Source organism: Mesorhizobium sp. M0587 (assembly GCF_040320945.1).
Classification (GTDB): Bacteria; Pseudomonadota; Alphaproteobacteria; order Rhizobiales; family Rhizobiaceae; genus Mesorhizobium.
The window spans coordinates 1-56,455 of the sequence record NZ_JAMYQP010000027.1 but is presented as its reverse complement, the minus strand read 5'-3'; the positions used below and the strand labels follow the sequence as shown (position 1 = coordinate 56,455).

At 63.1% G+C, this 56,455-nt stretch carries 54 protein-coding genes and 1 pseudogene (1 of these 55 cut by a window edge); 33 read left to right on the top strand and 22 right to left on the bottom strand.

Annotation, left to right across the window (positions count from 1 at the left end):
- The 6 genes from phnL to phnG form a co-directional block, all read right to left on the bottom strand.
- Window positions 1-366, bottom strand: the 5' portion of a protein-coding gene (phnL, locus tag NKI49_RS22465) for a phosphonate C-P lyase system protein PhnL (protein ID WP_352604230.1). It extends 342 nt beyond the left edge of the window; only the first 366 of its 708 coding nucleotides appear in the window; its start codon is at window positions 364-366; its stop codon lies beyond the left edge, outside the window.
- A gap of 211 nt (window positions 367-577) precedes the next feature.
- On the bottom strand, window positions 578-1,354 hold the full coding sequence (phnK, locus tag NKI49_RS22460; RefSeq protein WP_352604228.1) for a phosphonate C-P lyase system protein PhnK: 777 nt from the start codon (window positions 1,352-1,354) through the stop codon (window positions 578-580).
- A complete protein-coding gene (locus NKI49_RS22455) occupies window positions 1,351-2,244 on the bottom strand; it encodes an alpha-D-ribose 1-methylphosphonate 5-phosphate C-P-lyase PhnJ (RefSeq protein ID WP_352604226.1) in 894 nt (297 codons plus the stop codon). The genes phnK and NKI49_RS22455 overlap by 4 nt, the downstream gene beginning before the upstream one ends.
- Window positions 2,241-3,353, bottom strand: a complete 1,113-nt coding sequence (locus tag NKI49_RS22450; RefSeq protein WP_352604224.1) for a carbon-phosphorus lyase complex subunit — start codon at window positions 3,351-3,353, stop codon at window positions 2,241-2,243. Before NKI49_RS22450 ends, NKI49_RS22455 begins: the two co-directional genes overlap by 4 nt.
- A gap of 1 nt (window position 3,354) precedes the next feature.
- Complete coding sequence (gene phnH / locus NKI49_RS22445) at window positions 3,355-3,966, bottom strand: phosphonate C-P lyase system protein PhnH (RefSeq protein ID WP_352604222.1); 612 nt, start codon at window positions 3,964-3,966, stop codon at window positions 3,355-3,357.
- Window positions 3,966-4,427 carry a phosphonate C-P lyase system protein PhnG gene (gene phnG / locus NKI49_RS22440; protein WP_352604220.1) on the bottom strand — a complete coding sequence of 154 codons (462 nt, stop codon included), beginning with the start codon at window positions 4,425-4,427 and terminating at the stop codon, window positions 3,966-3,968. Before phnG ends, phnH begins: the two co-directional genes overlap by 1 nt.
- 87 nt (window positions 4,428-4,514) lie before the next feature.
- Here phnG and phnF point away from each other — a divergent pair, with 87 nt between their 5' ends.
- Complete coding sequence (phnF, locus tag NKI49_RS22435) at window positions 4,515-5,291, top strand: phosphonate metabolism transcriptional regulator PhnF (RefSeq protein WP_352695768.1); 777 nt, start codon at window positions 4,515-4,517, stop codon at window positions 5,289-5,291.
- Window positions 5,292-5,630: 339 nt separating this feature from the next.
- On the opposite strand, the gene NKI49_RS22430 is transcribed toward phnF, so the two are convergent.
- The 6 genes from NKI49_RS22430 to NKI49_RS22405 form a co-directional block, all read right to left on the bottom strand.
- Entirely contained in the window at window positions 5,631-6,650 is a 1,020-nt protein-coding gene (locus tag NKI49_RS22430; protein WP_352604216.1) for a zinc-binding alcohol dehydrogenase family protein, read from the bottom strand.
- Between the two features lie 75 nt (window positions 6,651-6,725).
- The gene (locus NKI49_RS22425) at window positions 6,726-7,694 is read right to left on the bottom strand and encodes an ABC transporter permease (protein WP_352604214.1); all 969 of its coding nucleotides are present in this window, start codon (window positions 7,692-7,694) and stop codon (window positions 6,726-6,728) included.
- Window positions 7,691-9,244: a sugar ABC transporter ATP-binding protein gene (locus tag NKI49_RS22420; RefSeq protein ID WP_352604212.1), complete on the bottom strand. Its 1,554-nt coding sequence runs from the start codon at window positions 9,242-9,244 to the stop codon at window positions 7,691-7,693. The genes NKI49_RS22425 and NKI49_RS22420 overlap by 4 nt, the downstream gene beginning before the upstream one ends.
- A gap of 147 nt (window positions 9,245-9,391) precedes the next feature.
- The gene (locus NKI49_RS22415) at window positions 9,392-10,387 is read right to left on the bottom strand and encodes an ABC transporter substrate-binding protein (protein WP_027023614.1); all 996 of its coding nucleotides are present in this window, start codon (window positions 10,385-10,387) and stop codon (window positions 9,392-9,394) included.
- 338 nt (window positions 10,388-10,725) lie between these two features.
- Window positions 10,726-11,724 carry an aldo/keto reductase gene (locus tag NKI49_RS22410; protein ID WP_352604210.1) on the bottom strand — a complete coding sequence of 333 codons (999 nt, stop codon included), beginning with the start codon at window positions 11,722-11,724 and terminating at the stop codon, window positions 10,726-10,728.
- A 60-nt stretch (window positions 11,725-11,784) separates the two neighbouring features.
- Window positions 11,785-13,290 (bottom strand): UxaA family hydrolase, encoded by a 1,506-nt coding sequence (locus NKI49_RS22405; protein WP_352604208.1) that lies wholly within the window; start codon window positions 13,288-13,290, stop codon window positions 11,785-11,787.
- Between the two features lie 267 nt (window positions 13,291-13,557).
- Here NKI49_RS22405 and NKI49_RS22400 point away from each other — a divergent pair, with 267 nt between their 5' ends.
- From NKI49_RS22400 to gnd, 6 genes are all read left to right on the top strand, one after another.
- On the top strand, window positions 13,558-14,460 hold the full coding sequence (locus NKI49_RS22400) for a GntR family transcriptional regulator (RefSeq protein ID WP_352604206.1): 903 nt from the start codon (window positions 13,558-13,560) through the stop codon (window positions 14,458-14,460).
- A 120-nt stretch (window positions 14,461-14,580) separates the two neighbouring features.
- Window positions 14,581-14,937, top strand: a complete 357-nt coding sequence (locus NKI49_RS22395) for a hypothetical protein (RefSeq protein WP_352604204.1) — start codon at window positions 14,581-14,583, stop codon at window positions 14,935-14,937.
- 97 nt (window positions 14,938-15,034) lie between these two features.
- On the top strand, window positions 15,035-15,574 hold the full coding sequence (locus tag NKI49_RS22390; RefSeq protein ID WP_352604202.1) for a copper chaperone PCu(A)C: 540 nt from the start codon (window positions 15,035-15,037) through the stop codon (window positions 15,572-15,574).
- Window positions 15,575-15,614: 40 nt separating this feature from the next.
- The gene (locus tag NKI49_RS22385) at window positions 15,615-16,133 is read left to right on the top strand and encodes a YcnI family copper-binding membrane protein (RefSeq protein ID WP_352604200.1); all 519 of its coding nucleotides are present in this window, start codon (window positions 15,615-15,617) and stop codon (window positions 16,131-16,133) included.
- Window positions 16,134-16,283: 150 nt separating this feature from the next.
- Entirely contained in the window at window positions 16,284-17,876 is a 1,593-nt protein-coding gene (locus NKI49_RS22380; protein WP_352604198.1) for a copper resistance CopC/CopD family protein, read from the top strand.
- 166 nt (window positions 17,877-18,042) lie between these two features.
- Entirely contained in the window at window positions 18,043-19,470 is a 1,428-nt protein-coding gene (gene gnd / locus NKI49_RS22375) for an NADP-dependent phosphogluconate dehydrogenase (protein ID WP_352604196.1), read from the top strand.
- Between the two features lie 46 nt (window positions 19,471-19,516).
- On the opposite strand, the gene NKI49_RS22370 is transcribed toward gnd, so the two are convergent.
- Complete coding sequence (locus NKI49_RS22370) at window positions 19,517-20,572, bottom strand: LacI family transcriptional regulator (protein ID WP_352604194.1); 1,056 nt, start codon at window positions 20,570-20,572, stop codon at window positions 19,517-19,519.
- Between the two features lie 405 nt (window positions 20,573-20,977).
- Between NKI49_RS22370 and NKI49_RS22365 the strand changes: the two genes are divergently transcribed.
- The 8 genes from NKI49_RS22365 (at window position 20,978) to NKI49_RS22330 (ending at window position 28,997) form a co-directional block, all read left to right on the top strand.
- Window positions 20,978-22,216 (top strand): ABC transporter substrate-binding protein, encoded by a 1,239-nt coding sequence (locus tag NKI49_RS22365; RefSeq protein WP_352604192.1) that lies wholly within the window; start codon window positions 20,978-20,980, stop codon window positions 22,214-22,216.
- A 113-nt stretch (window positions 22,217-22,329) separates the two neighbouring features.
- Complete coding sequence (locus NKI49_RS22360) at window positions 22,330-23,223, top strand: carbohydrate ABC transporter permease (protein WP_027023625.1); 894 nt, start codon at window positions 22,330-22,332, stop codon at window positions 23,221-23,223.
- Between the two features lie 43 nt (window positions 23,224-23,266).
- Window positions 23,267-24,148 carry a carbohydrate ABC transporter permease gene (locus NKI49_RS22355; RefSeq protein WP_352604308.1) on the top strand — a complete coding sequence of 294 codons (882 nt, stop codon included), beginning with the start codon at window positions 23,267-23,269 and terminating at the stop codon, window positions 24,146-24,148.
- Window positions 24,148-25,248, top strand: coding sequence for an ABC transporter ATP-binding protein (locus NKI49_RS22350; RefSeq protein ID WP_352604190.1), 1,101 nt, complete (start codon window positions 24,148-24,150; stop codon window positions 25,246-25,248). The genes NKI49_RS22355 and NKI49_RS22350 overlap by 1 nt, the downstream gene beginning before the upstream one ends.
- A 40-nt stretch (window positions 25,249-25,288) precedes the next feature.
- Window positions 25,289-26,035: a sugar phosphate isomerase/epimerase family protein gene (locus NKI49_RS22345; RefSeq protein WP_027023628.1), complete on the top strand. Its 747-nt coding sequence runs from the start codon at window positions 25,289-25,291 to the stop codon at window positions 26,033-26,035.
- Window positions 26,036-26,046: 11 nt separating this feature from the next.
- Window positions 26,047-27,189, top strand: coding sequence for a Gfo/Idh/MocA family protein (locus tag NKI49_RS22340; protein WP_352604188.1), 1,143 nt, complete (start codon window positions 26,047-26,049; stop codon window positions 27,187-27,189).
- Window positions 27,190-27,323: 134 nt separating this feature from the next.
- Window positions 27,324-28,370: an L-glyceraldehyde 3-phosphate reductase gene (gene mgrA / locus NKI49_RS22335; protein ID WP_352604186.1), complete on the top strand. Its 1,047-nt coding sequence runs from the start codon at window positions 27,324-27,326 to the stop codon at window positions 28,368-28,370.
- A gap of 222 nt (window positions 28,371-28,592) precedes the next feature.
- Entirely contained in the window at window positions 28,593-28,997 is a 405-nt protein-coding gene (locus NKI49_RS22330) for a transcriptional repressor (protein WP_352604306.1), read from the top strand.
- Window positions 28,998-29,010: 13 nt separating this feature from the next.
- On the opposite strand, the gene NKI49_RS22325 is transcribed toward NKI49_RS22330, so the two are convergent.
- Window positions 29,011-29,463, bottom strand: a complete 453-nt coding sequence (locus NKI49_RS22325; RefSeq protein ID WP_352604184.1) for a hypothetical protein — start codon at window positions 29,461-29,463, stop codon at window positions 29,011-29,013.
- Window positions 29,463-32,411, bottom strand: coding sequence for a DNA polymerase I (gene polA / locus NKI49_RS22320; RefSeq protein WP_352604304.1), 2,949 nt, complete (start codon window positions 32,409-32,411; stop codon window positions 29,463-29,465). Before polA ends, NKI49_RS22325 begins: the two co-directional genes overlap by 1 nt.
- A 425-nt stretch (window positions 32,412-32,836) precedes the next feature.
- Between polA and NKI49_RS22315 the strand changes: the two genes are divergently transcribed.
- From NKI49_RS22315 to NKI49_RS22275, 9 genes are all read left to right on the top strand, one after another.
- A complete protein-coding gene (locus NKI49_RS22315; protein WP_352604182.1) occupies window positions 32,837-34,222 on the top strand; it encodes a M20/M25/M40 family metallo-hydrolase in 1,386 nt (461 codons plus the stop codon).
- 123 nt (window positions 34,223-34,345) lie between these two features.
- Entirely contained in the window at window positions 34,346-34,966 is a 621-nt protein-coding gene (locus NKI49_RS22310) for a ribonuclease D (RefSeq protein ID WP_027023634.1), read from the top strand.
- Between the two features lie 74 nt (window positions 34,967-35,040).
- Entirely contained in the window at window positions 35,041-35,241 is a 201-nt protein-coding gene (locus NKI49_RS22305) for a hypothetical protein (protein ID WP_352604180.1), read from the top strand.
- Between the two features lie 107 nt (window positions 35,242-35,348).
- On the top strand, window positions 35,349-35,603 hold the full coding sequence (locus tag NKI49_RS22300; RefSeq protein ID WP_352604178.1) for a GlsB/YeaQ/YmgE family stress response membrane protein: 255 nt from the start codon (window positions 35,349-35,351) through the stop codon (window positions 35,601-35,603).
- A 25-nt stretch (window positions 35,604-35,628) separates the two neighbouring features.
- Window positions 35,629-35,775 carry a hypothetical protein gene (locus tag NKI49_RS22295; RefSeq protein ID WP_352604176.1) on the top strand — a complete coding sequence of 49 codons (147 nt, stop codon included), beginning with the start codon at window positions 35,629-35,631 and terminating at the stop codon, window positions 35,773-35,775.
- A gap of 53 nt (window positions 35,776-35,828) precedes the next feature.
- Complete coding sequence (locus tag NKI49_RS22290; protein ID WP_352604302.1) at window positions 35,829-35,990, top strand: SGNH hydrolase domain-containing protein; 162 nt, start codon at window positions 35,829-35,831, stop codon at window positions 35,988-35,990.
- A gap of 195 nt (window positions 35,991-36,185) precedes the next feature.
- On the top strand, window positions 36,186-37,145 hold the full coding sequence (locus NKI49_RS22285; RefSeq protein WP_352604174.1) for a hypothetical protein: 960 nt from the start codon (window positions 36,186-36,188) through the stop codon (window positions 37,143-37,145).
- 70 nt (window positions 37,146-37,215) lie between these two features.
- Entirely contained in the window at window positions 37,216-39,492 is a 2,277-nt protein-coding gene (locus NKI49_RS22280; RefSeq protein ID WP_352604172.1) for a transglycosylase domain-containing protein, read from the top strand.
- 50 nt (window positions 39,493-39,542) lie between these two features.
- Window positions 39,543-40,295: an SDR family NAD(P)-dependent oxidoreductase gene (locus NKI49_RS22275; protein ID WP_352604170.1), complete on the top strand. Its 753-nt coding sequence runs from the start codon at window positions 39,543-39,545 to the stop codon at window positions 40,293-40,295.
- A 207-nt stretch (window positions 40,296-40,502) separates the two neighbouring features.
- Here NKI49_RS22275 and NKI49_RS22270 read toward each other — a convergent pair whose 3' ends face one another.
- Complete coding sequence (locus tag NKI49_RS22270; protein WP_352604168.1) at window positions 40,503-41,423, bottom strand: zinc-binding dehydrogenase; 921 nt, start codon at window positions 41,421-41,423, stop codon at window positions 40,503-40,505.
- 249 nt (window positions 41,424-41,672) lie between these two features.
- Between NKI49_RS22270 and NKI49_RS22265 the strand changes: the two genes are divergently transcribed.
- Complete coding sequence (locus NKI49_RS22265) at window positions 41,673-42,443, top strand: AraC family transcriptional regulator (protein WP_352604166.1); 771 nt, start codon at window positions 41,673-41,675, stop codon at window positions 42,441-42,443.
- A gap of 88 nt (window positions 42,444-42,531) precedes the next feature.
- On the opposite strand, the pseudogene NKI49_RS22260 reads toward NKI49_RS22265, so the two are convergent.
- Together NKI49_RS22260 and NKI49_RS22255 are read right to left on the bottom strand one after the other, a co-directional pair.
- Window positions 42,532-42,969 (bottom strand): annotated as a pseudogene (locus tag NKI49_RS22260) (NAD-binding protein); the annotation flags it as partial.
- A 374-nt stretch (window positions 42,970-43,343) separates the two neighbouring features.
- Window positions 43,344-43,793 (bottom strand): baeRF12 domain-containing protein, encoded by a 450-nt coding sequence (locus NKI49_RS22255; protein WP_352604164.1) that lies wholly within the window; start codon window positions 43,791-43,793, stop codon window positions 43,344-43,346.
- A 417-nt stretch (window positions 43,794-44,210) separates the two neighbouring features.
- On the opposite strand from NKI49_RS22255, the gene cysG reads away from it, so the two are divergent.
- The 6 genes from cysG to NKI49_RS22225 all read left to right on the top strand — a co-directional run bounded on the left by cysG (window position 44,211) and on the right by NKI49_RS22225 (window position 49,938).
- Window positions 44,211-45,662 carry a siroheme synthase CysG gene (gene cysG / locus NKI49_RS22250; RefSeq protein ID WP_352604162.1) on the top strand — a complete coding sequence of 484 codons (1,452 nt, stop codon included), beginning with the start codon at window positions 44,211-44,213 and terminating at the stop codon, window positions 45,660-45,662.
- Window positions 45,659-45,952: a DUF2849 domain-containing protein gene (locus NKI49_RS22245; protein ID WP_352604160.1), complete on the top strand. Its 294-nt coding sequence runs from the start codon at window positions 45,659-45,661 to the stop codon at window positions 45,950-45,952. Before cysG ends, NKI49_RS22245 begins: the two co-directional genes overlap by 4 nt.
- Window positions 45,953-45,994: 42 nt before the next feature.
- Window positions 45,995-47,665 carry a nitrite/sulfite reductase gene (locus tag NKI49_RS22240; RefSeq protein WP_352604158.1) on the top strand — a complete coding sequence of 557 codons (1,671 nt, stop codon included), beginning with the start codon at window positions 45,995-45,997 and terminating at the stop codon, window positions 47,663-47,665.
- On the top strand, window positions 47,640-48,404 hold the full coding sequence (locus NKI49_RS22235; RefSeq protein ID WP_352604156.1) for a phosphoadenylyl-sulfate reductase: 765 nt from the start codon (window positions 47,640-47,642) through the stop codon (window positions 48,402-48,404). The genes NKI49_RS22240 and NKI49_RS22235 overlap by 26 nt, the downstream gene beginning before the upstream one ends.
- Before the next feature lie 159 nt (window positions 48,405-48,563).
- Entirely contained in the window at window positions 48,564-49,097 is a 534-nt protein-coding gene (locus NKI49_RS22230) for a DUF934 domain-containing protein (RefSeq protein WP_352604154.1), read from the top strand.
- Window positions 49,098-49,317: 220 nt separating this feature from the next.
- Entirely contained in the window at window positions 49,318-49,938 is a 621-nt protein-coding gene (locus tag NKI49_RS22225) for a DJ-1/PfpI family protein (protein WP_352604152.1), read from the top strand.
- 139 nt (window positions 49,939-50,077) lie between these two features.
- On the opposite strand, the gene NKI49_RS22220 is transcribed toward NKI49_RS22225, so the two are convergent.
- The gene (locus NKI49_RS22220; protein WP_352604150.1) at window positions 50,078-51,097 is read right to left on the bottom strand and encodes a fatty acid desaturase; all 1,020 of its coding nucleotides are present in this window, start codon (window positions 51,095-51,097) and stop codon (window positions 50,078-50,080) included.
- 117 nt (window positions 51,098-51,214) lie between these two features.
- Complete coding sequence (locus NKI49_RS22215) at window positions 51,215-51,412, bottom strand: hypothetical protein (protein WP_502899552.1); 198 nt, start codon at window positions 51,410-51,412, stop codon at window positions 51,215-51,217.
- 236 nt (window positions 51,413-51,648) lie between these two features.
- Between NKI49_RS22215 and grpE the strand changes: the two genes are divergently transcribed.
- Window positions 51,649-52,284, top strand: coding sequence for a nucleotide exchange factor GrpE (gene grpE, locus NKI49_RS22210; protein ID WP_352604146.1), 636 nt, complete (start codon window positions 51,649-51,651; stop codon window positions 52,282-52,284).
- 122 nt (window positions 52,285-52,406) lie between these two features.
- Window positions 52,407-53,039: a trimeric intracellular cation channel family protein gene (locus tag NKI49_RS22205; protein WP_352604144.1), complete on the top strand. Its 633-nt coding sequence runs from the start codon at window positions 52,407-52,409 to the stop codon at window positions 53,037-53,039.
- Between the two features lie 65 nt (window positions 53,040-53,104).
- Here NKI49_RS22205 and olsB read toward each other — a convergent pair whose 3' ends face one another.
- Both olsB and NKI49_RS22195 read right to left on the bottom strand, forming a co-directional pair.
- A complete protein-coding gene (gene olsB / locus NKI49_RS22200) occupies window positions 53,105-53,992 on the bottom strand; it encodes a l-ornithine N(alpha)-acyltransferase (protein WP_502899551.1) in 888 nt (295 codons plus the stop codon).
- A 171-nt stretch (window positions 53,993-54,163) separates the two neighbouring features.
- Window positions 54,164-56,350: a response regulator gene (locus tag NKI49_RS22195; RefSeq protein ID WP_502908789.1), complete on the bottom strand. Its 2,187-nt coding sequence runs from the start codon at window positions 56,348-56,350 to the stop codon at window positions 54,164-54,166.
- Window positions 56,351-56,455: the final 105 nt, after the last annotated feature.

The following is a 56,455-nucleotide window of genomic DNA, read 5'->3' as shown; positions in this document are numbered from 1 at the left end:
GCCGCGCTCGACCAGTGGTTCGGCGACGACATCCAGCGCCGAGACGCGCGGCACGGTGCGCAGGAACTGGCTGACATAGCCGATGGTCTGGCGGCGTATGGCAAGCACGGTGCGCGGGCTGGCGGTGGCGAGATCGACCAGCCCGTCATCGTGCCTGACGATGATCTGGCCTTCGTCGACGGCGTAGTTGCCGTACAGCATCTTCAGGATCGAACTCTTGCCGGCACCGGACGGGCCGCCAAGCACGGTGCATTCGCCAGCCCTGATCGAGAACGAGACACCGGCGACGACAGGCAATTTGATGCCGTCACGCAGATGCATGGTGAAGCTCTTGGCGACATCGGAGACAACAAGGGGCGTGGCCATTAGAAGGTCCTCCAATGGTCGTTCGCTGGCGGGACAGCGCCCCCCTCTGCCTTGCCAGGCATCTCCCCCTCAAGGGGGGAGATTGGCTGTCGCATGCGGTTTCGCCAACCTGCTGCGTTGTGGAATTGGCGGCACATAGAAGCTGCCAATCTCCCCCCTTGAGGGGGAGATGGCCGGCAGGCCAGAGGGGGGTACGCCGGAACAAGCATCTTCAAACCTGCAAGATCGAGGAAACAAGCAATTGTGTGTAAGGCGCGCGGGGATCGTCGAGCACACGGTCGGTGAGGCCGCTTTCCCCGACACGGCCGTCCTTCATCACCATCATGCGCTGCGACAGAAGTCGTGCCACCGCGAGGTCGTGGGTAACGACGATGGCCGCAAGGCCGAGATCGGTGACCAGCCCGCGCAGCAGGTCGAGCAGGCGGGCCTGGACCGAGACGTCGAGGCCGCCTGTCGGCTCGTCCATGAACACCAGTCGCGGGCCGGTGACGAGATTGCGGGCGATCTGCAGGCGCTGGCGCATGCCGCCGGAAAAGGCGCGCGGTTCGTCGTCGATGCGGTCCTCGTCGATCTCGACGCGCGACAGCCAGTCGACGGCCGTGGCGCGGATCTTGCCGTAGTGCCGGTCGCCGACCGCCATCAGCCGTTCGCCGACATTGGCGCCGGCTGACACCGTCATGCGCAGCCCGTCGGCCGGGTTCTGGTGGACAAAGCCCCAGTCGGTGCGCATCAGGAAGCGGCGCTCGGCCTCGCTCATGCGGTAGAGCTCGCGGAACTGGCCGTCGCGCATGCGGTAGCTGGCGGTGCCGGAACTGGGCAGCAGCCGCGTCGACAGGCAGTTGAGCAGCGTCGTCTTGCCGGAGCCGGACTCGCCGACGACCGCCAGAACTTCGCCCGGCCACAGATCGAAGGAGACGTTGTCGCAGCCGACGCGCGAGCCATAGAATTTGGACAGCGCCGAGACGCGCAGCAGCGGTTCGTCGGTCATTGCGCCGGCTCCGTTGTTTCTGGGGCGAGGTGGCCTCGATGGCCGTCCGCCTGCCGTTTCTCGCAATAATCGGTGTCCGAGCAGACGAACATGTGGCCGCCATGGTCGTCGAGGATGACCTCGTCGAGATAGACATTCTCGGCCGCGCACAGCGCGCAGGGCTGGTCGAAGGTCTGCACCTCGAACGGATGATCCTCGAAGTCGAGGCTGACGACGTCGGTGAAGGGGGGCACCGCGTAGATGCGCTTTTCGCGGCCGGCGCCGAACAACTGCAGCGCCGGCGAGCGGTGCATCTTGGGATTGTCGAATTTCGGCGTCGGTGACGGGTCCATCACATAGCGACCCTCGACCTTGACCGGATAGGCATAGGTGGTGGCGATGCGGCCGTGCTTGGCGATGTCCTCGTAGAGCTTGACATGCATGAGGCCATATTCCTCCAGCGCATGCATCTTGCGCGTTTCGGTCTCGCGCGGCTCAAGGAAGCGCAGGGGCTCCGGGATCGGCACCTGATAGACCAGCACCTGGCCCGCCGCCAGCGGATGTTCGGGGATGCGGTGGCGGGTCTGGATGATGCTGGCGCTGGCTGTATCTGTTGTCACCGCGACATTGGCGACCTTCTTGAAGAAGGCGCGGATCGAGACGGCATTGGTGGTGTCGTCGGCGCCCTGATCGATGACCTTCAGCACATCGTCGGGCCCAATGATGGAAGCGGTGACCTGCACCCCGCCGGTGCCCCAGCCATAGGGCATCGGCATTTCGCGCGAGGCGAAGGGCACCTGATAGCCGGGAATGGCGATGCCCTTGAGGATCGCCCGGCGGATCATCCGCTTGGTCTGCTCGTCGAGGTAGGCGAAGTTGTAGGTGGCGATGTCGGTCGGTTGCACGGTCATTCCGCTGCCTCCCTCTTCTCTTCGACGTTCTCAGGATTTTCGCGGGCGTCGTATTCAGCACGCATGCGGCGCACGAGGTCGAGTTCGGCCTGGAAGTCGACGTAGTGCGGCAGCTTCAAATGTTCGACGAAGCCGGTCGCCTGGACATTGTCGGAATGCGAGATGACGAATTCTTCGTCCTGTGCAGCGGCGACAACATCCTCGCCCAACTCATTGGCGCGCAGCGCCCGGTCGCAGAGCGCCATCGCCATCGCCTTGCGCTCGCTCTGTCCGAAGACCAGTCCGTAGCCGCGGGTGAACTGCGGGGGTGCCTTGGCCGAGCCCTTGAACTGGTTGACCATCTGGCACTCGGTGACGCGGACTGTGCCGAGCGGCACCGCGAAAGGAAGTTCCGGCACATCGAGCTCCAGCTCGACCTCGCCGATGCGGATCTCGCCGACGAACGGATGGTTGCGGGCATAGCCGCGCTGCGTGGAATAGCCGAGCGCCAGCAGGAAACCCTCATCGCCGCGCGACAGCGCCTGCAGGCGGATATCGCGCGCCATCGGGAATTCCAGCGGCTCGCGAGTGATGTCGCCGGGAACGTGATCTTGTGGCATGTCGCCATCGGGTTCGGTCAGGCCTTCTCGGGCCAGGATCGCCGAGACGCGCGGCATGGCCTCCGCTTCCGTCTCGCGCCGTAGCGGCTCGGCAACGTCGCCGCCGGCGGCAAGCTCGGGATCGAGCAGCCGGTGCGTGTAGTCGAAGGTCGGACCGAGCAACTGGCCGCCGGGCAGGTCCTTGTAGGTCGCCGACACCCGCCGCTCGACTTGCATCGAACCGGTGTCGATCGGGATGGTGTAGCCGAAGCGCGGCAGCGTGGTGCGATAGGCGCGCACCAGGAAGATCGCCTCGATCATGTCGCCCCGCGCCTGGACGATTGCCAATGCTGCCAGTTCCCGGTCGTAGAGCGAGCCCTCGCTCATCACCCGGTCGACGCCAAGCGCCAATTGCTCGACGATCTGGTCGAGACGAAGGGCCGGCACCGAACGATCACCGCGCCGGCGGTCGGCGAGCAGGCTGTGGGCGTTGGCTATTGCGGCTTCGCCGCCTTTTACCGCGACATACATCTTACGCCTCCATCGTCGTGATGCGCGTCGTGCGCGGCAGGCAGGCTATGCCTTCTGATGTGGCGAGGATGATGTCGACGCCGCGCGGAAAACGCTTGATATTCTGCTTCCACTGCTCGACGAAATGACGCGGCATGCGCGCCGGCGCGATCGTGGCGCTGGTTTCGATGCCCGGGCCTTCGAGCAGAAGGGGAGCGCCCGAAACGAGATCGCTGACTTGCAGGATCAACGTCGTCGAGCGGTCGGGATAGTCCTGGGTGCCTTGTGAAAAGCCGTCGAGCGCCATCATCTCGGCCGGAGCCGCGACGAAGGCGAAATGCGCATCGGCCGGCGTGTTGGCCAAGGGCGCACCGGTATGGAAACCAAGCCAGGATTTGATCGCGGCGCAAGCCTGCAAAGACGGATCCAGCCAAAGGGGCGTGTCGTTGTCGCACAGCGCCAACGCGATCGCGCCCGCGGTTGCGGAGAGCGGTGCCGGCGGGCGGGCGAAGGCCGGCAAGGGCTGCTCTGTGCCCGGCCGCGCCATCGTGTTCATGACGGCACGGAACACGCTCTGGGCGTTGAAGACCGGATCGGCGAAACCGCCCTCGATCGATTGTGCTGCGATGTCCATCAGTCTTCTCCGCGAACCATGGTGAAGAAATCCACCTTCGTTGCTGCCGTCTCGGCGCGGCGATTTTCACGTGCGGCAGTCAGAGCCGACCGCAGAGGCGCGATAAGCCTGGTCTCGACCTCGTTGCGGTGGGCCGGGTCCTGCCACAGCGCGTCGGCGATTGCCGCCAGCCTTGCCTTCTGCTTGTCGCGGCCGAGCGCATAGCAATGGCCGACCTGTCCGGATGGCAGCCTGACCGTGGCGCGGGTAACCGTTGCCTCGCCGACATTGAACGGCGCACCGCCGCCACCGATGCGGCCGCGCATCGTGACCAGGCCGGTCTCCGGACCGCGCAGCAGCTCGGCTTCCGAAGGCAGGTCGGATTGGTTCCAGAGCCGGACGATATCGTCGCGGCTGGACTGTGCCAGCGTTGCCATGGCGGCCTTGCGCTCGGCTTGGTCGCGGGCTTCCTGTCCTCGCATCAGCAATGAGTCCTTTTTGGCAGATTTGTCTATTGATATAGACGACTATACAAATTATACATATTACCTAACGCGAGTCCATGACGGATGGATGACAAGCGGCAGAAGGCGGGGCAATTCATGGCTGTAACGGCTGACAGCATCGAGCGCCGCAGCGGCGTCTCGTTGTGGCGGCAGATTGCCGACAAGATCCTGCACGCCATCGCCAGCGGCGATTTCGCAGAGAATGAGGCGCTGCCGCCGGAGGTGGCGCTGGCCGAGCGTTACGGCGTCAATCGCCACACTGTGCGCAGCGCCATATCGGCCCTTGTGCAGGAAGGCATACTGCGAGCCGAACAGGGACGCGGCACCTTCGTGCTGTCACGAAAACGGCTGTCCTATCCAATCGGAGCGCGCACGCGCTTTTCCACGGGCCTGCAAGGGCAGGCGTCGGAGCGGCACATCGTGCTGCTCGCTTCGTCGGTCGAGCAGGCCAGCCAGCGTGTCGCGAAGGGCCTTGGGCTTGCCAAGGGAGCCGAGGTGATCCGGCTGGAAACACGCGGCGAGGCCGATGGGCGCCCGGTGTCGCGCGCCGCTGCCTGGTTCGATGCTAGCCGCTTTACCGGCATTGATGCGGCGATGGCTGAGACTGGTTCGATCACCGCATCGCTGGCGCGTTTCGGCATAGACGATTATCTCAGGCAATCGACCGTGCTGTCGGCGCGCCATGCCGATGCGGCCGATCTCGCCGACCTTGAGCTGCAGCCCGGCGCCATCGTCCTGGTCACGGTTGCCGTCAACATCACGCCCGACGGCCAACCGATCCAGTTCTCCGAGTCGCGATTCCCGGCCGAGCGGATCGAGCTGAAACTGTCGGCGCTGTAGGGAGTGCCGGCCTATACCAGGCCGTGATCTATATGACTCACGCGGATATCAGACCAGCTCGGTCGCGCTCACTTGTCAGCGGCTTGGCATTTGAGGACCGCCTCCCCCACTCCGTCTCGGCTTCGCCGAGCCACCTCTCCCCCCTCCGGAAGGAGAGGAAGGGCGCCCGCTGGCGGCGGGAGAAGGAGGGAGTCTCGTTGAGGAGCGTTAGCTGCAATGGGCTCGCACCCCTTCCTCTACCCCGTCGATCGGGGAGAGGTGGTTCGGCGAAGCCGAGACTGAGTGGGGAGCGACCTGCGCGGGGCTCGTCAATTCGGGCCGGATTCACCGCCTGCCATGTTATGACCCCACCTCGATCACGGCCTTGATCAGGCCGGATTTCTCGTGCGCCCAGCGGGCGAGGTCGCGCGGCGTGCCGGCTAACGTGGTGCGGTGGGTGACGAGCTTGGCCAATGGCACAGTGCCGTTGCGGATCGATGCGGCGACATGGTCGAAGTCGGCACGCAACGCATTGCGGCTGCCGATCAATGTCATTTCGCGCTTGTGGAATTCCGGATCGGAAAAGACGATGTCGTCCTTGACGACGCTGACCAGCACCAGAGTTCCGCCATGCGCGACATAGGTAAAGGCCGACTGCACCGATTGTGTGTTGCCAGTGGCATCGAAGACGGCATCGAAACCCTCGCCACCGGTCGCCTGCTTCACCAGGTCCGGCACCGCGCCGCGCGAACCGTCGAGGGTCTGGAAGCCGAGTTCATTCGCCGCGAAGCCAAGTCTTTCGCTGCTCATGTCGAGTAGCGTCACATCGAGCCCGGCGATGCTGGCGAAGATGGCGGTGCCCAGCCCGATCGGCCCGGCGCCGATGACGAGTGTCCGTGCACCGGGATCGGCGCGGGAGCGTCGCACCGCATGGGCGCCGATGGCCAGGAATTCGACGGCTGCGGCATCAGCCAGCGACAGGCCGTTGGCTGGATAGAGGTTGTGTTCCGGGACAAGGATCTGTTCGCACATGGCGCCGTCGCGATGCACGCCGAGCACTTCGATCCGGACGCAGCAATTCGGCTTGCCGTGCCGGCAGGCGATGCACTTCCCGCAGGAGAGATAGGGGTTGATGATCACCGGCTCGCCAACGGCAAGCTCAACCCCTTCACCGGTCTCGACGATCGTCCCCGACACTTCATGGCCCATGATGCGGGGATAGGCGAGGAACGGGTGCTTGCCCTCGAATATGTGATAGTCGGTGCCGCAGATGCCGACATGACTGACCGCCACCAGTGCCCAACCGCCAGGCGGTGCGCCCGGTGCCAGACGCTCTTCCAGGACAAGGTCGCCGGGCGAACGGCAGACGACAGCTTTCATGTTTCAATCCAGTCTGTTCAAGGCACCGCCGGCCCTGAAAACGGCAAGGGCCGGCGGTTGATTGGGCTAGGCGATCTACTTGCCGCCGCGGCGGCGCAGGCCGTCGAAATAGACGATGACGATGATCAGCACGCCGGTGATGATGCGCTGCCAGAACGCATTGACGTTCAAAAGGTTGGCGCCGTTGTTGATGGTGGCGAGGATGAAAGCACCGAGCAGCGGCCCGTGCACCGAACCGACCGCGCCGAACAGCGAGGTGCCGCCGATCACCGATGAGGCGATCGCCTGCAATTCCCAGCCCTCGGCCTGGGTCGGATTGCCGATGCCGATGCGCGAGGCCAGAAGCACGCCGACGAATGCAGCGCAGAGACCCGAAAGAGTGTAGGCCATGTAGATGGTGCGCTGGACATTGACGCCGGACAGGCGCGAGGCCTCGGCGTTGGAGCCGACCGAAAAGAGATAGCGGCCCCACCGGCTGTGGTGGAGGAAGACATAGGCCGGGATGCCGACCAGGATCACCATCCAGAACAAGTTTGGGACGCCGAGGGAGGAGTTGCGGGAGAATTCCTGGAAGGCATCGTTGTTGATCGAGATCGAATTGCCGTTGGTCATCAAAAGGCCGATGCCGCGCAGCGACGTCAGCGTCGCCAGCGTGATGATGAAGGGCGGCAGCCCCATCTTGACGATGCCGAAGCCATGGAACAGGCCGATGGCGACGCCGACCAGCAAGGTGATCAGGATGGCGAGGAAGACCGGCACGCCGGCATTGATCAGCATCGCCGCGATGACGGTGGCGAAGCCGACCACGGCGCCGACGGAAAGATCGATGCCGCCGGTGATGATGACGAAGGTCTGGCCGACCGCCAGGATCGCGATCATCGAGCCCTGGCGCAACAAGTTCGAGATGTTGTTGGCCGAGGCGAAGCTCGACGTGGCCAGCGACAGGATGACCCACAGCAGCACCAGCAGCGCCAGCAGAGTCAGCCCGAACAGGGCGTTGTAGTTGCGCTTGGGCTTTTCGGCGGGGATCGCCTCGGTGCTCATGTCTTTCCTCCCAGCTTTTCTTGTTTCTCGGCGAGCGCCTGCGTGAGAATTTCCTCGTGATCGGCGGTGCGGAACCCGTGCGTGGCCACCAGCTTGCCGCGGCGGAACACGTGCAGCGTGTCGGCCAGTTCATAGACCTCGGGCAGATAGGACGAGATCAGGATGATGCCGGCGCCCTTCGACAGCAGTGCGCCGAACAGGCGATAGATCTCGGCCTTGGTGCGGACGTCGACGCCGACCGTCGGTTCGTCGAAGATGAACAGCTTGGCGCCGTGCGCCAGCCATTTGCCGATAACGATCTTCTGCTGGTTGCCGCCGGACAGGCTGGATGCCAGCGCATTGCGCGTCGGGGTCTTGATCCTGAGATCGGCGATCTGGCGATCGGCCTGGCTCTTTTCCTGCGCGCTGGAGATCAGCAGATTGTTCGAGATGCGCTTGTAGATCGGCAGATTGAGATTGAGGCCGACCGGCAGATTGAGGCACAGGCCCTGGTCGCGGCGGCTTTCCGGCGCCAGTGCCATGCCAAGCTTGATCGCGTCATGCTCGGAATTGATCTGGACTTCCTTGCCTTCCCACAGCACCTGGCCGGCCGATTTGCGATGGCGGCCGTAGAGCGTGGTGACGAATTCGCTGCGGCCGGCGCCGATCAGGCCGTAGAGCCCGACGATCTCGCCGGCGCGGACCGTCATCGACACATTTTCGAAGCCTTTGCCGGAGAGGTTCTTCGCCTCGACGATCGCTGCTCCGGGCGTGAAATGCTCCTTGTGATAGACCTGCTCGATCGAGCGGTTGATCATCATCTTGACCAGTTCGGCGTCGTCGGTCTCGCTGATGTTTCTGGTGCCGACCAGCGTGCCGTCGCGCAGCACCGAGACACGGTCGGCAAGCTCGAAGACTTCCTCCATGCGGTGGCTGATGTAGATGATCGTCACGCCCTCGGCCTTCAGCCGGCGGATCAGGGTGAAGAGCTGGTCGGCTTCCTTGCGGGTGAGATAAGCGGTCGGCTCGTCGAAGATCAGGAATTTGGTGCCGCGCACGGTAGCGCGGGCCGCGGCGATCAGCTGCTGCTGGCCGATGGTGAGGTCGCCGAGCGTTACATGCGCCGGCAGGTCGAAGCCGAGGTCGTCGATGATCTTCTGCGCTTCCTTGACCATGGCGCGCTGCTGCAGGATGCCAAAGCGGGAGTTCTCCTCGCCAAGGAACATGTTGGCGGCGACGGTCAGGTGACGGCAGAGCACGACCTCCTGGTGAACGGCATTTATACCGAGCGCCATCGCTTCGTACGGGGTCGCCAGCGCCGCCGGCTTGCCTTCCCAGACGACCTCTCCGGAGGTGCGCGGCATGACGCCGGTCAGAAGCTTGATCAGGGTGGACTTGCCGGCGCCGTTCTCGCCGACGATGGCGTGGATTTCAGCCGCCTTGAAGGCGAGATTCACCGGTTTCAGCGCATGGGTGCCCGGGTACTTCTTCTCGAGGCCGCGCAGTTCGAGGATCGTCCTGCCGGGTTCCAGCACGGGGGCAGGATGCAGGTCTTGCGCCGTCGATGTCATGACAATCCTCCCAGATTGGCCTCGCTCCAGATTGGCCTCGCTATGTCGCACACGGCGAGGCTCTGACATACCCGCCGGGTCGGCCTGGCTCAGGCTGGTGAGTTTCCGGGGCAGCGAGGCCCCGGAAACAATGCGGATGCGCAATACTCAATTGAGCTTCGGATTGAGCAGCGCGTCGATCTTCGGATCCTTCATGTTGGCCTTGGTCACCAGATTGGCGCCGGTGTCGACATTGGCCTCGACCTTTTCGCCCTTCGAGGCGGCGAGCGCGGTCTTGATGCCGTCATAGCCCATCCGGTACGGATCCTGGACGACGAGGCCGGAAATGACGCCGTCATTGAGGAACTTGATCAGCTTCTCGTCGCTGTCGAAGCCGATCAGACCAACCTTGCCGGCAAGGCTGTTCTCGGCGATCGCCTGGCCGACGCCCTGCGCCATGATCAGGTTGGAGGCGAAGATGCCTTTCAGGTCCGGATTGGCGGTGATCAGGTCGGTTGCAATGTTGAGGCCGGTCGTGGCCTGACCGTCGGCGTATTTGTCAGCAACCAGTTCGAGACCGGGATATTTGGCCTTGAGCTGTTCCTTGAATCCCTGAGCGCGCTGCTCGAGCGAGCCGGCGCCGGGGAGTGCGGTGATCAAGGCAACCTTGCCTTCGACCTTGCCGCCATTGGCGGCACCAATGGCCGCCGCAAGTCCGTCAGCGGCGACGCGGCCACCCTGGATGTTGTCGGTGGTCAGGAACGAGGTGAAGGCCTTGGAGTCGGCGCCGGAGTCGATGCCGATGATCTTGACCTTGGCTGCCGCTTCATCGATCGGCTTGCCAAGCGCCTTGAACTCCGTCGGCGAGATGACGACGGCGGCCGGGTTGCCGGCGACGGCGTTCTCGAGGATCGAGATCTGGCCATTGACGTCGGTCTCTGCCTGGGCGCCGAGTTCCGGCACATTGACGCTGAGATCCTTGCCGGCCTTGCGAGCGCCGGCCAAAACGATCTGCCAATAGAAGGACGTGGTGTCCTTGACGATGATCGGAATGGTCACGTCCGCCGCCGAAACCGGCGCCGAATGCATGACGCCGGCGAGCATCGAAGCTGCCGCCAGCGCCATGACTGCGCGACGGTTGAGAATGCTGGTCACGAATTTCATAGGATTCCTCCCTAAGTCGCCCGGTGAAGGTTACTGAAGCTCCGTTCGGATAGGCGCGGCCCAAACAGAACTTTATCAATAAAAAACATTTACGCTGTTTTGATAGTGCATCGATCTGGTCGATGCAAGCGGTGTTTCGCGCCAGTCTTCTCCAAGGTCTGACCAAGACACATACACCGCGCTCCTCCTCGATGCAGTCCAACGCTCCCGTTCCATTCCGCGAAGCATATGGAATATTAATTCCAAGCGATCGTCAATATGGAATGTTCATTCTTTTCTGGGTCGTGCGATTGTAAAGCGTGGATTGCGATCCCGCGCCTTGCGGCCGGGTACCTACCTTACGCCAGTTCCTGCACCACCGTGTAGGGGCGATATCTGGCATATTCCGTCTCCGGCACGTCGACGTCGAGCAGTTCAAGATTGCGTGTCAGATTCGCCAGCTTGGCGGTGCCGGTCAGCACGGTGACGACCGACGGCTCATGCAGAGGAAACTGGAACGCGGCCGCTGCCAACGGGTAACCGCCTTCACCGGCGATCTTCTCCATGGCACCGACACGGTCGAGCACATCACGGCTGGCGGGCTGGTAGTCGAAATGCGCGCCTTGCACCGGTCCGGTCGCCAATATGCCGGAGTTGAACACGCCGCCGATAACCAGGGACGTCTTTTGTGCCCGGCACAGCGGCAGCAGTTCGGCTTCCGCGCTACGGTCGAGCAAGGAATAGCGGCTGGCGAGCAGGATGCAGTCGAGCGGTGCGCGGCGCATCACGTCGAGGCAGATCTGCACTTCGTTGACACCGAGTCCGTAGGCGGAAATCGTGCCGGAACGCTTCAGTTCCTCGAGCGCCTTGAGGCCGCCATCCATCAGCTGGCGAAAGTGCAGCTTGGTCTTCTCGACGCCATGCGTGTAGACGCCGATGTCGTGGACGAACAGGATGTCGATCTTATTCAGGCCGAGCCTTGCATAACTGAAATCGACCGACCGCATGACGCCGTCGTAGGAATAGTCGTAGTCGAGCGCGAAGGGCAGCGGATCGACATAGGAATGATCGGGAACCTGGTCCTCCGGCACCGGGCGGAACAGCCGGCCGACCTTGGTGGACAGCACGTAGGAATCGCGCGGCTTGTAGCGCAGGAAGTCGCCGAAGCGGCGCTCGGACAGGCCGAATCCGTAGAAGGGCGCGGTGTCGAAGTAGCGCAGGCCGGCTTCCCAGGCGCCTTGCAGCGTCTCCATAGCCGCCTCGCGCGAGCAGGCGCGATACAATCCGCCGATCGCGGCGCCGCCGAAGCTGACTTCGGTGACCTCCAGCGCTGTCTGGCCGATGCGGCGCTTTCTCATGCAAACCTCCCCGTTGCCCGCCACTATGTGGCGCGGCCGTCTAGCAGATATCAGCCAAATCTACAGCGTTGCGCCCAGATGCCAGGGGACGAACTCATTGTCGCCGTAGCCGAAATCCTCGCTCTTGGTCTTGCGGCCGGAGGCCGTTTCGACGATCAGTTCGAAGATCTCGCGGCCCATGCCAGCGATGGTCTTTTCACCCGAGGCGATGACGCCGCAATTGACGTCCATGTCCTCTTCCATCTGGTGATACATGGTCGAATTGGTAGCGACCTTGATCGACGGCGTCGGGCGGCAGCCGAAGCAGGAGCCGCGGCCGGTGGTGAAGACGATGACGTTGGCGCCGCCGGCGACCTGGCCGGTGGCCGAGACCGGGTCGTAGCCGGGCGTGTCCATGAACACCAGGCCGCTGCCGGTGACCTTTTCGGCATAGCCGAACACGCCGTTCAGCGGCGTCTGGCCGCCCTTGGCCACCGCACCCAGCGACTTTTCCAGGATGGTGGTGAGGCCGCCGCGCTTGTTGCCGGGCGAAGGGTTGTTGTCGATCGAGGCGCCGTGCTTGGCGACGTGGTCTTCCCACCACTTCACGAAACCGTCGAGCTTCTGCGCGATCTCCGGCGTCGCCGCGCGATAGGCAAGCAGATGCTCGGCGCCGTAGATCTCCGTCGTCTCGGAGAGAATGCCGACGCCGCCGACGCCAGCCAGGATGTCGACGGCAGCACCGAGCGCCGGATTGGCCGTAATGCCCGACATGCCGTCCGAGCCGCCGCACTGCAGGCCGACGACGATCTCGCTGACCGGGATCGGCTCGCGCTTCAATTGCCCGACTTCCTCGGCGATCTCGGCCAGCACGCCGAGCGCTTTTTCGACCGATTTGCGCGAGCCCCCGGCATCCTGGATGTTGAAGTGGCGTTTTCCCGCGGCCGCACCCTTCTGACCGTACAGCGTGAGCTGGTTGACTTCGCAGCCCAGCCCGACCATCAGCACGCCGCCGAAATTTGGATGGCGGGCGTAACCGGCCAAAGTGCGGTGCAGCACCATCATGCCGTCGCCGGTACCGCTCATGCCGCAGCCCTGGCCGTGGACGATCGGGACAAAGCCGTCAATGCCGGGATATTTCGGCAGCAGCGTGCGGTTGGCCGCGTCGGCGATGCTGTGGCAGACAGTGGCCGAGCAATTGACGCTGGCGATGATGCCGATGAAGTTGCGCGTGCCGGCGCGACCGTCGGCGCGGCGATAGCCCATGAAGGTCCGCGCGCGGTCCGCTTCGGTCGCGTGCTCGGCCTCGCTCGGCGGCACCACCGGCAGACGACCCGCCTCGAAAACCAGATTGTGCGAGTGGACATGTTCGCCCGGCGCGATGTCTTGCGTGGCACGGCCGATCGCCTGAGCGTATTTGACCACGGCGGAACCGGCGGGAATGGGCTTGATCGCCACCTTATGGCCGGGCTCGATAACCGCCGTTGCCAGCGCACCGCCCGGCAGTGCGGTGCCGATCTCGATGCGGCCGTTCGCGACGGCGACATTGTCGGCGGGGGACAGGAGAATGACGTTCGAGGGGTTCACGGGCGGTTTCCTGGGTGATCCTGGGATGCGCGGACGGATTGACACACGCTTGTTAAGAGATAATGTCTTTTATCGTGAAAAAACATTTTTGCGTCAATCGTTTTTTCGCGGCAGTTCCGCATGCCTTCGGATGAGTGAATGCTTAAGGCGCTGAGCCAAACCTGGATCGGCCGAGAAGCGATTCCGCTTTTTTGAGACCATGCGCTAGGAACGTCATATTGCGCTTCAAGCTGGCCACCGCAAGCGCCGGCGTGCAACGGGGCAGGGATGTCGAAGAGCAACAACGTCTACAAGGATGCCTACAACCGCTGCCTCAGGCTGCTCGGCGAGACGCGCAGCCTGCCGTCGGAGCCGGAGTTAGGCACGTTGCTTGGCGTCAGCCGCACCACGGTCCGCAGCATTCTTTCCCGCATGGAGGAGACCGGGCTGATCGCCTGGAACAAGCGCGCCAAGACGGTGCTGCGCGACCCAAGCCCTGATGATTTCTTTCCCGAGGAAGAAACCGACACGCTGGCCGAGATCATCGAGCGATCATTCATGCGACGGCTGCTCGCCGGTGGCGCCGAGGCCGGCATGCAGATCAACGAACTCGAACTGGCGCGCGAGATCGGTGTCGGCACCACCAGCGTGCGCGAGTTCCTGATCCGCTTTTCCCGCTTCGGCCTGATCGAGAAGCGCCGCAACAGCCATTGGGTGTTGAAAGGTTTCACGCGTGCCTTTGCGCTCGAACTGACCGAAATCCGCGAGATGTTCGAACTGCGCTCGGCGGCCGCCTTTGCCGCACTGCCACAGGACAGCGCGGTCTGGGCCGATCTCGACCGCCTGGAAAGCGAGCACCGCCAACTCGCAAATGAGATCGCCATGCGCTTTAACGCGTTTTCGGAGCTGGACGAGCGCTTCCACCGGCTTATCCACCGCGCGTCGCGCAACCGCTTCATCGTCGATTTCTACGACGTCATCGCCATGATCTTCCACTACCACTACCAGTGGAACAAGGCGCAGGAACGGGAGCGCAACGAAGTCGCGATCGGTGAGCACCTGGCCTATATCGAGGCACTCAAATCGCGGGACCTGGGCAAGGTCGATGCCGCCTGCCGCAAGCACTTGAAATCGGCGCGCCAGACATTGCTGACCTCGATCCCCGAAAGCCGGCAGTCCCAAAAACCTTGATATGCCGCGTTGCCGCAGCCTGGATTTGGCGATTTTCGACTTCCCGCTCTCGTGATAGATATCCTTCCCTTGTCGCTTGAAGAGGCAGATGGTTTGAACGGCCGGGGGAGACGGTGGAGCATGCCGGTCGCGCTTGTCGCGGCCTACCTGCTGCTGCTCCAGTCGACGCTCGGCGCGTTCGCCTTGGGGACCGGGCCGAGCGCGTCGCAACTCGATGCCTTCGGCAATGTCATCTGTACCCGCGAGGGCGCGGCTGAGCTTCCCGGCGGCAATCCGCTGCCCTCGCACCTGCCGACATGCTGCGTGCTCGGCTGCGGCATGTTCTCGCCTGCCTTTGCGCCGCCGCCTGCCGCCGCGCTTGCGCCGGGCAGTCTTTCCTTCGAGATTGTCGCCTTTGTTTTCCCGGCGACAACGCATCTCGACTTCGCGCGCGAGCGCTCGCCGTCGAACCCGCGCGCGCCGCCACAGACGGCCTGAGCCTGCTTGCCTGCGGAACTTTCCGCGGGCGTACCCATCCAAGGATCAAAACTGCTCGCGACCGACGACGGCGCGACCATCATTTCATGGAGTAACCATGTCCCATTCTTTTCCTATTGCGGCGGGCACTATGCTCGGCCGCATTCTGTCACGCTTCCAAGAGCGGCTCGGCGTCGCTGTACTGGCCTTTGTGCTCGTGTTCTCAGGCGGCGTTCAGTCCGCCTTCGCGCATGAGTTCAAGGCCGGTGATCTCGAGATCGGTCATCCCTGGTCGCGCGCCACGCCGACCGGCGCCAAGGTGGCCGGCGGCTATTTCACCATCACCAACAAGGGCAGCGCGCCGGACCGGCTTGTGTCGATTTCCTCCGACGTCTCGGACAAGGCCGAACTGCACGAGATGGGCGTCAAGGACGGTATCATGACTATGCGCCCGGTTGCCGGTGGCCTGGAAATCCCGGCTGGCGGCAAGGTGGCAGTTGCGCCTGGCGGCTATCACCTGATGTTCATCGGACTGAAGCGGCAACCCAAGCAAGGCGAGACATTTTCCGCCACGTTGACCTTCGAGAAGGCTGGCCCGGTCAGCGTCGATTTCGCCGTCGAAGGCATGGGTGGGGGCACGGACGATCACGCCAATTGATCGCGCCGATCCGTAAAATTTTGAAATCAGAGAGACCATTATGAACAAGTATCTCTTGTCGGCCGCCGCGCTTCTTGTTTTGGGAACCAGTGCCGCCTTCGCGCACATCACGCTCGAAACCCAAGAAGCGCCCGTGGGGTCGACCTACAAGGCAATCCTGCGGGTGCCGCATGGGTGCGACGGCAAGGCGACGACCGCCCTGCACGTGCAGATCCCGGAAGGTGTGATCGCGGTCAAGCCGATGCCGAAGCCGGGCTGGACGCTGCAGGTCAAGAAGGGCAAATACGAGAAGTCCTATCAGCTCTACGGCCAGGCGGTGACCGACGGGGTCAGGGACGTCGACTGGAGCGGCGGCAGCCTGCCGGATGAATTCTACGACGAGTTCGTCTTTCGCGCGACGCTGACGGCGGATCTCCCCATCCACCAGAAACTCTACTTCCCGGTGGTGCAGGAATGCGACGGTGCCGCCAATCGCTGGATCGAGATTCCAGCGGCGGGGCAGGATGAAGACGCCCTGGAGAATCCGGCACCCGGCATCAAGCTGCTACCGAAGAAGTAATCTGTCTCGCGGCGCGCTCTTGAGTTTTGTTTTATGCATGTCGGAGTTCCGAAACCGGCTACCATTTTTGGGCGACGACATGCATTTGGGGGCGCGCCGCTATTTTATGGCACAGGCATGAATGCGATATCCTCACCGCGGACGGTTGGCATGACTGGCAAGTTCGTTGGTGGGTTATTGGCTGTGGTTATGGCGCTCATCGTCATGGCCTCGGCAAATCAGGCCTTCGCCCACGCCGCGCTGATCAAGACTGATCCCGCCGACGGTGCGGTGCTGGCGCAGGGTCCGGCGCAATTCTCGCTGACCTTCAGCGAGCCGGTGTCGCCGCTGGTGCTGACACTGGTGAAGCCCGATGGCACGCCGGTTCCGCTAACCAGCTTCCGCCTTAGCGAACAGACAGTCGAGATCGACAATCCGGAGGGGCTTAAGCCCGGCACGCATGTGCTGAGCTGGCGCGTCATTTCCGCCGACGGTCATCCGGTCGGCGGCTCGCTGCTCTTTTCCATCGGTGCGGCGAGCCAGCCGCCGGCTGTGTCCGAGGCCGTCGACCGGCCGCTGCGGTCGGCGATCTGGATCGGCAAGCTCTTTCTCTACATCGGGCTTTTCCTCGGTGTCGGTGGCGCCTTCGCTCTCGCATGGCTGGCCGGGGATGGCCGCGCCGGGTCGCGCTTCGCTACCGCTGCGATATTGTGCGGGCTGCTTGCGGCGCCGCTGTCGCTTGGCTTGCAGGGTCTGGATGCACTCGGAGCGCCGCTGTCCCATCTGGCGCAGCCTGCCATCTGGCGGACTGGGCTTGATACAAGTTTCGGCTCAACAGTGCTGGTCGCCCTGATGGCGCTGGGGCTCGGCCTGATGTCGCTGGCTGGGCCGCGCACCACGGCCAGGCCATTTGCCCTTGCCGGGCTGGCCGCAGTGGGCATCGCGCTTGCCGTCAGCGGTCATGCCAGTGCGGCTGAGCCGCAATGGCTGACCCGGCCGATGGTGTTCCTGCACGGCGTCGGCATTGCTTTCTGGGCTGGCGCGTTGGTGCCGCTCGGCTTGGCGCTGAAAGGTAAATCGGCGGAGGCCGGGCTCTTTCTGCGACGGTTTTCACGAATGATCCTGCCTGTCGTGGCCGTGCTCGCGGCGGCCGGGATCGTGCTCGCCGTCATCCAGGTGCAGACGCCGATGGCGCTGGTCAACACCGTCTATGGCCGGCTGCTGCTGATCAAGCTGGGGCTGCTGGTGTTTCTGTTCACGCTCGCCGGCGTCAACCGCTGGAGGCTCACCGCGTCGGCCGAGGCGGGAGTGACGGAAGTGCGGCGCCGGCTCTCCCGCTCGATCGGCGTCGAAATGTTGATCGTGCTGGCGATTTTCGGTGTTGCCGCGGGCTGGCGCTTCACACCACCGCCGAGGGCATTAGCGATCGCGGCGGCGCAACCGGTCTCGGTTCATATCCACGCGCTGAAGGCGATGGCCGATCTCAGCATCACGCCCGGCCATGCCGGGCCGGTCGTCGCCTCGATGATCATCATGACCGGCGATTTCGGACCGCTCGACGCCAAGGAGGTGACATTGGTGCTGTCCAAGCCCGATTCCGGCATCGAGCCGCTGAAGCGCGCGGTGACCAAGTCCGGCGATGGCAGCTGGCGCGTCGACAACCTTGTCATCCCGGTTGCCGGCAAGTGGACGGTGCGCCTCGACATCCTGGTCTCCGACTTCGAGATGGTGAAGATCGAAGCGCCGGTAGACATCAGGCCGTGACCGACAAATGGGATGCCTAATGCAGGCTATACCTGTGGCCGGCGGCAACACAATTTGGCGAGGCTGTTGACGCGACCCGAAAGGGCCGTCAATCATCCCCCGAAGAATGGGCATCCGCGCAAATCGCGAGCTCGAAACAACAAGATCCGAAAGCAGGGAAGAAACGATGGAAAAAGCCGAAATCGGCCTGATCGGCCTTGGCACGATGGGCTCCAACCTGGCGCTCAACATCGCCGAGCATGGGCACCGCATCGCTGTCTTCAACCGCACAAGGGCACGCACCGATGCCTTCATCGAGAATGCCGGCGCGCTGAAGAACATGGTCGTGCCCTGCTACAGCCTGCAAGAGCTCGCCGCCGCCATCCGGCCGCCGCGTCCGATCATCATCATGGTGCTGGCCGGCAAGCCTGTCGACGAACAGATCGCCGCCTTGCGCGGCGTGCTGTCCAACAACGACATCGTCATCGATGCCGGAAACGCCAATTTTCGCGACACGATGCGGCGTTTTTCCGAGCTTTCCGGCTCGGACCTCACCTTCATCGGCATGGGCGTGTCCGGCGGCGAGGAGGGCGCGCGCCACGGCCCGTCGATCATGGTCGGCGGCACCGAGGATTCCTGGAAGCGTGTCGAGAAGGTGCTGACAGCGATCTCCGCCAAGTTCAAGGACGAGCCCTGCGCGGCGTGGCTCGGCACCGATGGCGCCGGGCATTTCGTCAAGACCATCCACAACGGCATCGAATATGCCGACATGCAGATGATCGGCGAGATCTACGGCATCCTGCGCGACGGTCTCGGCATGGGACCGAAGGATATCGGCGCGGTGTTCGCCGACTGGAACAAGGGCCGGCTCAATTCCTATTTGATCGAGATCACTGCCAAGGTGCTGGCATCAGACGATCCCAAGACCGGCAAGCCGGTGGTCGACATCATCCTGGATCGCGCCGGCCAGAAGGGCACCGGCAAGTGGTCGGTCATCGAAGCACAACAGCTCGGCATTCCGGCAACCGCCATCGAGGCAGCGGTGGCGGCCCGCGTCTTGTCGTCGATCAAGGACGAGCGGCTGGCTGCGGAAAAGGCCTATGGCGACATCGGCGTGACCAGGATTTCCGGCGACAGGGACGCGTTGCTGCATGATCTCGAGCTGGCGCTGTTCGCCGGCAAGATCGCCGCCTATGCGCAGGGCTTCGCGGTGATGAGTGGCGCTTCGAAGGAGTTCAACTGGAACCTGCCGATGCCGACCATCGCCAAGATCTGGCGCGCCGGCTGCATCATTCGTTCGCAGATGCTCGACACGATGGCCGAGGCTCTTGGAAGTAGTGGCGCTTCGACCAATCTGCTGATGGCGCCGGCGTTCATCGCGATGATGAAAGAGGCCCATCCGTCACTGCGGCGGATCGTGGCCAGAGCTTCCGAAGCCGGTTCGCCGGTGCCGGCGCTGGCTTCCGCACTTGCCTATTTCGACAGCTATCGCCAGGGTCGCGGCACTTCGAACCTGATCCAGGCGCAGCGTGACTTCTTCGGAGCCCACGGCTTCGAGCGTATCGACGGGGCTGGCGCGTTCCACGGCCCATGGGGAAGCGGCGCGGCTGGCTAGACAGAGTCCTGGAGAAGTTCATCGTTTCGCGGAACGGTGAATTGCTCTAAACGGCCACTGGCTGGCTGAACGCCTGAACGTCGCCGGAGACGACCAGGCTCTGCAGCGAGCCAGGCGCGGCGCCGCCGATCCAGCCGAGCACCGAGCGGGCAAGCTCGGAGCCGGCCAGCCGGAAGTTCTCGTTGACCACCAGCAATTCCCGGCGGAACAGGTGCAGCAGGTCCGACGACTGCTTGGACACGACGTCGACGTCGCGGCCGAGCTTGAGGCCGGCATCCTCAATGCCGGCGACGATGGCGAGTGTCGCGGCTGCGGCGCTGCTGACGAAGCCGTCCGGCCTGACATCGCGGCGCATCAGCTGTGCGGTCCGGCTCCTGATCTGCTCGATCGTATGGTCGATCGAAACGGTGTTGAACGGGACTTCGGTCGCACCAACCTCGCTCAGCGCATCCGCGAAGCCGTCCAGCGTGTGGCTGTAGTAGGTCAGCCCGGGCGGTGGCGACAGAAGCGCAAGCTTGCGCCGGCCCATGCTCGCCAACCGGCGCACGGCTTCCATCGCGAAAGCGTGGTTATCGAAGTCGTGGTAGGGGTGGACGAGACCCATGTCGGTGCGGCCATGCGTGGCAAAAGGCATGCCGTGCTCAAGCATGTAGCGGGCGCGCGGATCGTTCGGTTGGGTGCGCGAGATGATGACGCCGTCGGCCGAGCCGGTCTCGACCAGGTAGCGGATTGGCTCCATCGGATCCTGCGAGCGGGAATAGGGCGTGACGATCAGGTGATAAGGCGTTTCGGAGAGCACTTCCGAAACGCCGTAGATAATGTCCGAGACGAAGCTCATGATCTCGCGATCGGTGTTGAGCACGAGGCTGATGACATTGGTCCTGCCGGTGCGCAGCCGGACGCCCGCGCGGTTTGGGCGATAGCCGATCTGCTTTGCCACCAATTGTACGCGACGCCTGGTTTCGGCGCCGATCTCGGGCGCATCCTTCAAGGCGCGCGACACGGTGGTGACGCCGAGCCCGGTCATGAAGGCAAGCGTCTTCAGCGTCGGCCGTTCCTGCGCCGACGCCCCTTCGTTCTTTCCTCTACGCTGTCTATCCATTCGTCCCGCCCGTCAGGCGCATAGCAGTCGCAAGCCGGGCGGGCAATCGCCGTCATTGCGATGCGATACGCGTTCCAGCCCCAGCGAAGCCTCAATATACTGAAACGTTACAGATTGCCAATGTTCTCGCGCAGCCAGCCGATGCGAGTTGGAGAAGTCCTTTTGCAAAACCGTTGGGATTCCAGAGAAAAACATTCCTGCCGCCGCTTTTTGCCGGTCCTCACGCATTGCGTTGCGATTTTGCGCTGCAATGGCCTATGTTGCGATGCACAAAGGCGCGGCTGCTCGTCTGAATTTGTTCGTAGCTCGAAAAAATATTGGACCCGTATTGCCGATGGGGTTGCACACTCCACGCAATTGCCGTATCGAAAATCTGTAACGTTTCAGATTCTGGGAGGAACCGAAATGCGATATAAGCTTTTGACCGCTGCGCTGGCGACGACCGCCGCACTGCACTTCACCGGCCCGGCCGCCGCGACGGATCTGGAGGTCACTCATTGGTGGACTTCCGGCGGCGAGGCGGCTGCGGTCGCGGAACTCGCCAAAGCTTTCGACGCCACCGGCAATCACTGGATTGACGGCGCCATTGCCGGCTCGGGCGGCACTGCGCGGCCAATTATGATCAGCCGTATCACCGGCGGCGATCCGATGGGCGCAACCCAGTTCAACCACGGCCGGCAAGCGGAAGAACTGGTGCAGGCGGGCCTGATGCGCGATCTCACCGACATCGCCACCAAGGGCAAATGGACGGAAGTCGTGCGGCCGAAGGGCCTGCTCGACAGCTGCACTATCGACGGCAAGATCTATTGCGTGCCGGTCAATATCCATTCCTGGCAATGGCTGTGGTTGTCGAACGCCGCCTTCGAAAAGGCCGGCGTGCCGGTGCCGAAGAACTGGAACGAATATGTGGCGGCCGCCCCGGCGCTGGAGAAGGCAGGCATCATCCCGCTCGCTGTCGGCGGCCAGCCCTGGCAGTCGTCGGGCGCCTTCGATGTGCTGCTTGCCGCGGTTGGCGGTACGGATGCGTTCCTCAAGGTCTACAAGGACAAGGACGCCACATTCGCCGCAGGTCCCGAGATCGCCAAGGTGTTCAAAGCCGCGGACGATGCCCGCAAGATGGCCAAGAACACCAATGTGCAGGACTGGAATCAGGCAACCAATCTCGTCATCACGGGGAAGGCCGGCGGCCAGATCATGGGCGATTGGGCGCAAGGTGAGTTTCAGGTCGCGAAACAGACGGCCGGCAAGGATTATACCTGCCTGCCGGGTCTTGGCCTGAATGAGATGATCGCCACCGGTGGCGATGCCTTTTACTTCCCGCTGTTGAAGGATGCCGAAAAAGCCAAGGCACAGGAAATTCTGGCCGAAACGCTGCTCGATCCCAAGACGCAGGTTGCCTTCAACCTCAAGAAGGGCTCGTTGCCCGTGCGCGGCGACGTCGATCTCCAAGCCGCGAACGACTGCATGAAGAAGGGCCTCGATATCCTGGCCAAGGGCAACGTGATGCCATGGACGGACCAACTGCTTTCGCAGGACACCCAGAAGCAGAAGGAAGACCTCTTCTCCGAGTTCTTCGCCAAGCCTGAGATGACCGTGGAAGAGGCGCAGAAGCGCTTCGCCGACATTGTCGGCTCTGCCGACTGACGACAGACGAGCCGCCCGTACTCCCGGCCCTGCCAAAGCAGGCCGGGGGAAGGGCATGTGACTTGCCGCCCTTACCCTATCCAGCCCGTAACCCTTCCAGCATGGCTGTACCGATGAGCAAGAGCGAACGCCCCAACCAACTCTTTCGCAACCTCAATGCAAAGATCGCTTCGATCCCGATGGTCCTCACCGCACTGGTGATTTTTGTCGGCGGCACAGCGTGGACGGTGCTCTATTCCTTCACCAACTCGAAGTTGTTGCCGCGGCTGAACTTCGTCGGGCTGGACCAGTATCATCGGTTATGGGCGGCGCCGCGTTGGCTGGTCTCGATCGAAAACATCGCGATCTACGGCGTGCTGTCACTGGTGTTCTCGCTGGTCATCGGCTTCATGCTCGCTGCCCTGCTCGACCAGAAAATCCGCTTCGAGGACACTTTCCGCACCATCTTCCTCTATCCCTTCGCGCTCTCTTTCATCGTCACAGGTCTGGTCTGGCAATGGCTGCTCAACCCGGACTTCGGAATTCAAAGGGTGGTACGCGACCTCGGCTGGGAAAGCTTCAGCTTCAATCCGCTCTATAATTCCAGCATCGTCATCTACGGGATATTGATCGCAGCTCTCTGGCAAGGCACGGGGCTCATCATGTGCCTGATGCTGGCGGGCCTGCGGGGCATCGACGAGGACATCTGGAAGGCCGCGCGGGTTGACGGCATTCCCACCTGGAAGACTTATCTATTCATCATCATCCCGATGATGCGGCCGGTCTTCATCACCACGCTGGTGATCATCGCGTCCGGCATCGTCAAGGTCTATGACCTCGTCGTCGCCCAGACCAGCGGCGGTCCGGGCATCGCTTCCGAAGTGCCGGCCAAATACGTCTACGATTACATGTTCTTTGCCCAGAACCTCGGCCAGGGTTTTGCCGCTTCGACCATGATGCTCTTGTCGGTGATGATCGTGATCGTGCCGTGGGCCTATCTCGAATTCGGAGGCCGGAAGCGTGTCTGACGATACCGCAACACTGTCCGCGCCGAATGTTCTCCAACGCGAGATGGCGGGCCCAAGCGGGCCTCGCCCGCGGCACGTGTTCTCACGCCGCAACATTTTCCTTTACGGCACGCTCATCGTGATGGCGCTCTACTACCTGCTGCCGCTCTACGTGATGGTGGTGACGTCGCTCAAGGGCATGCCGGAAATCCGCCTCGGCAACATCTTCTCGCCGCCGCTCGAGATCACCTTCGAGCCTTGGGTGAAGGCCTGGTCCAGCGCCTGCACCGGCCTCAATTGCGACGGGCTTTCGCGCGGCTTCTGGAACTCGGTGCGCATCACCGTCCCCTCCGTGATCCTGTCGATCGCCATTGCTTCGGTGAACGGCTACGCGCTGGCAAACTGGCGCTTCAAGGGTGCCGACACGTTCTTCGTCATCCTGATCGTCGGTGCCTTCATTCCCTATCAGGTGATGATCTATCCGATCGTCATCATCCTGCGCGAGGTCGGGCTCTATGGCAGCCTCAGCGGCCTGGTGATCGTCCATTCGATCTTCGGCATGCCGATCCTGACGCTGTTGTTTCGTAACTATTTCACGTCCATGCCGGAAGAACTGTTCCGGGCGGCGCGTGTCGACGGCGCCGGTTTCTGGGGCATCTATCTGCGCATCATGCTGCCGATGTCGCTGCCGATCTTCGTCGTAGCCATCATCCTGCAGGTGACCGGCATCTGGAACGACTTCCTGTTCGGTGTCGTCTACACCCGCCCCGACACCTATCCGATGACGGTGCAGCTCAACAACATCGTCAATTCGGTGCAAGGTGTGAAGGAATACAACGTCAACATGGCCGCCACCATCCTGACCGGCCTAGTGCCGCTCGTCGTCTACTTCATTTCCGGCAAATTGTTCGTGCGCGGCATTGCCGCCGGCGCGGTGAAAGGGTGATGGCGATGGCGGCAAACGGCACCAGTGTTTCCATCCAGGACCTGTCGCTGAATTTCGGCGCGGTATCGGTGCTGCAGACGCTTAATCTCGATGTGGCCGAAGGCGAGTTCATCGTGCTGCTCGGGCCTTCCGGCTGCGGCAAGTCGACCTTGCTCAATTGCATCGCCGGTCTGCTCGACATTTCCGAGGGGCGTATCTTCATCAAGGGCAAGAACGTCACCTGGGAAGAGCCGAAGGACCGCGGCATCGGCATGGTATTCCAGTCCTACGCGCTCTATCCGCAGATGACGGTGGAGAAGAACCTGTCCTTCGGGCTGCGCGTAGCCGGCATAGCCAGGGACGAAATCGCCAAGCGCATCGCGCGCGCCGCCGAGATTCTCCAGATAGAGCCGCTCTTGCAGCGCAAGCCGTCGGCGCTTTCCGGCGGCCAACGCCAGCGCGTGGCGATCGGGCGGGCGCTGGTGCGCGACGTCGACGTCTTCCTGTTCGACGAGCCGCTTTCCAATCTCGACGCGAAGCTGCGCTCGGAACTGCGTGTCGAGATCAAGCTTCTGCACCGCAAGCTGCAGAACACGATGATCTACGTCACCCATGACCAGATCGAGGCGATGACGTTGGCCGATCGCATCGCGGTCATGCGGGGCGGCGTCATCCAGCAGCTCGACGCGCCACAGACCATCTACAACCGGCCGGTCAACCGGTTTGTTGCCGGTTTCCTTGGCTCGCCGGCGATGAATTTCATCGACGGCAGGCTGGATAACGCGGATGGCGGTTGGCGCTTCGTGGCCGAGGGTCTCTCGATTCCGCTCGGCACGTATCATTTCGACAAGCAACCGGTCCCCGGTCCAGTCGTGTTCGGCATCAGGCCCGAGCATGTCAGTCTCAACAGCGGCACGGGCTGGCCGTTCTCGACAGCCACCAATGTCGAGGTGGTCGAACCGATGGGTTCCGACACGCTGGTCTGGATGAAGCTTGCCCAACAGCATTTCAGCGTCCGGGTCACCTCGGAACGCACGCCCAACAACGATGAGGCGGTGACCGTCGGCTTCGATCCGATGCGCGCCTCGCTCTTCGACGCCGCAACCGGCAACCGCCTGTAATTCAAGCTCCTACCCATCCCAAGCAGAACGGACAGAGACGATGAACTGGTCATTCCAACTTTACAGCGCCCGCAATTTTCAGCCCTGGGAAGGCGTTCTCGCTACGCTCGGCAAGCTCGGTTACACCCAGGTCGAAGGATTCGGCGGCGTCTATGACGATCCCAAGGCCTTCCGCGCCGAGCTCGACAAGAACGGTCTTGCGATGCCGACCGGGCATTTCTCCATCGACGCGCTCGAGAATGATTTCGACGGCGTGCGCAGGATCGCCGAGGCGCTCGGCATCGAGCTGCTGATCTGCCCCTATCTGCTGGCTGAACAAAGGCCGTCCGATGCCGCCGGCTGGCGTGGTTTCGGCGAGCGTCTGGCCAAGGTTGGCGAGACCGCCGGGAAGGCCGGCTACGGCTTTGCGTGGCACAACCATGATTTCGAGTTCAAGACACTGGCGGACGGCTCGGTGCCGCAGGATCACATCTTGTCTTCCGCGCCTGACATCGGCTGGGAGATGGATGTCGCCTGGGTGGTGCGCGGCGGCGCCGATCCGCTGCCCTGGATCGAAAAGCATGGCAAGCGCATCGTCGCCGTCCATGTCAAGGACATGGCCAAGCCGGGCGAGGGACTGGATGAGGACGGCTGGTCGGATGTCGGTCACGGCACGATCGATTGGGCCGGCCTCATCAAGGTGCTGCGGGCCAAGAGCGCCGCAAAATACTTTGTCATGGAACAGGACAACCCGAACGACGTCGAACGCTTCGCCCGCCGCTCGATCGCAACCGTGAAGAACTACTAGGAACAAACATCATGGCAAAGAAACTGGGTATCGGCGTCATCGGCTGTGGCAACATATCGAAGGCGTATTTCTCGCTGGCGCCGCTGTTTCGCGGCATAGAGATGCGCGCGTGCGCCGACATCAACATGGATGCCGCCAAGGCGCGGGCGAAGGAGTTCAAGCTGCGCGCCGAGACGGTCGACGGGATTCTCCAGGCAGACGACATCGACATCATCGTCAATCTGACCATCCCGGCCGTGCACTACGAAGTGTCGAAGCAGGTGCTCGACGCCGGCAAGCACGTCTATTCGGAAAAGCCTTTCGTGCTGTCGGTCAAGGAAGGACTCGACTTGAAGAAGCGGGCCGAGAAGAAGGGACTGCGCATCGGCTCGGCGCCCGACACCTTCTTCGGCGGCGCGCATCAGCTGGTGCGTAACCTGATCGACACCGGCAAGCTCGGCAAGATCACCAGCGGCACCTGCCACGTGATGGGCCACGGCATGGAGCACTGGCATCCCAATCCCGACTTCTTCTTCCAGCCGGGCGCCGGTCCGGTGCTCGACATCGGGCCGTATTACATCACCAATCTGATCCAGCTGATCGGGCCGGTGAGGCAGGTGGCGGCCTTCGCGACAACCCCGGCCAAAGAGCGCACCATCTCGTCAAAACCTCGTGCGGGCGAGAGAATCCCGGTCAACACGCCAACCACCATCCACGGCCTGCTGGAGTTCGAGAACGGTGCGGTGGTGACGCTCAACACAAGCTGGGACGTCTGGAGCCACGGCCATGCGCCGATGGAACTCTATGGGGAGGTGGGCAGCGTCTTCGTGCCGGATCCGAATTTCTTCGGTGGCGACGTACGCTTCACGGAAGCGGCCAAGCCGATCAAGAAACTGCCGAAATGGGAGCATCCGTTCGGCGTACCAAACGAGATGCATTCGCAAGGCATGATGGCCAATTACCGCACCGCAGGCCTCGCCGACATGGCATTGGCGATCGCGGAGGGCCGGCCGCACCGCTGTTCGATGGAACTGGCGTTGCATGCCGTCGATGTCATGACCGGCATTCTGCGCTCGGGCGAAACCGGCAAGTTCGTCGCCATGCAGACGACTTGCGAGCGGCCAGCGGCGCTCGGTATCAAGGAGGCGAAAGGACTTCTCGCCAAGAAGAAATAGGCTGCGGCGATTATCGATAATTTTGACTACCCTCTCCCGGTTCCTCCGGAGAGAGGGTAAAGGGTGAGGCGCCGGGCCTGTTCTCCGCGTTAGCGGTGACGGTGCCCGGTCCGTTCAGATGCAAGGATCTTCCCATGCCCTATGTCGCCGCCGAAAACCGCTATGAGAAAATGACCTACAACCGCTGTGGGCGGTCCGGCCTGAAGCTGCCGGCGATCTCGCTGGGGCTGTGGCACAATTTTGGCAACGACACGCCGCATAAGACCAAGCAGGCGATCGTGCGCAAGGCCTTCGACCTCGGCATCACGCATTTCGACCTTGCCAACAACTACGGACCGCCGCCCGGCTCCGCCGAGACCGCTTTTGGCGAAATCCTGCGCACCGACTTCGCCGCCTACCGCGATGAAATGATCATCTCGACCAAGGCCGGCTACGAAATGTGGGCCGGCCCCTATGGCGAATGGGGCGGACGCAAATACGTGCTGGCCAGCCTCGACCAGAGCCTGAAGCGGATGGGGCTCGACTATGTCGATATCTTCTATTCGCACCGCTTCGATCCCGAGACGCCGCTGGAAGAAACCATGGGTGCGCTCGATCATGCGGTGCGTTCGGGCAAGGCACTCTATGCCGGCATCTCTTCCTACAACTCGCAGCGCACCCGCGAGGCAGCCGATATTCTGAAACAGCTCGGCACGCCGTGCGTCATCCACCAGCCGAGCTATTCGATGCTGAACCGCTGGGTAGAAGAAGATGGTCTCATCGATACGCTCGAGGGGCTCGGCGTCGGCTCCATCGTGTTTTCGCCGTTGGCGCAAGGCATGCTGACCGACAAATATCTTGGCGGCATTCCCGACGGGAGCCGCGCCTCCCAGGGCAAGTCGTTACGGCCGGCCTTCATTAACGAAAAGACCATCGCCAACATCAACGCCCTGAATGCGATCGCGGGCCGCCGTGGCCAGACGCTGGCGCAGATGGCGCTCGCCTGGGTGCTGCGCAAGGGCCGGGTGACTTCGGCGCTGATCGGCGCCAGCCGGCCGGAGCAGGTCGAGGACTGCGTCGGCGCGCTCAAGGTGCTCGACTTCAGCGATGCCGAATTGACGGAGATCGACAGTTACGCGCGCGAGTCCGACATCAATCTCTGGGCGGCCTCGGCCGAGCGCAAAGGCCCACCGAGAAAATAGTCGGCGCCGGCAGGGAAACCCGGCGGGGTCGCTCCCGCCGCTCGGAACGAACTCGTCTGTTACCCCATTCCGGATCGACATAGGCGATGCTCGGACAACGTTCCGGGCAGAGACGTTGGAAACAGTAGCAAAAATGCCTGTTCGTCGCTATCTGGGTGGGACAGGGATCGTTTGCGTGCGGAAATGCTGCGCGAGCGGCGCAAGACGAGTTGGAACCGGACCATGGCGGCAAGGGATGTGCTGACGAAGAACCAGTTGTGCGTGCTGGAGAAGCTCGAGACCGCCAGCGGGCCGCTCAGCGCCTACACCTTGCTCGACCAATTGCGCGAACGAGGTTTCCGCGCGCCATTGCAGGTCTATCGCGCGCTCGACACGTTGGTGAAATCCGGCTTCGTGCATCGGCTGGAAAGCATCAACTCATTCGTCGCCTGCGCCGAGCCACACGACCACAGCCACTCGATGACCGCTTTCGCTATCTGCGATACATGCGGGCAGGTGACCGAAATGTCCGACCACGATGTCGACCACCGGCTGAACGAATGGGTCAATTCGACCGGCTTCGCCGCCAAGAAGGCGGTGATCGAATTTCGCGGCACGTGCGCCAAGTGTTTGTCGGAAGCTGCTTAAGCTCTCTAGGCGTCTAGGCGCTGACGTCGTTAAGCCCGTCAGCGTGCGCTACAACTCGTCGACAAAGCGCGACGAATTGGTCAGCATCGAGATCGTTCTTTGCATCATTCGTGCGCCAAGCACAGATAGCAAAGTCTGCTGGACCGAGACCATCGTTCAAATGATCCACCGTAGGAAGCAGCGCAAGACTGGCCTTGTAGGCACGTCTTTCGCCTTTGGATCGTTCATTGTCGTAGGTGCTAATCAGCGCCCAATCCAGTTGCTCGCCTGTGTAGATGTCACGGCCTTCTGAAAATATGACCGCTTTATGGATGGCTGTCTTATAGCCGGCGATAGTCGCTTCTTTGTTTCCGCGTTTCCGATCGCGTGTTCGATGCGCGACAGCTTTTCTCTGTAGCCATCGTTCATACTTTGCTGGAGCGAGCGTTTCGCCAAGGAAGTTTGGTGTCTGGTACTTTCTTGGCATCAATGCGCCTCGTCCCAGTTGTTGGCGGCGCGGGCGTCGACATGCAGCGGCACCGACATCGATACCGCCGGCATGGCCGCATTCTCCATGACATGGCGCACGACGGGGATCGTCGCTTCGACTTCCGCCTCGACGGTCTCGAAGATCAGTTCGTCATGCACCTGCAAGAGCATGCGTGCCGACAGTCTTGCTTTCTCCAGCGCCTCCTCCATGCGCACCATGGCGCGGCGGATAATGTCGGCGGCGGTGCCTTGCAGGCGGGCGTTGATCGAGGCGCGCTCGTTGAAGGCCCGGATCGAGGGATTGGAGGAGCGAATATCCGGATAGTGGATGCGGCGACCGAAGATCGTTTCGACAAAGCCGTGCTCGCGGGCATAGGCCTTGGTCTCCTCGATATAGTCGCGGATGCCAGGGAAACGCTCGAAGTATTTCTTGATATAGTTGCTGGCTTCCTCGCGCGGTATCGACAGCTGGTTGGCAAGGCCGAAGGCCGAGATGCCGTAGATGATGCCGAAATTGATCGCCTTGGCACGACGGCGGATTTCCGAAGGCATGCCCTCCACCGGCACGTTGAACATTTCCGATGCGGTGATGGCATGGATGTCGGCGCCGTCGGCGAAGGCCTGCCGCAGTTGCGGAATTTCGGCGACATGGGCGAGCACGCGCAGTTCGATCTGGCTGTAGTCGGCCGAGACCAGCCGGTTGCCCTTGTCGGCGATGAAGGCGGTCCGGATCTTGCGTCCTTCGGCGGTACGCACCGGAATGTTCTGAAGGTTCGGGTCGGAAGACGACAGCCGTCCCGTCGTCGTCGCGGCCAGCGCGTAGGAGGTGTGGACGCGCTTGCTGTCCGGATGGATGAAGCCGGGCAGCGCATCGGTATAGGTCGACTTCAGTTTGGTCAGCTGGCGCCAGTCGACGATCTTGCGCGGCAGTTCGTGGCCCTCGGCGGCGAGGTCTTCCAGGAGCTGCGCCGAGGTCGACCACTGCCCGGTCTTGGTTTTTGAACCACCGGGAAGACCCATGCGCCCGAACAGGATGTCGCCGAGCTGTTTGGGCGAACCGATGTTGATGCGCTCGCCGATCAGCTGGTAGATTTCTTCTTCAAGGCGAGCAGCACCTTGCGCCAGTTCGCCCGAGAGCCGCGACAGGATCTGCCGGTCGACCGAGATGCCGCGCTGCTCCATGCGCGCCAGCACCGGCACCAGCGGTCGCTCCAGCCGCTCATAGACCGAGACAAGGCCCTTGGCGGCAAGCCGTGGCTTCAGCACCAGCCAGAGCCGCAGCGTCACGTCGGCGTCTTCGGCCGCGTGCGCGGTCGCCCTATCGACATCGACCTGATCGAACCCGACGGAGTTCTTGCCCGAACCGGTCACGTCCTTGAGCTGAAGAGGAGTGTGACCAAGCCATTTCTCGGCAAGCGAGTCCATGCCGTGACCATGGGGGGTGCCTGCATCGAGCACGTAGGAGATCAGCATGGTGTCGTCGAAAGGCGCTACATCGATGCCATAGCGGCTCAGGACGACAAGATCGTATTTCAGGTTCTGCGCGATCTTGAGAACAGATCTGTCTTCCAGCAGTGGTTTCAGCACGGCCAGCGCTTCGCGAAGCTGGATCTGGTTCTCGAGCACGCCGCCGCCGAGCAGGTCACCGTTGCCGCTCTTGTGAGCGAAGGGAATGTAGGCGGCACGGCCAGGTGCCGTGGCGATGGACAGGCCGATCAATTCGGCCTGCATCGGGTCGGCCGACGTCGCCCTGATGTCGAAAGCGGCAAGGCCGGTCTCGGTTGCCTCGGCGACCCAGGCTTTCAATGTCGCGACATCGCGGATGCAGTGATAGGCGCTGGTGTCGATCTTGCGAGCGGCGGCAGCCTCCAGCCGGAGCGCGGCCAACAGGGAAGGGGTGTCGCCGCTGATGGGCTTCCCGGCAGCGGGGGCCTGGCCTGCCTCGCCGTTTGGCGCAAGCCCCGCTTCGACAGCAGCTCCGGCGCCGACATCCGGCCCATGCGCGGCATCGGCGCGCTCGATGGCGACCGCAACGGCCTGGACATCACCGGCCTCCGTCGCCGTCACTTCCGCCACGCGGCGGGTCAGCGAAGTGAATTCCATGGTTTTGAGGAAGCCGATCAGCTTCGGCCCGTCCGGTGCATGCAGCACGAAGTCGTCCAGCCCCTCGGCCACCGGCACGTCGTTCTTCAGCGTCACCAACTGGCGCGAGATACGCGCCTTGTCGGCATTGGAAATGATCGATTCCCGCCTTTTGTCCTGCTTGATCTCGCCGGCGCGGGCCAGCAGCGTGTCGAGGTCTCCGAACTGTTCGAGCAGTTGCGCCGCCGTCTTCGGCCCGATGCCGGGCACGCCAGGGACATTGTCGACCGAGTCGCCGGTCAGCGCCTGCAGGTCGACCATCTTTTCCGGCGGGACGCCCCATTTCTCGATGACTTCGGGGATGCCGATCTGGCGATCCTTCATCGGGTCATACATGGCGACCGTGTCGCCCACCAACTGCATCAAGTCCTTGTCGGACGAGATGATCGTGGTGTCGCCGCCGGCCTCGCAGGCCAGCCGGCAATAGGTGGCGATGAGATCGTCCGCCTCGAAGCCTTCCATTTCGAGGCAAGGCAGGTTGAACGCCCTTGTCGCCTGACGGATCAGGCCGAATTGCGGGATCAGGTCCTCCGGCGGCGCCGAGCGGTTGGCCTTGTATTCGGGGTAGAGGTCGTTGCGGAAGGTTTTCGAGGAATAGTCGAAGATGACGGCGAAATGCGTCGGCACAATGCCTACATCCGTGTTGCGGGCGTCCTGCATCAGCTTCCACAACATGTTGCAGAAACCGGAAACAGCACCGACCGGCAGGCCGTCGGACTTGCGGGTCAGCGGCGGCAGCGCGTGATAGGCGCGGAAGATGTAGCCGGAACCGTCGACAAGGAATAGATGATCGCCTTTTTTCATGCCGGCAGGGATAGCGCGGCGCGGCGCGGCGGTCCATCGCAAAGGCGCCGGCACCCACCGGTTCCGGCAACACCTTGACAGCGGCGGGCGCGAGATCCGCCAACTCACGGCCATGTTACAAAAGTGTAATATTTGTGCCCTTGAATCGCCACGTTCGGAGACACAGATAGATCGCATCGGCAATTTTCGCCGAAGTCCGGAGCAAGGCCCGTCCCCCGCCTATCCCGGACTATTGCGGCAGCCTATCCCCCCTCTCCGGGCTGCCGCATCGTTTCGAGTAGAAGGCCGCCGTGGTTCCCCTCCACCACGGCGGTCTTTTTTTGCCTTGGACAGGCTTTCGCCGGCTCGTGGTCCAATGATCGCGGGCTTTCCGTTTTCCTGTCCTGCCTTTACGGTTCCGGTTCTGAAATCGAAAGGCTTAGCAAATGTCCGCAATTTCCCCCGTTCTCGATCGCCTCGACAACAACCTCGACCAGAGCCTCGAGCGCCTGTTCGGCCTGCTGCGCATCAAGTCGATCTCCACCGATCCGGCATATGCCGCCGACTGCCGCAAGGCGGCGGAATGGCTGGTGGCGGAACTCAAGCTGATCGGCTTCGATGCCAGCGTGCGCGATACGCCAGGCCACCCGATGGTGGTCGCGCATCATGACGGCCCGGCGGGTGCGCCGCATGTGCTGTTCTACGGCCATTACGACGTGCAGCCGGTCGACCCTATCGAATTGTGGGAAAACGATCCGTTCGCGCCCGGGATCAAGGAGGTCGGGCCCGGCCACAAGGTGATCACCGGGCGCGGCTCGGCCGACGACAAGGGCCAGCTGATGACCTTCGTCGAGGCTTGCCGCGCCTGGAAGCAAGTGCATGGCAATCTGCCATGCCGCGTCACCATCCTGTTCGAGGGGGAGGAGGAGTCCGGCTCGGCGTCGCTGAAGCCATTCCTCGAGGCCAATGCGGACGAACTCAAGGCCGACTTTGCGCTGGTCTGCGATACCGGCATGTGGGATCGCGATACGCCGTCGATCTGCGTTGGATTGCGCGGGTTGGTCGGTGAGGAGATCACGGTCAAGGCCGCCGACCGCGACCTGCATTCGGGCCTCTATGGCGGGGCTGCCGCCAACCCGATCCGCATCCTGGCGAGCTTGCTGGCCGACATCCATGACAGGGACGGCCACATTACCATCCCGGGTTTCTATGACGGGGTCGATGAAACGCCTTCGCAGGTCCTGAAATCATGGGAGACGCTCGGCGAAACGGCCGAGACCTTCCTCGGACCTGTCGGCCTGTCGATTCCTTCCGGCGAAAAGGGCCGCTCGGTGCTGGAACTCACCTGGGCGCGGCCGACAGCCGAGTTCAACGGCATCATCGGCGGCTATACCGGCAAGGGATTCAAGACGGTGATCGCGGCGGAAGCCTCGGCAAAGGTTTCCTTCCGCCTCGTCCACAAGCAGGACCCCAAGAAGATCCGCGCTGCATTCCAGCAATTCGTGAAAGAGCGCATTCCGGCCGACTGTTCGGTCGAGTTCCACGCGCATGGCGGTTCGCCGGCAATCCAGCTTTCCTACGACTCGCCCTTCCTGGCCAAGGCCAAGACCGCACTGTCCGACGAATGGCCGAAACCGGCGGTAACGACCGGCAGCGGCGGCTCGATTCCGGTGGTGGGTGATTTCCAGGCCTATCTCGGCATGGAATCGCTGCTGGTCGGCTTCGGCCTCAACGACGACCGCGTCCACTCGCCCAACGAGAAATACGAGCTCAGCTCCTTCCATAAGGGCCAGCGCTCCTGGGCGCGCATTCTCGATGCGCTGACACGCTGAAGGCGCGGAATTCACGTTTCCTGTTGATTTTTCAGCGGATCGCGGCGAGGACGGGCCACGAGACAAAGCGCCGCGGCGTCCCTTGCTGGCCAAGGGACGCTCAAGGCTCGACCGGAGAAGACAATGGCCGACATCCGTTTCCACAAACATGATCTGCCCGACCTCTCGCACTACAATGTGGGGGCGGTGGCGATCGACACGGAAACACTCGGCCTGAACCCGCATCGCGACCGGCTTTGCGTGGTGCAGATTTCGCCGGGCGACGGCAGCGCGGACGTCATCCAGATCGCACCGGGCCAGAAGAGGGCGCCGAACCTCGTCAGCCTGCTCAGAAACCGGGGCGTGGCCAAGCTGTTCCACTACGGGCGTTTCGACCTTGCCGTGCTCTACAATGCGTTTGGCGTCATGCCCGAACCGGTGTTCTGCACCAAGATCGCCTCCCGGCTGACGCGCACCTATACCGACCGGCACGGGCTGAAGGACATCTGCTTTGAACTTCTCGGCGTCGGCCTGTCCAAGGCGCAGCAATCGTCGGACTGGGCGGCGGAAATACTGTCGCCCGAACAGCTCGAATATGCCGCTTCCGACGTGCTCTATCTGCACCGGTTGCGCGATGTGCTGGCCGAACGACTGGCGCGAGAGGGGCGTACCAAGGAGGCGGATGCCTGCTTCCGCTTTCTGCCGACGCGTGCCAAACTCGACCTGATGGGCTGGGGCGAAGAGGATATTTTCGCTCATAGCTGACGGCCGTCGCGGCTATGGGTGCCGGCCGCCGTTTGGAACCAGAGGCAAGGCGTCGCGGCTCGAAAGGGGAGGACATGGCGGATAGAAAGCCAATATCGACCGCGCCGACCGACGGCTCCAAGGTCACCGTCACCTGGAAAGACAGCGATGGCGTCATCAACGAATCCATCGCGCAGTATCGCGACGATGGTTGGTGGGTCTATACCGATAGCCACACGCAGAAAAAGGTCGAACCGACCAGCTGGCGGCCCGCCGCAAGCGGCGACGACGACTAGTGATGCTGGCGATGCTGGCAGCTTTCGAATAGCCTCTGGCCGTTGATTGTCGAGGCGATTCGGAGCTTTGCGCTCCGGGCTCGTCTTCTTGCTCGGAGGAAATCGCCATGGGTGCCGAAAGCCTGCTCGTCTTCATCATCATCGGGGCCATCGCCGGCTGGCTCGCCGGTCTCATCGTCTCGGGTTTCGGCTTCGGCCTGATCGGCAACATCATCGTCGGTATCGTCGGTGCCTTCATCGCCGGCTGGCTGTTCCCGCGGATCGGCTTTTCGATCGGCGGCGGCATTATCGCCTCCATCATCCACGCCACGATCGGCGCCATTATCCTGCTGGTGCTGGTGAGAATCCTGAAACGAGCCTGAAGCTCGACAAGGAAAAGAGCGCGCCATGAAACAGAACACGCTCTATCTCGTCATTGGCGCGCTCGTCGTCGTCATCATCGCCCTTGGCGTCTATGTCTACCGCGAGCACAACAGGCCGAAAGGCGTCGAACTCAGGATCGACGACAAGGGCATTTCGATCCAGCAGAATTGAGGCTGCCGTCGAGCGGCAGAGGCAAGTGACGTCTTCGCGCTCGCCGCGGGGCCATTGCCGGGGTCCATGTCGTCGACATGAACGACGCCCTGTGCGGCAGGGAAGCCTGCGCCGCGGTGGTCGGCGACATCATCGTCTGGCGCGACTATCACCATATGACGGCGAGTTACGCGCTGGCGCTGGCGCCCTATCTGGCGAAGGCAGCGGGCCTGTAGCTGTTGAAGCTTGGGGATTCCTGCATTCCGCTTGACCGTCCAGGGTGGCATCAGGCTTAGTCGGCAGCATCGAAGCGGGGTAAAGCAGTCGTCGATGGGGCTGGGGCAGCAGGACAATTCTCGATCCTTACATCGTTCGACCCCCCGGGCGGGTCGCCAATGATCCCAAGGATCGACTTCAAGGCCAGCGACGCCGTGCGGTCCGCGCTATCGGCGATCGGCCGCACCGAGGATCTGCGCTTTTCGCCGGACAATCGATTGCTGGCCATTGCGGCATTCACACGCAAACGCTGCTTGGTCCTGCGCGTGGATGTCGAGACCGGATCGGGCGGTCCAAGCGTGACGATCCATGACTTCATGGAGCTGAGGTCGGATAGTATCGGGCAGGTCCATGGTCTCGATTTCATCGATGATCGCACCCTGGTGATTGCCAATCGCGACGGACAGCTTGCGATCTTCGCACTGCCCTTGGAAAGCATGGCAGGGCGGTGCCACGAAATCGCGGCCCTTCGCCGGATCAGCGGCAAGCCTTTTTGCAAACTCAATTCACCCGGCTCGATCGTGGCCCGCAAGGAGTCGCGCGGCCGAATCGGCCTGCTGGTGTGCAACAACTACACGCATCGGGTCACCAGGCATGTGGCTGTCCGTTGGCTGGGTTACCGGACGACCCGGAACCGGCCATTGCTCAGGAATGGTCTGAACATACCCGACGGCATCGCGCTCAGCCATGACGGCCACTGGATCGCCGTCAGCAGCCATGGCACCAGGGACGTGAAACTTTACCGGACGTCCCCATCGCTTGGGCCCGACAGCGAGCCCACCGGCATTTTGCAGGACGCGAACTACCCGCATGGCCTGCGCTTTAGCGGCGACGGCCGACACTTGCTGGTCGCCGACGCGGGCAGCCCGATGGTACACGTCTATGACCGCGAAAGCGGCTGGGCTGGGTGCCGCGCCCCATCGCGTTCGATCGCTGTGCTCGACGAGAAAACCTTCCTGCGTGGCAGGGCCAGCCCCGAGGAAGGTGGCCCGAAAGGCCTCGACATCGACCGGTCGAACAGCGTCGTGGCGGTGACCTGCGAAGAGCAGGCGCTGGCGTTTTTTGCCCTGGCGTCACTGATCAAGCCCCAGATGGCGGCATTCGGCACGACTTAACGCGCCTTTAAACCGCCGCATCTACTCTTCACCCCGAACGCCATAGGCATCGGGACAGACAGCACAGCGCATGGCGAACCGCAGAGACAGCCGCATCGAACCCAGCTTCGAGGGCGCGCCGCAGGCGCGATCCTCCGCGGGCCTTTCGGTGAGCGAGGAGGACCGCGTCGTGCCAAGCAACCGCAAGACCTCCGCGAAACGCAAGTCGTCGAAGGCGAAATCGTCGCGCGGTGGGCGTAGCAGAAGCCGGCGTGGCCTGTTCGGCGTGCTCGGCCGCCTGTTCTACTGGTGCTTCGTGCTCGCCATCTGGGGCGGCATCGCGGTGGCAGGCACCGTGGTATATTACGGCGCCAAGATGCCGGCGGCGACGACCTGGTCGATCCCCGACCGTGCCCCCAACATCAAGATCGTCTCGGTCGATGGCCAGTTGCTCGCCAATCGCGGCATGAGCGGTGGCGAGGCCGTCGGCCTGCACGAAATGTCGCCCTACATTCCCGAGGCCGTCATCGCCATTGAGGACCGCCGCTTCTATTCGCATTTCGGCATCGATCCGATCGGCCTGTCGCGCGCCATGGTGACCAATGTGATTGGCGGGCATTTCTCGCAGGGCGGTTCGACGCTGACCCAGCAATTGGCGAAGAACCTGTTCCTGACGCCAGACCGCACGTTGGAGCGCAAGGTGCAGGAGGTGCTACTGGCACTGTGGCTGGAACACAAGCACACCAAGGACCAGATACTCGAAATGTACCTCAACCGGGTCTATTTCGGCTCCGGCGCCTATGGCGTGGAGGCGGCTTCGCGGCGCTATTTCGGCAAGAGCGCGCGCGACGTCACCCTGTCGGAAGCAGCACTGCTTGCCGGCCTCTTGAAGGCGCCGTCGCGGCTGTCGCCGGCGCGCGATCCCAAGGCCGCCGAGGAGCGCTCGCAGCTCGTGCTCGCAGCCATGCGCGAGGAAGGCAAGATCAGCGAGAAGGAACAGAGGACCGCGATGAGCGCGCCGGCGACCCGCGCGCCGTCCTACTGGACCGGCTCGGAAAACTACGTCGCCGATACCATCATGGAGGAACTGCCCGACCTGATCGGCGACGTGCGCGGCGATATCGTGATCGACAGCACCGTCGACCTGACGCTGCAAAAGCTCGCCGAACAGTCGATCCGCAGGCTGATCGACGAAAGCGGCAAGAAGCTCAACGTCACCCAGGGGGCGCTGGTTTCGATCGACGATTCGGGCGCGGTGCGCGCCATGGTCGGCGGCTACGACTATTCGACCAGCCAGTTCGATCGCGCGTCCGAGGCACGGCGCCAGCCGGGCTCGGCGTTCAAGCCGTTCGTCTACATGGCGGCGCTTGAGGCCGGCCGCACGCCCGACAGCGTGCGCAATGACGCGCCGATCAAGATCGGCAACTGGACGCCGGACAATTATGGCGGCAAGTATTTCGGCAAAGTGACGCTGGCCACCGCGCTGGCCAAATCGCTGAACTCGGTCGCCGCCCAGCTGACGATGGAAGTCGGGCCCGGCGCCGTGGTCGAGGCCGCACACCGCATGGGCATCCAGTCCGACCTGCAGAGCAATACCTCGATCGCGCTCGGCACATCGGAAGTGACGCCGCTGGAACTGACCTCGGCCTATGTGCCTTTCGCCAATGGCGGCTACAAGCCGGACATCCATTTCATCCGCCGCGTGGCGACCGCCGAGGGCAAGGTGCTCTACGACAGCGGCGGCGGCAGTGCACCACGCGTCGTCAAGCCTGAGATCGTCGGCATGATGAACTCGATGATGACCGGCACCGTCGAGATCGGCACGGCGAAAAAGGCGGCTTTCGCCTGGCCGTCGGCCGGCAAGACCGGTACCAGCCAGAATTCGCGCGATGCCTGGTTCGTCGGCTATACCGCCAACCTCACCACCGGCGTGTGGTTCGGCAACGATGACGGCACGCCGATGAAGAAGGTTACCGGCGGCGCGCTGCCGGCGCAGGCCTGGCACGAATTCATGGTCGCCGCGCATGAGGGCGTGCCGGTGCGGCCGCTGCCCGGTACCTGGAAATCGACGCCCGCCGATACGATCGTGCCCGACGAGATACCTTCGGCCGACAACAATCAGCCGGCGCCGGTTCCCTCCGCCTCGGTTGGCCAGGCGCCGTCCGCGCAGGCGGCTGCACCAGCGATCCGACCGCCTGCGCCGGTCCGTGTTGCGCGGCCCGCCCAGACTGTCGACGCCGACGAGATCAACATGCCCGCGGACGATGGCACCACCGCCTCCGTCAGGCACCCGGTGCCGCCGGGCAGCGTCGGCGGTCCGCTGAAGAAGCGGCAGACCTCGATCCTCGACATCATCGGCGGCGGCTAGCGGCAACTCGCCTCTCGCCAGCGTCACAGCGTTCGGCTACACCACCCGACATGGCTGAACTCGACACCAGAAAAACCATTGTGCTGACCGGCGCCAGCCGCGGCATCGGCCACGCCACGGTCAAGCGGTTTTCACGCGAGGGCTGGCGCGTCATCACCTGTTCGCGCCAGGCTTTTGCCGAGGATTGCCCGTGGCCGGCCGGCCCCGAGGACCACATCAAGGTCGATCTCGCCGATCAGGAAGATGTCGGCATCGCAGTCTCGGAAATTCGCCACCGGCTGGAGGCGCATGGCGGCCAGCTGCATGCGCTGGTCAACAATGCCGGCATCTCGCCCAAGCTCGAGGACGGCAACAGCCGCATGAACTCGATCGACACGCCGATGCATGTCTGGCGCGACGTGTTCCAGGTCAATTTCTTCGCGCCGATCATGCTGGCGCGAGGCCTGTTCAAGGAATTGGCGGCGGCCAAGGGCTCGATCGTCAACGTCACCTCGATCGCTGGCACCCGCGTGCATCCGTTCGCCGGCACGGCCTACGCGACATCGAAGGCCGCCCTCGGCTCGCTGACGCGCGAGATGGCGCATGATTTCGGTCCGCATGGCATCCGCGTCAACGCCATTGCGCCGGGCGAGATCGACACCGCCATCCTGTCGCCGGGCACGGACAAGATCGTCGAGACGATCCCGCTCAGACGCCTCGGCACCACGGCTGAGGTTGCCGACATCATCTTCTTCCTGTGCTCGCAGCAGGCATCCTATGTGACCGGCTCGGAAATCCACATCAATGGCGGCCAGCACGTCTGAGCCTGTGGGATCGGGTTAGGGCGGTTCACTGTTTCACGGAAACGCCGAACCGCTCTATTTCTTTGTTTTTACGCAATTCCCCAGGGAAAGCGCTACGCGCTTTTCCGGGAAAACCGGTTCACGCTTTTCCTGGAACTGCTAGCGATCTCGCGCCGCCGCTTGCTGGCGGCACGAGGCTCTCAACCTCGACGCCAGGCCGAGGATTGCTCATTCGGCTATGGTGAGAACAGCCTTGCCGCTGATACTGCGCTGTCGCAGCGCATCCAGCGCCTGGGCGACATCTGTCCAAGGCGCGGTCAAGGCCACGCGCGTGTCGAGCCGGCCGGCCGCGACCAGAGCGAGCAGCGAGGCGATGTCCGCGCCAATGCCGGAGCCAGACGTGTAGTACGCGAAAGTCTGAAGCCTCGCCCCCTCGTGACCCGGAACGAACTGGCGGAATCCGATGGGCGTGAGTTCGCCACTGCTCGAACCGAACATGACAATGGTGCCGCCAGGCGCGACACGTTCGATCGCGTGCGCGAGGCTTTGGCCACCGACCGATTCGGTGATCAGCGAGAACGGCCCATCGGCCAGCTCGATCGACTCGACAACCTGCTCGGCCCCAAGGCCGCGGAGGTCCTCGCCGTGCCGGGCGGCGGCGACTGCGGTCACCAGCGCGCCCTGCTCGCGGGCGATCTGGATCTGAAAACGCCCGACCGCACCGCTTGCACCGGTGATCAGGACCCGCTTGCCCGCCAAGTCGCCGCCGTGGCGCAAAGTCCTCAGCGCCGTCGTGCCCGCGACCGGAAGCGTGGCGGCGGAAACGAAGCTGACGTTATCGGGTAGAACGGCGAGACGGTCGGTTGAAACCGCAACACGTTCGGCCCAACCGGCCTGGTCGACCAAAGCCGCGACGCGGGCGCCTGCGACTGGCCCGGAGCCGTCGGCGGCTGCGCGTTCGACAACTCCAACGATATCCTGGCCGGGTGTCCAGCCGTTCGGACGTATGGTGAGCAGGCGCAATTCACCGCGGTTCAACGAGGTTGCGCGGACCGAGATGAGCGCTTCGTTCGAGACCGGCTGAGGCTCGGCGAGTTCCGCGAGCCTCAGCCTGGCGGCGCTTTCGGGTGAGATGACTAAGGCGAGCATGGGTCATACCTTCCTGCTGCGTGGTGGACGCCTAGCCATCCGGATGGCTGCTACGCGTCGGTCTTGCTGGTCCGCAGGCGGCCGCTGATCGAAAAACCTTCACCCAGCTCCGCGCGCTCGGACGTGCTCATTCACAAGCGAAGCCTATCGATTTTCCTTCCTGAATAATTTAGATATTAGGGCAATCGATCGCTAAAAACTGTCAATCCATGAAGACAACCCCTTCGCTATCCCTGGCTCAATTTCGATGTGGATGAGCTTTCTGCGCCTGTGATTGCGGTGCGCGTTGACGTCACCGAGACCAGAGCGGAGGTTCCCTCCCATTGGCACCGCAAAGGCCAACTGGTCTTCGCGCTCGGAGGCGGCGTCACATGCCACGTCCCCAGCGGGCTATGGATGGTGCCGCCTCATTGCGGCGTGTGGATCCCCGGCAACATGGAGCACAGCAACGTCGCGACCGCCAACGCCCGGATCTTTTTCGTATACATCGAGCCGGGTGCCGCCGATCTGCCGGACCGGTGCTGCACCCTTTCCATCTCGCCGCTGCTGCGCGAACTGATCATCGAGCTGTCCGATGGCTTGCAGGACGATCCGGCGAGGGATGAGCTTTTGATCAGGGCGCTGCTCACCGAGTTGCCGCGTATGCCTGTCCAGCAGTTGCATCTGCCGATCTCTTCCGAGCCGCGCCTGAAGCGGATCGCCGAAGCGCTGGCGCAAGATCCTGCGGACCGCAGCACACTGGCGGAATGGGCCAGCCGCGTTGCGCTGAGCGAGAGCAGTCTCGCCCGCCTCGTGGCAAGGGAGACGGGGCTGAGCTTCGGTCGTTGGCGCCAGCAATTGCACCTGATCGTCGCAATTCGAGAACTGGCCTCCGGTGCGAGCGTACAGCAGGTCTCTGGCGATCTCGGCTATGGCTCCGTCACGGCCTTCATCACCATGTTCAAGAAGGCGCTTGGCAAGCCGCCGGCGAAATACCTCGACAGCATCACGCAAAGTGGCGGCTCTGCATTCGTAGCGTGAACTGCCCGCCTGCGAGCAGACGTCGAGATCGATACGGCAATCTGTCGCCGGCAGCGGCGATCAGTACACATGATCGTGCAGGATCGGCTCAGGCAGAGGACGGTTCAATCGCCTCTGGCTTGTGGCCGAGCACCTGTTCGACGATGCCATGGGCGATCTCACGCTCGCCCATGATTACCGTGTCGGCGCCGAGCCCCTTGAGGTGCTCCACCTCGGCATCGGAATGGGCGCGGGCGATGACGTTGATGCCGGGATTGGCGGCGCGTGCCCGCAGCACGATCTGGCCGGCCTCGAAGGCATTGGGAATGGCAAGGATCAGCCGCTTCGCCCCTTCGGGATTGGCGGCGGCGAAGACTTCGGCGTTGGCGGCATTGCCGGCTACGGTCTCGACGCCGTCGGCTTTCAGCCTGGCCAATGTCTTGTCGGCATCCTCGATGACGAGAAAGGGCAAGGCGGCTTCTTTCAACGCCGCGCCGACCAGATTGCCGACACGGCCGTAGCCGATCAGGATGGCGTGGTTGGCAAGGCCGGCATCGGCGACGAAGCCCGGCGTGTTCGGGCCGACCAGCACTCCGGCTATGAGATAGCCGACCAGCGGCGGAATGCGGAAGCGGTTGGCGAGGGCGCCGAAGACGAAAGCCAGCCCCAGACCGGCGACGATGGTGGCGATAAGGGGCGTGTCATGCGGCATTGTCTATGGAGCGCCTTTCGAGCCAGCGATGTCGGATGTGCGCCGCCCGAAGCCGTCGCTTTTGCAATATGCTGGACGCGATGTCGTCTGCGCAACCCGCCAAGCCGCAGAATCGACGGTCAACCGCAGACAGACCGGCGGCTGGCGAAGCCGCCGGTCAGACTGAATTGCCTTCGAGCCTCCACTAGCGGCAATCGAAGGGCTTGCGATCAGGCTGCCTGCAGAAGGGCCTCGATGTCAGGTATGGCGTGGTTGGTCAGCGTCTTGGGAATTTCGGCGGCCACCTTGTCCTCGACTTCCTTGTGAAGCTTCTTGCGCATAGTCCCAAGGACCATCGGCGGCGCGACGAGGATGATCTCGTTGAACTCACCGCCATGCGCGAGCTTGTAGAGTTGGTCGGCAATCTCATCGGCGAAGCGCTCCTTGCCGAGCCGGTGCCAGTCCGTGTCCTCGACCGAACTGCGGTGCGGCGATACGCCGTCATTATACCGGCCTGGGCTGTCGCTGCCTTGCTCACGGGTGGGCGGATTGTCCTGCTCCATCTCCCGCACAACCTCGAGGTTCGGAAATTTGCTGTCGCCGACATTCTTGAGGAAGAGTGCTTTTTCACCATCAGCCACCATGATCCAGATACCGTGCTTCAGCTTGATCGTGCTCATGATGGGCTCCCTTTCTTCGCGACAACAGCGCCGTGCCGGCTTTTGGCGGCATTGACTTTCATGCGATGGGGAACGCGCCCCGGGGCGCTAATGTTCCAACCAAAAGCCGCACCGTCCGTTAGCCGGTTCGCCTCGAACGGTACTGCTCGATGAATGCGGCTTTAATCTACTAGTTTGGTAGAATTTAGAAAAAACCGTTTTGCGATATAGTACGCTTGGCGCTAAAAGGAAGGAAATCAGCGGCCTGCGACAGCGGCTCGAATCCGCTTCCTGCACCAATGTGGAATATTTTGCTCCGAGCTGCGATGCTTTCGAAAAAGCGATTGCATCTCTGGAGGCGATGCGCGAGTGCGTTCCTTCTGGTCTCCCGCGCCCGCGCGTAGAACTGCTTGCCTGTACAGGATTCCGTTCGCATTCATGCCGCACTCCACGCCCAAGCTCAATGCTTTCCCCATCTTCATTCGGGTCGACGGCGAAGCTGTGGCCATTGTCGGCGGCGGTGATGAGGCGCTGGCCAAGGCACGCTTGATCGGGCAGTCGAGCGCAACGTTGCGCATCATTGCGGAAAACCCTCGGCCGGAGCTGCTGGCCTTCATCGCCGAGACCGGCGCGAACCTTGTGGCGGCAACCTACGAAGCGGTGCAGCTCGAAGGCACGGTCATGGTGTTTGCCGCCAGCGGCGACGAAGCACTGGACCGGCGCGTGGCCGGGGATGCGCGCCGGCTGGGCATTCCGGTCAATGCCGTCGACCGGCCTGAACTCTGTGATTTCTTCACTCCGGCCCTGGTCAACCGCGCTCCGGTCGCAATCGCCATCGGCACCGAAGGCGCTGGCCCGGTGCTTGCACAAATCCTGCGCAGCCGCATCGACCAGATGCTGTCGCCGTCGCTTGGATCGCTGGCAACGCTCGCCGCCTCGTTGCGTGCCGCCGCCGAGAAGCTGCTCCCGAAGGGCAATGCCCGCCGTCGTTTCTGGAATGAATTCTTCGCCGGCGCTCCGGCCCGCGCGGTCGAGGCCGGCGCGCTGTCGCAGGCGCATGACGCGGCGACCGCCCTTTTGCTGTCGAACCAACCTGCTTCGGGTCACATCGCCCTGGTGGGTGCTGGTCCCGGTGCCGAGGACCTTCTGACGCTGCGCGCGCATCGTCTCATGATGGAAGCCGATGTCATCGTGCATGATGCGCTGGTGCCGGAGGCTGTCATTGCCATGGGCCGCCGCGATGCCGAGCGCCTGCCGGTGGGCAAGCGCAAGGGCTGCCACACCAAGAGCCAGGCCGAGATCAATGCGCTGCTGGTCGAACTCGGCCGCCAAGGCAAGCGCGTGGTGCGGCTGAAGTCTGGCGATCCGCTGGTGTTCGGCCGGGCCGGCGAGGAGATGGCCGCATTGCGCGATGCGGGTATCGCCTATGAGGTGGTTCCTGGCGTCACCGCGGCTTTCGCTGCCGCCGCCGATTTCGAGTTGCCGCTGACCTTGCGCGGTGTTTCCTCGTCGATGGTGTTCACCACCGGCCATGACCTCAAGGGCAATTCATTGCCCGACTGGGCCAAGCTCGCCATTTCCGGCGCCACGGTCGCCGTCTATATGGGCCGCTCGGTCGCTGCCGAGGTCGCCGGCCGGCTGATTGAAGCCGGACTGTCGCCGGATACGGCGGTGGCCGTGGTCGAGAATGCCAGCCTCGTCAATCGCCGCCGTTTTCACGGCACGCTCGCCGACCTGCCGTCGCTGGAAGCGCGCGCCGATCTTTCCGGTCCAGTCATGACCATCATCGGTGACGCGGTCGCCGGCGCCAACTTCGAACGGTCCGAGCCGCTCGCCGCACACCGGAATGAAGGCGCCTCCATGGCTGCCACCGAGGGAGTTCAGCAATGAAGATACTGACCGCCAATCGCCTCGCCGACGGCATCGCCGTCTGGTACGCAGATGGCGGCTGGGCCGAGACCGTGGACCATGCCGACCTTGCGCATGACAAGGCGGCCGAGGATCGCCTGGAGGCGATCGGCGCCAAGGCCTATGCCGCCAATGAGGTGGTCGACGTCAATTTGATCGATGCGGACCTCGTCAATGGCGTGGTCGAGCCGCTGCGGCTGCGTGAGAGGATCCGCGCCGCGGGCCCGACCATCCGCCACGATCTCGGCAAGCAGGCTGCCCAGGCGGCCTAACAAGACACCAGGCACGGGCGGACACGCCCTGAAAGACGAAGCATGTACCGTTACGATGAGTTCGACCACGATTTTGTTCAGGCCCGCGTCGCCGAGTTCAGCGATCAGGTCCAGCGCCGGCTTACCGGCGAGATCACCGAGGACCAGTTCCGGCCGCTGCGGCTGATGAACGGCGTCTATCTCCAGCTGCACGCCTACATGCTGCGCATCGCGGTGCCCTATGGCACGCTGAACGGCAGGCAGTTGCGCATGCTCGGCCATATCGCCCGCAAATACGACAAGGGCTACGGCCACTTCACCACGCGCCAGAACATCCAGTTCAACTGGCCGGCGCTGTCCGACATACCGGCGATCCTGGCTGATCTCGCAAGCGTCGAAATGCACGCCATTCAGACCAGTGGCAATTGCATCCGCAACGTCACCGCCGACCATTTCGCCGGTGCGGCCGCCGACGAGGTCGCCGATCCGCGCCCCTACGCGGAAATCCTGCGCCAGTGGTCGTCGGTACATCCGGAATTTTCGTTCCTGCCGCGCAAGTTCAAGATCGCGGTGACCGGCGCCGAGCGCGACCGCGCCGCCATCCAGACGCATGACATCGGCCTCCATCTGAAGAAGAACGCCGCCGGCGAGCTGGGCTTTGCCGTCTATATCGGCGGCGGTCAGGGCCGCACGCCCATGGTGGCGAGGAAGATCCGCGACTTCCTGCCGGAAACCGACCTTCTGTCCTACTGCACGGCGATCCTGCGCGTTTACAATCTCTACGGCCGTCGCGACAACAAGTACAAGGCGCGCATCAAAATACTCGTCCACGAGACCGGCGTCGAGGAAATCACCCGCCAGGTCGAGGCCGAATGGCAGGAATTGAAAGAGGCCGAGCTGAAGCTGCCGGACGCGGATATCCGTGCCATCGAGGCTTATTTCGCGCCGCCGGCGCTGACCGACCGGCCCGAAGGAGACGCGGCGGTCAAGCTTGCCCGGCTGGATTCCAAGAGCTTCTCCGAATGGCTGGACCAGAACGTGGTGACGCACCGCCATCCCGACTACGCGGCGGTGACCATCTCGCTCAAGGGCATCGGCGAGGTGCCGGGCGATGCCTCGGACAGCCAGATGGAAGCGGTCGCCGATATCGCCGAAAAATATGCTTTCGACGAGCTGCGCGTCAGTCATGAGCAGAACCTGATCCTGCCGCATGTGGCGCGCGCCGACCTCAAGGCGGTCTATGACGCGCTGGTCGGCATCGGGTTGGCAACGGCCAATTCCAACCTGATATCGGACATCATCTCGTGCCCGGGCCTCGACTATTGCGCGCTGGCCACGGCGCGCTCGATCCCGATCGCGCAAGAAATCTCACGCCGCTTCGCCTCATTGGAACGGCAACGCGAGATCGGCGAACTGAAGCTGAAGATATCCGGTTGCATCAACGCCTGCGGCCATCACCATGTCGGTCATATCGGCATCCTCGGTGTCGAGAAGAAGGGCTCCGAACTCTACCAGGTGACACTGGGCGGCTCTGCCGACGAGAACACGTCGGTCGGCGAGATCATCGGCCGCGGCTTCAGCTCTGAAGAAATCACCGACGCAATCGAGCAGATCGTCGAGACATATCTCGGCCTTCGGCTCGACAGCCAAGAAAAATTCATCGACGCCTACCGCCGTGTCGGTCCTGCGCCGTTCAAGGAGGCGCTCTATGCTGGCGAAGCCAAGGCCGCTTGACCATATTGCCGACGTCGATGACGGTGCCGCCGCCAAGGCGGCGGGGCTCGATGCGCTTTATGGTCACCTGAGCGCGCGCGAGATCATAGAACGCTCGGCCAGGGACCTCTTCCACGACGAGATCGCCGCCGTGTCGTCCTTCGGCGCGGATTCGGCGGTTCTGCTGCATATGATTTCGGAGATCGACCGTACACTGCCGGTCATCTTCCTCGACACCGGCAAGCATTTCGAGGAGACGCTGGGCTATCGCGATGCGCTTGTCGCCGATTTCGGACTGACCAACATCCGGGTGATCAAGCCGGAGGAAGCAGCGCTCGAACGGATCGACCCGACAGGCAATCTGCACCAGAGCGACACCGATGCCTGTTGCGGCGTGCGCAAGGTCGAGCCGCTGGCGCGTGGGGTCGCACCTTTCCGCGCATGGTTCACCGGCCGCAAGCGTTTCCAGGCCTCGACCCGGGCCGGGCTTGCGGTGTTCGAGGCGGTCGGCCCGCGCATCCGCATCAATCCGCTGGCGCATTGGACGACATCGGACCAGGCCTACTACATGCGAGCGCACGCCTTGCGCGAGAACCCGCTGGTCGCCTACGGCTATCTGTCGATCGGCTGTTTCCCCTGCACGCAGCCGGTGCAGCCGGGCGAGGACGCGCGCAGCGGCCGCTGGGCAGGGCACGCCAAGACCGAGTGCGGCATTCATCTGTCGGGACTGGAAAAGTCGCTGACCGACGCATCACTTTAGGCTATGCTGATCAGGTGATGCCGGCCTGCAAACGCTGGTTTCCTGCGCTTCCGGTGCTCACGTACCCAACGTACGCTCCGCTCCGGTTCTGGGAACCATCGTCCGACGCGGCCTAACCTGAATCTCAACACTCCCAGGATTTGGGCTTAGGAATTTTTGATGACCGAACCGACGACACCAGAGACCCGCCTCTGGACCCCGAAGGGTTTTCGCGAGGATGAGTGGGCTCATGCCGAAAGCGCTGACGCGCTGTCGGGCAATGGCCGCTTCATTCTGCCGCTGCAGACATTCCTCGATCTTGATCCGCAGATACGCCGGTCCGCCAAGGAGCGCATCGGCGTCATACTGCAGCCCGGCGACCAACTCGAGAAAATCGCGGATTTGCTTGACCAGCTGTCGCTGGTGGCGCTGGCCTTCCCGGCCTTCAGCGACGGCCGCTCCTTTTCGAAGGGCGAGTTGCTGCGCGGCCGCCATCATTTCGAGGGTGCTGTGCGCGCCACCGGGCAGGTGCTGGTCGATCAGTTGCCGCACATGCTGCGTCTCGGCTTCGACGAGTTCGAGATCTCAAATCCGGTGCTGTTGAAGCGTCTGGAAGAGGGCTGCACCGGCGGGCTGGGGGTCTATTACCAACCAGCCGAAGTGCCGGAGCTTAAAGGGCCGAAGTATTCCTGGCGGCGGATGCGCAACAGCTGAGCCGCGACAGTTCAAGATTCCCGACCCGGGTGTCCCGCAACGTTTGGTGAACCAGCCGTTGGCTAATAGCGATCGGAAGACAGCTTCTACCCAAACCAGGGCTTGCTCATTCTGGTCTTACCGATCGTGCAATTCACGCTTTCCCTTTCGCGGTCCTCCCCTTAGGATTAGGCCTATTATTTCGTAATGCGAAATAAATAGCCGCAAGGGAGGAACCGGGATGGCTGGCAAGAAGATATTGATGCTCGTTGGCGAGTTCAGCGAGGAGTATGAGATTTTCGTCTTTGAACAGGCCATGCATGCCGTTGGCCATACCGTGCACGTCGTCTGCCCCGACAAGAACGCGGGTGACGTCCTGAAGACGTCGCTGCACGATTTCGAGGGTCACCAGACCTATACGGAAAAGCCTGGTCACGACTACATCCTCAACAAGACTTTTGCCGAGGTGAAGCCGGCGGAGTACGACGCCGTCTACGCGGCGGGCGGGCGCGGCCCCGAATACATCCGCATCGACAAGCGCGTCCAGGCGCTGGTGCGGCATTTCCACGAGGCCGGCAAGCCGATCTTCACCATCTGCCATGGCGTGCAGATCCTGATCGCGGTCGACGGAGTGGTGCGCGGCAGGGAAGTGGCGGCACTGCATTATTGCGAGCCCGAGGTGACGCTGGCCGGCGGCATCTATATCGACGTGGCTCCCACAGGCGCCCATGTCGACGGCAACCTCGTTTCGGCCAAGGGCTGGCCGGGCCTGTCCAATTTCATCCGCGAATGCCTGAAGGTATTGGGCACCGAAATCCGCCATGGCGAGATATTGATGCGCGATGAGCGCCAGGCGGCCTAAACAGGGAAATCGCCAAGCCGCCGCGCCCATGGCGCGGCAATCCGGCTAGCGGTTCACGGCTCCACGGAAGCGTCGAACCGCTCTGTCTCCGGTTTTACGCCCGGACCGAGATCCGTTGCGCACTTTTCCTGGAATTGCCCTAAATTGCCAGCGCTTCGCGGAACGACACCAGCTTGCGGCGGTTTTCGTCCCACAATGCGAGTTTTACGCAGCGCAGGCTTTCCAGCAGCGTGATGCGGCCGATGCCGCGCAGCTCCGGATAATCCCGCAGCACTTCCTGCAGCCGGTAGCATGGCACCTTGGCGGAGAGATGGTGGACATGGTGGACGCCGATATTGCCGGTGAACCAGTTCAGCAGCGGCGGCAGGTCATAATAGGACGAGCCGTGCAAGGCGGCGTGCTGGAACTCCCATTCGGAATCGTTCGCCCATTGCGTCTCTTCGAACTGATGCTGGACGTAGAACAGCCAGATGCCGGCCGAACCAGCGAGGATGACGATCGGCAGATGGACAACCAGGAACGCGCCCGGACCGACGAACCAGATGAGAACGGCCGCGGAAATGGCAATGGCGAGATTGGTGGTCATTGAAGACACCCAGGGCGTCAGGCCGCCCCGCATCATGCCCAGGGGCAGTCGTTGCTCGAAGATGAACAGCCAGATCGGCCCCAGTCCGAACATCACCAGAGGATGGCGATAAAGACGATAGGCGAGGCGGCCTCGCCATGACATCTGCCGGTATTCGGCTACGGTCAGTGTCCTGATGTCGCCGACGCCGCGCTCGTCCAGATTGCCGGCGCTGGCATGATGCGTCGCATGCGCGCGCCGCCAGCAGTCGTAAGGCGTCAGCGTGAGAACGCCAAGCGCGCGGCCGATCCAGTCGTCGGCATGGCGATTGGCGAAGAAGGAACCATGGCCGCAATCGTGCTGGATCATGAATATCCGCACCAGGAACCCCGCCGCCGGAAGAATGAGGATCAATCCCCACCAGTGGCCATAGGCATAGGCCGCAGAGGAGAGCGCCCAGAGCGTAACGAATGGAATGAGTGTGATGGCAAGTTCGATGGCGCTGCGCCGCCGGTCAGGCTTCTTGTAGCGCGCCAGAACTTTGAGCCATGCGCGCTTGCTGTTGGCCGCCGCCTCGGGGGAAATCATGTTCATCGTAAAACATAGGCGGCGGCGGGCCCGACCGCAAGCCAAGATCACGCAAAGTTACTGTGCGTAATTGTCGCGCGACGGATCGGATGTGAAACCCGGGCTCGGGGACATGATATGTCGCTATTGGCGGCCGACGGCGATGTTGCTTTCCACGCTGTCGAGGCGCTTGAGCTGTTCCCTGAAACGTTCGGGAATCTCGACTTCCGCGCGAAACGCCGGCAGGGTCCGCAGAAAGCGCTTCATCGCTTCGGTGCCGAACTGACGCCTGATCTCGACGGCGAGCCTTTCTCCTTTTTCGCCCTTGTTGCGGCTCATCACTTGGAATCCTGTGTCGGCTGCGAAACTCCTCCGGCAGGCAAATGGTTCCCCGATCACGGGGTCGTGGCAAGCAACGCCGAGGCTATGGTAAAATTTGAATTAAGATCGAAGCAATCGCGCCGTTGCAGCCGCGTTCCGGCCGATGGCCTCCAGCCGTGCTTACCCCTTGATTTTTGGCTGCCGAACCTCGATATCGGGCACAAAATCCACACTATTCGAAATGATGGGAAACGGCGATGAGCGACCAGGCAAAAGACGAACGCGCGCCAGATGAGGTCGAGCCGACCGAGGCCAATGCCGAGCGCACGGAAGGCGGCGTCGACGGCGATTATGAAGCGCTCGTGCGGTTGCTGAAGGAAAACGAGGAATTGAAGGACCGCGCGCTGCGCGTAGCGGCCGAGATGGAAAACCTGCGCCGCCGCACCGCGCGTGACGTGCATGACGCGCGCACCTACGCGGTTGCGAATTTCGCCCGCGACATGCTGTCGGTGTCGGACAATCTGCGCCGAGCGCTCGACGCCATACCGGCCGAGGCCAAAGCATCGGGCGATGCCGGCTTCAAGGCGCTGATCGAAGGCGTCGACCTGACCGAGCGCGCCATGCTGTCGGCCCTGGAGCGGCACGGGGTCAAGAAGCTTACTCCCGAAGGCGAGAAGTTCGATCCCAATTTCCATCAGGCGATGTTCGAAGTACCCAATCCCGACGTGCCGGCCAACACGGTGGTCCAGGTCGTGCAGCCGGGCTATTCGATCGGCGAGCGCGTGCTGCGCCCGGCCATGGTCGGCGTAGCCAAGGGCGGCCCGAAGGTCGCGGCTTCCGAAGCGCCTGTCGAGCCGGGACCGGTCAATGAGCAGGCCGAGAAGGATGCGTAGGTCAAGGGAATAGGCAGTAGGGCAGTAGGGCAGTAGGTAAAACGGGGCCGTATCAATCGTACGACTTCGTGATAATTCTAATCCTATTCCCTATTCCCTATTCCCTATTTCCTTGGCCCGCCATGAACCCGATCGCGCTTCTCGACTATGCCGGCGTTGCCGTCTTCGCCGCGACGGGGGCGCTTGCCGCCTCGCGCAAGCAGATCGACATCATCGGTTTCCTGTTCCTGGCCAGCGTCACCGGAATCGGCGGCGGTACGTTTCGCGATGTCATCCTCAACCTGCCGGTGTTCTGGGTCGCCAACCCCAGCTATGTGCTGATCTGCGCGGCGGTTGCGACGCTGGTCTTCTTCAGCGCGCACCGGGTCGAGTCGCGCCGGAAATTGCTGCTTTGGCTCGACGCTGTCGGTCTGGCTGCGTTTTCGGTGATGGGCGCCGCCAAAGGCCTTGCCATCACCGGTTCGCCGGTCGTTGCGACCATCACCGGCGTGCTCACCGCCACCTTCGGCGGTATCCTGCGCGATCTGCTGGCCGGCGAACCGTCGGTGCTCTTGCGGCCTGAAATCTACGTTACCGCGGCACTCGCCGGTGCGGCCCTGTTCACGCTCGGGGATCTTGCCGGGCTGCCGCCCCTGGCGTCTGGGCTGATCGGCTTTGCCGCGGCCTTCGTGGTGCGCGGCGGCGCGCTCAAATTCGGCTGGGCCTTTCCGTCCTACAAGAGCCGGCCCGGTCGACGGCCGGAAGATATTCCGTGAGAATGAAGGGGAGTAGGGAGTAGCAGTTCGCAGAATTGCGGCGTAGCTCTCGCTATTCGCCAGCATCAGGCAGCGAAGCGCTGCGCCTCTCCGCCATAGTAGTTGACGTAGCGGGCGCCAATTTCCTTGACCGGCATCACCACGAAGACGTCGACCGTCGAGAATTCGCGGTCGACGACGCAGCCGTCGCCGATGCGGGCGCCGACGCGCAGGTAACCCTTGACCAAGGGCGGCATTGCCGCAATCGCTGCCTTGGCATTGACTGCCTCGATCGGCATCAGATCCATCGAGCAGTAGCGCCCCGACACGGCGCGCACGTCCCAGGCCGAGTTGGTCCGGCAATGATGGGCAAGATAGGTGAGCGCCTCGGCATGCGCCGCCGGCACGGTGCCGTGGAAGGAGGCGCAGCCGGTCATCACACCGATTTCGTAATGGTTTATGTAGGCCCAGATGCCTTGCCACAACGCCTCGATGGTGCGCTTGGAGCGGTATTCGGGCAATACGCAGGAGCGGCCGAGTTCGAGAAAGCGCTGGCCTGGGTGGCGGGCGATGAGCTTGGTCAACTCGAATTCGCCTTCGGAATAAAAGCCTCCTGCGGCGGCCGCGATCTCTTGCCGCAGCAGCCGGTAAGTGCCGACGATGCGGCGGTGTTCGGGACCGGAAAGCGAGGTGTCGAAGACGAGCAGATGGTCGCAGTGGGGATCGAACCGGTCGGCATCACGGCGATCCTGCACCGGAAACAGATCTTTCCTGGCGCCCAGTTCGTCGTAGAACACCCGGTAGCGCACTTCCTGCGCGGCCGCGATCTCGGCCTCGTTGCGGGCGAGCCGCACTTCGAGATTGCCTATGCGGCCGAGTGCTGCGCCCTTCATGACGGAATCGACCTTACGTCCGGCGAGCAAGGCGCTGCTGCCGTTCGGCCGAGTGTCACATTCCGGCATAACTGTATGCACGAGTGATTCTCCTTCGAGCCATCCCTCTTGGCACGGGGATACGGTGTAGGTGCAACAGGATTGTGACAGTACCGTGATACGAGGTCGCGGGCAATACTTCGTCGGCTGGCGAATGCCGTCAACCGGCTATGCTACAGAAGGAGCTGTCGCCGCGTGCCGGAGAAAACCGGCTCAGGCGGCGACCTGTCCTTCGACTGCGTTGACCAGGGCGTCGGGGTCGAGCGGCTTGGTGACGAAGCCGCTGGCGCCGTGGGCAAGCACGGCATGGCGGGTCTTTTCCTGGCTGTCTGCCGACAGCACCATGATCGGCACCGGCGGCACGGCTGTTTCCTCCTCATGGCGGCGAATGGCGGCAATGGCGTCCAGCCCGTCCATGACCGGCATGTGCAGGTCCATCAACACCACGTCGAAACGCTGCTTGTGCCCGGCGCCGATGACGGCCTCGACGGCGGCCTTGCCGTTGCCGACCACCTTGACGCGATGCCCCGCTTTCAGGAGCGTGGCGCGGGCAAGCATGGCGTTGATGTCATTGTCCTCGGCTATCAGCACGGACAGGCCCTGTTGGCGGTCGCCGGCGGCGCGAAACGCCGCGGTGCGGCGCTTTTCCGGCTGCGGCTGGGCAGGTGCCGGCGCATGGCTGCTCAGAAGGACACGCAAAAGTGTCCCGCCGCGCACCGGTCGGGCAAGGAAGGTCGCATAACCGTTGGCGCGGAATTCGCCAAGCATGCCGCGATCGGTCGGCGCGATCAGCGTAATCGCCTCGCAATCGGAAAAACCGCTCTGGCGCAGCCGCTTGAGCAGCCTGCCGTCACCGCCTTCCATCGCCGCATCGATCAGAAGCACGTCGCAGCCGTCGGCTAAGGACGCGGCCTGCGCGACCGTGGTGGAGACATCGGCCGCGCCGCCGCTGGCACGAATGGTCATTGCGATGGCGTCGGCCTCGGTGGCGTTCTTGGACAGGATCACCGCGCGCCTGCCGGCAAGCGCGTTCAGCCGGTTCTGTGGCGGCTCGGTGGCCGAAATGGCGGGAATTTCGAAGACGAATTCCGATCCCTGGCCAAGCCGGCTGGAGACCGAAATCGTGCCGCCCATGGCGGCCACCAGGCGCCTGGAGATGGCAAGTCCCAGACCCGCCCCGCCATGGGTGCGCGTCGAGGTGCCGTCGGCCTGCTCGAACTCCTCGAAGATGCGCTCCATGTCCTCGTCGCGCAGGCCAGGGCCGGTATCGGCGATGGTGAAGCAGATGCGATCGGTCGTCTCCGTGCGGGCACGCGCGATGCTGACCAGCACACCACCGCTGTCGGTGAATTTGATGGCGTTGCCGATGAGGTTGAGCAACACCTGCCTGACACGGCCTGGATCGGCCGTGATCATCTGCGGTACGTCAGGCTCGACGTGGCAACCCAGACCAATGTCCTTGGCGAAGGCGCGCGCGGCCAGGAGTTCGACGATGTTGTCGGCGATCTCGCGCACGGACATCGGCTGCGGTTCCGGATCGAAGCGCCCGGCCTCGATCTTGGAATAGTCGAGCAAATCCTCGATCAGGGCGAGCAAGGCGCTGGCCGAGGTCGAGATGGCGCCGACATAGGTCTGCTGCTCCGGCGACAGGCTGGTGTCGGCCAGGAGCCGCGCCATGCCCATGATGCCGTTCATCGGCGTGCGGATTTCATGGCTGACGGTGGCGAGGAAACGCGATTTGGCCTGGCTGGCGTATTCGGCCCGCTCGCGGGCGGTGATCAGCGAGGATTCGGCCCGCTTGCGGGCGGTGATGTCGCGGGCGATGGCGCGATGCGAGGCGGCACCGCTGTCCTTGTCGCGCACCGACAGCTCGATCCAGGAGAACCAGCGTGGGCCGCTCGGCGTGCGGATGGCGACGTCGGTCGAGCTCAGGCACTCATGATCGGAAAAAGCGGCATCGGGAACGATGCCGACCTCGATGCCGAATTCGGCCAGTGTTTTGCCGGCAAGGTCGCGCTGATCTGTTTCGACGAGATCGGCGAACACCTTGTTGGCATAGACGATGTAGCCGTCGCGGTCTCGATGGATGACGAGATCGCCAAGCGCGTCGATGAGACCGCGAAAGCGTTCCTCGCTTTCCTGCATTTCCCACATGCGATCGGCCAGCGTCTCGATTTCGGCACGGCTTTTGGCGCTGGTTTCGTCATGCAGCGCCGCGCTGCGGTTTTGGCCCTGTCTGGCGCGCAGATGCATGGCAAGGCCGGCGATGCCGGTTGCCAGCAATGCGAGGCTGATGAAGACCGGGGCCCCGGTCAGATGCGTCAGGCCCGCCAGCACGACGATGGCAATGAAGGTCAGGAAAGGCAGGCCTTCGCGCCCGGTCAATTGCGGCTCCGGCACCAGCGGCGGGGGGGGGGGCCCAGCGCCCCCCGCCGGGCGGGGGGCGGGGGGGGGGGGGGGAGGCGCGGGGCGAGGTTGGTTGGGGGGTCGAGGGGGAGTGGAAGA

What these genes read in the sequence shown, in the direction of transcription:
- NKI49_RS22305 (WP_352604180.1), top strand. Translation starts at nt 35,041, where the DNA reads ATGGCGGATAGAAAGCCAATATCGACCGCGCCGACCGACGGCTCCAAG.
- gnd (WP_352604196.1), top strand. Translation starts at nt 18,043, where the DNA reads ATGGAAAAAGCCGAAATCGGCCTGATCGGCCTTGGCACGATGGGCTCC.
- mgrA (WP_352604186.1), top strand. Translation starts at nt 27,324, where the DNA reads ATGCCCTATGTCGCCGCCGAAAACCGCTATGAGAAAATGACCTACAAC.
- NKI49_RS22415 (WP_027023614.1), bottom strand. Translation starts at nt 10,387, where the DNA reads ATGAAATTCGTGACCAGCATTCTCAACCGTCGCGCAGTCATGGCGCTG.
- NKI49_RS22205 (WP_352604144.1), top strand. Translation starts at nt 52,407, where the DNA reads ATGAACCCGATCGCGCTTCTCGACTATGCCGGCGTTGCCGTCTTCGCC.
- NKI49_RS22255 (WP_352604164.1), bottom strand. Translation starts at nt 43,793, where the DNA reads ATGAGCACGATCAAGCTGAAGCACGGTATCTGGATCATGGTGGCTGAT.
- NKI49_RS22370 (WP_352604194.1), bottom strand. Translation starts at nt 20,572, where the DNA reads ATGGATAGACAGCGTAGAGGAAAGAACGAAGGGGCGTCGGCGCAGGAA.
- NKI49_RS22240 (WP_352604158.1), top strand. Translation starts at nt 45,995, where the DNA reads ATGTACCGTTACGATGAGTTCGACCACGATTTTGTTCAGGCCCGCGTC.
- NKI49_RS22340 (WP_352604188.1), top strand. Translation starts at nt 26,047, where the DNA reads ATGGCAAAGAAACTGGGTATCGGCGTCATCGGCTGTGGCAACATATCG.
- polA (WP_352604304.1), bottom strand. Translation starts at nt 32,411, where the DNA reads ATGAAAAAAGGCGATCATCTATTCCTTGTCGACGGTTCCGGCTACATC.
- NKI49_RS22455 (WP_352604226.1), bottom strand. Translation starts at nt 2,244, where the DNA reads ATGACCGTGCAACCGACCGACATCGCCACCTACAACTTCGCCTACCTC.
- cysG (WP_352604162.1), top strand. Translation starts at nt 44,211, where the DNA reads ATGCCGCACTCCACGCCCAAGCTCAATGCTTTCCCCATCTTCATTCGG.
- NKI49_RS22390 (WP_352604202.1), top strand. Translation starts at nt 15,035, where the DNA reads ATGTCCCATTCTTTTCCTATTGCGGCGGGCACTATGCTCGGCCGCATT.
- NKI49_RS22230 (WP_352604154.1), top strand. Translation starts at nt 48,564, where the DNA reads ATGACCGAACCGACGACACCAGAGACCCGCCTCTGGACCCCGAAGGGT.
- NKI49_RS22385 (WP_352604200.1), top strand. Translation starts at nt 15,615, where the DNA reads ATGAACAAGTATCTCTTGTCGGCCGCCGCGCTTCTTGTTTTGGGAACC.
- NKI49_RS22400 (WP_352604206.1), top strand. Translation starts at nt 13,558, where the DNA reads ATGTCGAAGAGCAACAACGTCTACAAGGATGCCTACAACCGCTGCCTC.
- NKI49_RS22420 (WP_352604212.1), bottom strand. Translation starts at nt 9,244, where the DNA reads ATGACATCGACGGCGCAAGACCTGCATCCTGCCCCCGTGCTGGAACCC.
- NKI49_RS22275 (WP_352604170.1), top strand. Translation starts at nt 39,543, where the DNA reads ATGGCTGAACTCGACACCAGAAAAACCATTGTGCTGACCGGCGCCAGC.
- NKI49_RS22365 (WP_352604192.1), top strand. Translation starts at nt 20,978, where the DNA reads ATGCGATATAAGCTTTTGACCGCTGCGCTGGCGACGACCGCCGCACTG.
- NKI49_RS22330 (WP_352604306.1), top strand. Translation starts at nt 28,593, where the DNA reads ATGGCGGCAAGGGATGTGCTGACGAAGAACCAGTTGTGCGTGCTGGAG.
- NKI49_RS22245 (WP_352604160.1), top strand. Translation starts at nt 45,659, where the DNA reads ATGAAGATACTGACCGCCAATCGCCTCGCCGACGGCATCGCCGTCTGG.
- NKI49_RS22280 (WP_352604172.1), top strand. Translation starts at nt 37,216, where the DNA reads ATGGCGAACCGCAGAGACAGCCGCATCGAACCCAGCTTCGAGGGCGCG.
- NKI49_RS22220 (WP_352604150.1), bottom strand. Translation starts at nt 51,097, where the DNA reads ATGAACATGATTTCCCCCGAGGCGGCGGCCAACAGCAAGCGCGCATGG.
- NKI49_RS22315 (WP_352604182.1), top strand. Translation starts at nt 32,837, where the DNA reads ATGTCCGCAATTTCCCCCGTTCTCGATCGCCTCGACAACAACCTCGAC.
- NKI49_RS22360 (WP_027023625.1), top strand. Translation starts at nt 22,330, where the DNA reads ATGAGCAAGAGCGAACGCCCCAACCAACTCTTTCGCAACCTCAATGCA.
- phnK (WP_352604228.1), bottom strand. Translation starts at nt 1,354, where the DNA reads ATGACCGACGAACCGCTGCTGCGCGTCTCGGCGCTGTCCAAATTCTAT.
- NKI49_RS22355 (WP_352604308.1), top strand. Translation starts at nt 23,267, where the DNA reads ATGGCGGGCCCAAGCGGGCCTCGCCCGCGGCACGTGTTCTCACGCCGC.
- NKI49_RS22345 (WP_027023628.1), top strand. Translation starts at nt 25,289, where the DNA reads ATGAACTGGTCATTCCAACTTTACAGCGCCCGCAATTTTCAGCCCTGG.
- NKI49_RS22380 (WP_352604198.1), top strand. Translation starts at nt 16,284, where the DNA reads ATGACTGGCAAGTTCGTTGGTGGGTTATTGGCTGTGGTTATGGCGCTC.
- NKI49_RS22430 (WP_352604216.1), bottom strand. Translation starts at nt 6,650, where the DNA reads ATGAAAGCTGTCGTCTGCCGTTCGCCCGGCGACCTTGTCCTGGAAGAG.
- NKI49_RS22350 (WP_352604190.1), top strand. Translation starts at nt 24,148, where the DNA reads ATGGCGATGGCGGCAAACGGCACCAGTGTTTCCATCCAGGACCTGTCG.
- NKI49_RS22425 (WP_352604214.1), bottom strand. Translation starts at nt 7,694, where the DNA reads ATGAGCACCGAGGCGATCCCCGCCGAAAAGCCCAAGCGCAACTACAAC.
- NKI49_RS22235 (WP_352604156.1), top strand. Translation starts at nt 47,640, where the DNA reads ATGCTGGCGAAGCCAAGGCCGCTTGACCATATTGCCGACGTCGATGAC.
- NKI49_RS22295 (WP_352604176.1), top strand. Translation starts at nt 35,629, where the DNA reads ATGAAACAGAACACGCTCTATCTCGTCATTGGCGCGCTCGTCGTCGTC.
- phnH (WP_352604222.1), bottom strand. Translation starts at nt 3,966, where the DNA reads ATGGACATCGCAGCACAATCGATCGAGGGCGGTTTCGCCGATCCGGTC.
- NKI49_RS22395 (WP_352604204.1), top strand. Translation starts at nt 14,581, where the DNA reads ATGCCGGTCGCGCTTGTCGCGGCCTACCTGCTGCTGCTCCAGTCGACG.
- NKI49_RS22450 (WP_352604224.1), bottom strand. Translation starts at nt 3,353, where the DNA reads ATGTATGTCGCGGTAAAAGGCGGCGAAGCCGCAATAGCCAACGCCCAC.
- NKI49_RS22310 (WP_027023634.1), top strand. Translation starts at nt 34,346, where the DNA reads ATGGCCGACATCCGTTTCCACAAACATGATCTGCCCGACCTCTCGCAC.
- grpE (WP_352604146.1), top strand. Translation starts at nt 51,649, where the DNA reads ATGAGCGACCAGGCAAAAGACGAACGCGCGCCAGATGAGGTCGAGCCG.
- NKI49_RS22300 (WP_352604178.1), top strand. Translation starts at nt 35,349, where the DNA reads ATGGGTGCCGAAAGCCTGCTCGTCTTCATCATCATCGGGGCCATCGCC.
- phnG (WP_352604220.1), bottom strand. Translation starts at nt 4,427, where the DNA reads ATGCGAGGACAGGAAGCCCGCGACCAAGCCGAGCGCAAGGCCGCCATG.
- NKI49_RS22225 (WP_352604152.1), top strand. Translation starts at nt 49,318, where the DNA reads ATGGCTGGCAAGAAGATATTGATGCTCGTTGGCGAGTTCAGCGAGGAG.
- NKI49_RS22325 (WP_352604184.1), bottom strand. Translation starts at nt 29,463, where the DNA reads ATGCCAAGAAAGTACCAGACACCAAACTTCCTTGGCGAAACGCTCGCT.
- NKI49_RS22270 (WP_352604168.1), bottom strand. Translation starts at nt 41,423, where the DNA reads ATGCTCGCCTTAGTCATCTCACCCGAAAGCGCCGCCAGGCTGAGGCTC.
- phnF (WP_352695768.1), top strand. Translation starts at nt 4,515, where the DNA reads ATGGATGACAAGCGGCAGAAGGCGGGGCAATTCATGGCTGTAACGGCT.
- NKI49_RS22410 (WP_352604210.1), bottom strand. Translation starts at nt 11,724, where the DNA reads ATGAGAAAGCGCCGCATCGGCCAGACAGCGCTGGAGGTCACCGAAGTC.